Origin of the sequence: Bythopirellula goksoeyrii (assembly GCF_008065115.1) — a bacterium.
In the GTDB taxonomy this organism is placed as follows: domain Bacteria; phylum Planctomycetota; class Planctomycetia; order Pirellulales; family Lacipirellulaceae; genus Bythopirellula; species Bythopirellula goksoeyrii.
Genome location: NZ_CP042913.1, coordinates 3260183 through 3317853, shown reverse-complemented (window position 1 = coordinate 3317853; position 57671 = coordinate 3260183). Strand labels below are relative to the sequence as shown.

The window sequence follows — 57671 nt, the reverse complement described above, 5'->3', positions numbered from 1 at the left end:
TCAATTACGATGGCTCGAAAAAGGGATTCCAGCGTAGCTAAGCGGAGAACTATATGCCTGCTTCGATTGAAGATGTTGCTCGGAAGGCAAACGTATCGATCAGCACCGTTTCTCGGGTACTCAACCGTCGCAATATCGTCAACGACAAGACTCGCAAGCGAGTCGAAGGGGCAATACTAGAACTCAATTACCGGCCCAATGTATTTGCTCGCGGGCTCATGCTTCAGCAGAGCAACATTCTAGGTTTGGTCTTGCCTGATCTTCACGGCGAATTCTACTCGGAAATCATACGAGGTGCGAACGCGAAGGCTCACGATTTAGGTTATCAACTGATGGTTTCATCGGTAGGAGGAAAGAACGATGGCCACGCTGTACTTTCCGCTGTCTCCAGCCATGGCTTAGTTGACGGAATCGTTGTGATGGTCTCAGAGATCGACTCCAAGGCCAAGAAAACTCTCTCAGGAGTCACGATTCCCTTTGTGGTGCTCGATGGCCAGGTTGATCGAGTGAAGCATGATAGTGTCGTAATCGATCAGAGACATGGAGCCGAAGAGATGATGCTGCATTTGATCGAGGATCGACAGGCAAAACACATCATCTTTGTAGGAGGTACCAAAACCAACATCGATACGATTGATCGACTTGCTGCCTATCGTGATACGATGAGTCAGGCCTCCTTACCTGTCGACGCCAATGACATTTATCATCTAGATTTTAGTTACGAAAAAGCTTTCGAGCTTGGCATTGAGAAGGTCAAAAGCTGGGCTTCCTCGGATGCCTTCATTTTTGCAGCCAACGATGAAATGGCGGCGGGCATTATTGATGCCGCTATCGAAAAAGGAATCTCCGTTCCGGAACAAATTCGCGTGGTTGGTTTCGACGACACACGAATCGCCATCATGACCAGGCCAAGGCTTACCACGGTTCACGTCCCAATGTCCAGCATGGGGGCCCAGGCAGTCGAGTTACTCTGCCAGCGATTGAAAGAACCTGAACGTGCTCCAGTGAAGATAACTCTTCACTCGAATCTTGTCATCCGTGAATCCTGCGGATCGAGCCAGGAAGCGTCTCTTCGTTGAGACTTGACACATCATGTCATCTAACCAGCGGCAATTCATTCCAGTAGAAGATCGCGTCCCCTGGAATCAATTGATTGCCTACGGCATGGGTGGTGTGATCCCGATTGCCCTGTTCAATATCGCTGGGCAGCTCATGGGGCTGCTAGGCAATATCTCGCTGGGGCTCAGTGCGTTTTGGCTCGGTACCATCATGATTATTCCCCGGCTGTGGGACGCGGTCTCGGACCCCATCATTGGGCACCTCTCCGACAACACCCGCACTCGCTGGGGTCGCCGGCGCCCTTACATCCTGATCGGCACACTGGCCGTGGCCGTTAGCTTTGTCGCCATGTGGTGGGTGCCTCGCGGCGAATGGATTCGGACGATTTTTGTAAGTGATACAGCATACAACTGGTTCCAACTCAGCTTCATACTGGCGGGACTTCTAGTTTTCTTCACTTCCTGCACGGTTTTTGAGATTCCACACGGTGCCCTAGGCATGGAAATGTCACCCGACTACCACGAGCGGACGCGCTTGTTCAGCGCTAAAAGCTTCCTGGGGAACTTATTTGCCATGGGCACTCCCTGGCTGATTGCGCTGGCGGGGATGGATTTCTTTCGCGGGCCTGGGGGAGACGTGGCCGATGGCATGCGCTATGTTTCGCTCCTGATCGCCGCCATTCTAGCCCCCATGGCTTGGTGGTGGTTCTTTTCTCTCCGCGAACCAGCGTTCTCGGCTGTCAAAGAACAGCAGAAAACAGGCTTCTGGAAAAGTATGCAAACGACCATGAGCAACAAGACGTTTCTCAGCCTAGTGGTGATCATCTTCACCTTGGCAATGGGATTCAACTTCGTCGCGCTGTTCAACTATTACATCACTATCTTTTATCTCTATGGTGGCAATGAGGTTGCCGCGGGCACTCTACTTGGCTGGGGCGGCACCGCTTGGGCCGTTACCGGACTCATCGCTGTATTTCCGCTGAATTGGATCAGCCGACGGCTGGGAAAAAACAAGACCTTGCTGATCGCAATCTTACTGATGTGCACCGCACAGATTACGAAGATCGTCTGTTACAACCCCGAGCTTCCCTACCTGGTACTCATTCCGACTGTGTTGCTTTCGGCAGGAATGTTGATGTTCTTCACCCTGGGTTCGTCCATGGTGGGTGACATTTGCGATGAGGACGAGTTGCGTACCGGCACGCGGTCAGAGGGAAGCTACTACAGCGTCTATTGGTGGTTCATTAAGATGGGAACTGCGTTTGCCAGTTTTGTCACGGGCGTACTCTTAGTGTTTACTAGTTTCGATGAACAGCAAAATGTTTCAGCAAATTCCCTACGCGGAAGCATAGAAGTCCTCAACGCAGATATCGAAGAGTGGGAAAAATCTACCGTTCCCCCATCGGAACGCCTTGCGGCCGTCAACAAACATATTGCAACCGTTCAAAAAGATATCACCAAGCTCAAGGATCACTTTGAAAAAAGAATCAATGATCTTCCAAGCCAGGCCGACAATACCGGGCAACTCAAACTGAATCTGGAAAAAACTGCTGAACTTGCGGCCGCGCTCGAAGCGCAAGCGGACGAATTAGTTACAAACCCTGCAGAGTTGGCAAGCCAAACCAGTGAAATGCTCGCTGTCGCAGCACTGCTCAAGAAACAGGCCCCGCTGACATTGTTCCGCCTACGACTGGTCGAGATCGGTCTGCCACTGCTGCTGAGCATCGTCTCGATCTGGCTCACTTTGCGCTATTCACTCACAGAAGAACGCTGTTACGAAATCAAGGAAGAGCTAAAAGAACGACGAAGAATAAGTGGCTAGTGGTTGGTTGTTGCTCATCACTTGACTTCAAGCGTAGCCGTGACGGGGAAATGATCCGACGGATAGCGACCATCGCGTTGGGTACGAACGATGTCTGCCTCCAACACCTCCCAGCGATCGTTTACGAAAACAGCGTCGATTTTCTCGCCCGAGGTGGTCCCCTGGAAACCATTGAAGGTGCCTATATTTTGACCCTCAGGGTGCAATACAAGATATGACTCTCTGAGACCCAGCACAGCGAACGGCTGCCGGGCTTCGTTTGCCGGGCCAACATTGAAGTCTCCCATCAAGATGACCGGTTCCTCGGGCGGTAGCTTGGCGATGTACTCGGCAATCAACCGACCGCTGCCAACACGGGCTGATTGAGATTGATGATCCCAATGGGTGTTCAATACATGCAGTATCTTCCCGGTCGTACGATCGACCAAACGCGCCCAGGTGCAGATTCTGGGAAGTTCATTGCCCCAGTTGTGCGAACCTCGCTTGTTGGGAGTATCCGACAGCCAAAAAGTCTCCCCCTCCAGCAGGTCAAACCGCCTGCGGTCATACAAGATTGAAGAGTATTCGCCGTTCCCATCGGCTTCTCGGCCGACACCTATTGCGACATACTGAGGAAACGCTACAGCGATTTCATCCAGTTGCCCGCGCAGTGCTTCTTGCAAACCTAAGAGATGTGGCTCAAAATCGCTAATCACTTCAAGTACAAGATTCTTACGATGAGGCCAGCAGTCATCACCATCCGGTGCCGTGCCATAGCGAATATTAAACGTCATCACCCGCACGGCCTCTTCTGCTTTCGCTAGAGACGTAGACAGCGCTAAACAGCACAAGAGAAACAGACTCGCATATAAATTCAACATTACAGATCTCTGAAGAAAAAGAAGTCGCAATTGTCAGTTTGTAGGTCACTTACAAGTCTCTCATAGTTTTCCGTGAACTCAAAGGGTAACAAATCCTTATGGTCGAACAGCCTCGCGTATTTCCTGCCGATTTTACCTGGGGAGTCGCCACGTCGGCCTACCAGATCGAAGGAGCCGCCGATATCGATGGCAAAGGACCGAGCGTATGGGATCAGTTCTCTGCCGAGGGAAAGGTGCGTAACGGCGATACAGGCCAAGTCGCATGCGACCATCACCGTCGCTATCGAGAGGATTGCGACCTGATGCGTGAGTTAGGAATCCCCAATTATCGACTTTCTATCTCCTGGCCTCGCATATTGCCCACCGGCAACGGGGATATCAACGAACGGGGACTTGATTTCTATGATGCCCTCATCGACGCCTTGATGGAACGACAAATCCAGCCATGGGTAACCTTGTTTCATTGGGATTATCCTCAGGCGCTCGAAGACCAAGGAGGCTGGCTCAACCCCCAGAGCCCTCGCTGGTTCGCCGACTACGTCCGCGTTGTGGTCGAGCGGCTTTCCGACCGCGTGCAGCATTGGTTCACGATAAACGAACCCCAAGTGTTCTTGCGGTATGGGCTGGTGGATGCCATCAATGCGCCGGGGCTTCAGTTGTCACTTGAGGAGCGGTTGCTGGCCAGCCATCACGTGTTGCTGGCACATGGCTTGGCCGTAGCCGCGATTCGCTCTGTGGCTCAAAAGCCTCCACAGGTGGGCTGGGCTCCAGTGGGGATTGCCATGATGCCCGCCACCCAGAGCGCTGCCGATGTTGAAGCCGCAAACCTGGCCATGAGCGGCACGCCTGACAATCTGTGGAGTAACACTTGGTTTAATGATCCCGTCTTTTTGGGTTCCTACCCCGAAGCGGGCCTTCGCGAATTCGGCTCAGCTGTCCCGACGACCACGCCGCAGGAAATGGAGACGATCGCCGCTCCGCTCGACTTCTTGGGGCTGAATATCTACACGGGCACGTACGTCAAGAGCACCGGCGCTAGTGCGTACGAGGAGTTGCCGGATCCGCCGGGAGCTGCGAGAACTGCGTTTGACTGGCCGGTGTGCGAAGATTCGCTCTACTGGGGCCCCCGCTACCATTGGGAGCGATACAAAACGCCGATTTACATCACAGAGAACGGCATGGCCAACATCGATTGGGTAGCCCTCGATGGGGAAGTCCATGACCCCCAACGGATTGATTATCTCGCCCGGTACCTAGGAGAACTCCACCGTGCGATCTGCGACGGGGTTGATGTGCGCGGCTACTTCCTCTGGTCCTTGTTGGATAATTTCGAATGGGCCGATGGTTACGGGAAACGGTTTGGCTTGGTGCATGTTGATTTTGCGACCCAACAGCGGATCGCCAAAGATTCAGCAAGGTGGTATCGGGAAGTAATCCACACCAATGGGCAGATTGCCTTGTTAGCCTCATCTCGATAGCGACCGGATTGTTGGAAAAAGCGGTTAGTAGTTAGCTGCAATGCTTTCCCCCAGCTCCCAGGCCCCCATCCCCAGACCCTCTAAAAAAATCACCCCACCAGTGCTTCAGTCGACTGGGATCCGTCTGGAAAAACCTGCTTGGGATTTCCAGCTCGAAGGTGGCGGACAAAAACTACCAACACACAAAAAGCGGCCAGAACATAAGCAACCCCCGCACCGACAACTGTCAGCATCGAGTACATCTGCCGGTCCAAGTAGACCAGAGTCAGAGACGTCGAAATCGCAAAGAAACAAAAAAACAGCACGCTGAATCCGATGACAAACGAATGATCCACTTCGCGAAATTCGGGATGACCTTCCAGCCAATGTTCCCAGCAAGTGATGTCTTTGATCTGGGGCTCGACCTGTTCACGCAGATACCGTCCAGCACGCGAAATGTTGTTGTCCTCGGCAATGAAGGACATCATTAGCCCCAACAGCAAAAAGGGAATCGCGGCATTGGCAAATGCCGTGGGGTACTCCGCTGCCAAAAAACCTGATACCAGCACGAGGGCCACGCCAATGATGACAAGCCAGAAAATCCGGGATTTCGATTCACTGATTTCCGTGCGTAAAGTAAGATACTGCTGTTTCATGAATTCGTCAGTAGACATGGCAAGACTCCCTTGAAAAGGTAGAACAGAGAGGCGAAAAGAAACTCAAACAGCCCGGCTGACCGTTTTGCAAATGATCCCTGAGAGCTAGCAAAGCAGCAGCAAGTGTTTTTCATGATAACTTGCTATAAATGCAGCTACAACCAGTATCACATAAGTTTTGCGAGCTGTGGCAACCACGTAATCCGATGCATCCGCCTTACTTATCAGCGTTACCGCTCGTTCCGGCCTTCAGATTTGTCCCGCTACTCCGCCTAAGGGATTTTGTACCACGCGCGAATGTGGGTACGAGGAGCAAAAAAACACCCGCCCGACTGCGAAGGGCAATCGGGCGGGTGGGTATTAAGCAAACTCAGTTGGTAGTGGGATCTAACGACGACGCATGTTCAAGAGACCAACGAGACTCATGCCGACTAATGCCAAGCTGGTTGGTTCGGGAACGCGAGTCAGACTGAACTTGTCCAGGAAAGCGGATTGTCCACCGGGAATGGTTGAGTCCATGCCGTTGACCATTCCACCTACAACGGAGATTGTGTCGCCTGCAGAAACACCTGTCAGCTTGAGGGAGAAGGGATTCCCTCCCAGCGCCGGAGAAGCTCCACCTCCAATGTTTCCCAATATCATCGGGGCAGTCAACAAATCAACGGAGGTCGAACCGCCAGTTCCACTGGAGCCCAGTGACGTGAAAAAATTGCTTGCCATAAAATTGGCCTCGCGCCCGGCTACAAAGCTAAGTAAGTAATCGCCTGCGGTTGGTACAACAGCTGTTTGTACGACAATGGCAAAGGCTTTCGGCTCAGCAGTATTCCCACTCTGCTGACCTTCGAAAGACTTAAACCAAACTCCATTGCCACCGTCTCCAGCACCTCCAGAACCATTTTCAGCATTGGCAAACCCACCCTGAAATTGAGCGGAAGTTCCAACTCCGTCAGGCTTGTTGATGGTAAGCACCCAAGGGCTATTGCTGGTCTGGCCTCCTGCAGTTGCCGTAGTGAAGCTGCCATCGACAAGACACTCCTGGCCAAGTTGCCCACATAGATGGGCTGCGTGCGCGAGCGTTGCCATCACAGCGATGGCCAAAAAAGAAGAACCTCTGAATAAGATTAGTTTCATTAGGAACACCCTCTCCCTCAATTGAGGCTAACTCAAGAAAAAATAGGATAGAACAACGTGATCATAACAGACTGTCTGGAAAAGTGGGATGCGTAAAAACTGAATTTGTCTGCAAAATCGCTCCCATTCCGGCAAATGAACAAGCCTTTGGGCGTTTTGCAAGGTTTTAATCGATCAAATCTCTGATTTCTGCTCGCAATTCGTCCGATCAAGCGAATCCACGCTATCAGGTAAAATAAAGTCTCCAAGAAAAAAATCACCTCTATACTGGCGGGCAAAAATCGCCATGTAAGCACTTGCTGACTTGCAGTGGGGTTGCATACCCGCCCGTTTGCAAATTGCAATCGGGCGGGTGCGGTTAAACATAAAGCTTGAGTTACAAGTTGCTAAATTCTAGCGACGACGCACTCCTAAGAGTCCAACAAGGCCCACGCCAATCAGCATAAGACTGGTAGGCTCCGGAACACTCAGAGTCCATAGATCTGTAACTAACGCTGCATCACCTGCCCCGACAACGTTCCAGGCATTGCTGATGGACATACGAGACCGCACACTTACTGCTCCAGATGGTGCAACTCCGGTGGCCATATAGCGCGCGTAATCACGATTGAATGCGGTGTCTTGTTGGAGATCAGCAGCGGTCAGGCTGAGGATATCGCCACCAAGAACGCCTCCACTACCATCAAGAAACTCGATGCCGAACTCCGTGACAGTACCATTGCTGTCGTCTTCGCCAGAGTAACCTGGACCCGCAGCGATCCAACCCAGTAGAGTGTACGTTAGACCCGGTGTCGCGGGAGTGTCCTGATGCAAGCTGGCCTCAAGTGTGAATGTTCCTTCGCTTGGTGCTTCCCCCCGAAAGGTCTTGAAAAACACGCCGCAACTATTAGCTGGATCGCGACAATCGCCAGTGTCTGTGTCTAGTTCAACATTGGCGAATGTTTCCGACGAGAGTCCATCGGAATCTGGAGGCACATTCGTGTTAAGATGATTAGAAGTCGCCACATAGCCGGTTGGCGTGGCCAGTAGCTGAGAGGAAACAGTGGCGTCGTTCATGCCGCCGTTAGTCAGCAAATTGGCGTTTGCTACGCCCGTCATGCAGGTCACAAGGCCCACCACAACGTACATTTTTAGCATCGTTTTCATTAGAAACTCCCTCCCTCGAATGAGGTTCACTCAGAAAAAACAAGTAAAGAACGCCTTTACTTCTGGGTTAGACGATTCGAAAAGAAACAACAGCGATTCATGGCAATCAACCATGAAAGCGCTTCCAGGATTGCATCCTAGTCGGTCCAGATACACCATGCAAGAAAAAACTTCAAAAAAAGTAGATGAAACTACTTGCCCACCCTGTGAGGGGATTCCTAGCTGGGCCTCGTTTCTTACTCCATCGGATTACTTTTCATCCTTCGGACCAATTGAGCTGGAGAGAAATCCCGCTTTAAGCAGAACCATGACCGAGTACTTCTAAACTCTTAAGAGTACAAAAAAATCTAAGAAAGCGCTTGCAGTTTGTATAGTGCTTGTCTACAATATGCCGTAGAGGGACCTTTTCACATTACTCGGCGCTGGCTGAGTTAGTTTCGAAGTCTATTCATTGATGCGATAGATAGGGTTCACGATTTTGCGAATCACGTTGTCTGTACATAATTGACTAATTGTTAGCCGAAATTCCATTCAGGCGCTACGATGCTAAGAGGGAGCAGTTGAGAACACGCTTTTGGACCTTCCTTACCGGGGCAGCGAAGGTCTTGGGCCAAAGAGATCTGCTTAGTCCATTTAAATGATGGGCTTTGCTGAGAGATCTGTTTGTTTAATCGAGGCCCGAAAGCATGGTAGTTTGCTTGTCTGCGATTTCATTTTCGGATGCTTGTTCGTGTGAACAAGAAACAAGAGTTGCTCTTAGTTACTAGCGGTAGTCGAATTCTTTTCACGAGGGAAAACCAACTATGAAAGTTACTGTCTCACTTTTAATTGCCTCTGCATTAGTCGCTTTGCCAGTAGGCCGCTCGCAGGCCGTTGAGCTCTTGATCAGCGGTGATTTTGAACCGCCCCAAACTGAATTTGGACAAGTCCCCGGCTGGCAGCTCGAAGAGTATTTCACCGGAAGTGCTGCAGAAGCAAATACGGCTGGTCTTGTTGGGGCCACAGACAGACGGCTTCAATTAAATGCCTTCGCCGCCGGAGGCCCGCTAACTCCCGGTCAAAGTAACTTTGATAATGACAATCCTCCAGCGGGAGACGTGGATGGCAATGATTTCTTCATCTGGCAAAGAAACTACGGGCTCGTGGGCACCGCCCTCCCGGAACAAGGCGATGCTAACGGAGATATGGATGTTGATGGAGACGATCTTGCAAATTGGCAAAGCAATTATGGTGCGCAACGTGCCGGAGTTTTCTCTAACGCCATCCTCTCACAAACTGTCCCCGGTGCAGCTGGCGAGACATACACTTTTCAGGGGACTTCGGAGTTTGAAGATAACTATTCTGGCTTAGTAGACCCGCTTTATGCCGAAAGCCCCAATGGCGCAATCCCATCTCCTACCATCACTCAGTTCAGGATGGAGTTTCTTGACTCGGGAGGGTCTGTCATTGGTCAGGCGACGCCCCTCGATCTTAGTACTGAAAATACATTTCCTGGCTTTCCCGTGGTCCATACTCCTTTAGTCGCCGTGGCTCCTGCTGGGACAACGAATGTGAGAGTGGTCGCCGAAGCATTGGATATGGCTTGGAATGGTAACTCGACCACGATGGGAGATTCCCAGGCGGCTTTCTTTAACGATTTCTCGCTCAACAGTGCTACGAACCCTGGCACCGACTTATTGGAAAATGGAAATCTGGATCTGGAGATTCCAACGGCTCTCGACTTCTGGAATCAGGTCGAGACTCCACCCGAAAAAGTGGAGATTCTCCGTGCTGGTAACTTTGGCTTTTCCAATCACACGCCAGGAGGAACGGCAGGTGTGTGGCTCAGTTCGTTTTTTGGTGGTAATACAAATTTCGCCACGCCGAATACGGATCCCGTAAGCGGAATTATTTCTCAAACGGTCGAAGCCGTCGCAGGGGGGACCTACACTTTCTCTGGTTGGACCAAGTTTGAAACGAACTTCTCAGGTGGCCTAGATACGATACCTGACACGTTAGGCGACAACGCGTTGTTTAAAGGAATGCCTTCTCCAACTACGGTTGAAATCAGGGTCGATTTTCTTGATATCAACAGCGTGGTGATTGATTCTGCGGTGATTGACGTGAAGCAGGCTCGCCAGGCTGCCTGCGGAGGCAATGCCAATGATCTTACATGTGGTCCTAACAGTGATGGCTGGGTCCAGTCTACTCTCCAGGCGGTGGCACCCGCTGGCACGATTTTCGCGCGCCTTACAGCCCAGATGCTTAATGGCGTAACAACTACAGGTCAACAGTCGGGGTTCTTCGACGATTTCTCTCTCGATGGACCTGCTCCGGGCATGTTCGCCGCCACGAATCAGGCGGTTCCCGAGCCCACTTCCTTGGTTATCTTAAGTTTGGGGACCCTGTTGGTGGGTTTGGGCAGGAGTCGAAGGTAGCTCGAACCTCGGATCAATTGAGAAGGGATTCTCGTTTCGTAGAAATTTGATTGATTATGTTTTTAAGGGTGGCCGCATGGAGCGCGCCACCGGCGGAAGGTCTATCCCAATACTAGGATAATACCATGAGATCAAACTCGTCACGCTTGAAAGCTGGCTTTACGCTTGTCGAACTCTTGGTGGTGATCGCCATCATTGGAATTCTAGTGGCCTTGCTGTTACCTGCAATTCAAGCGGCTCGCGAGGCGGCCAGACGGACTACCTGTCTCAACCAAGTCCGGCAAATGGGCATTGCCATGCAGAATCATGTGGATACCTACAAGGTTTTTCCCACTGGGGGTAATGTCCCCAATCCGCAAATCGAAGATTATACCACTGGGGGACTTAATAACCCAGGCAAGCCGAATGGACCCAACAAACAAGGGCTCGGAGCGTTCTATCAAATCTTACCCTATCTGGAACAGAATGCAGTCCAAGGGATTACTAATCAGGCCGCTCTCCAGTCGACTCTCATCCCGCTTTACAACTGTCCCTCTCGTCGTGCTCCAGGCACTGGGCCTGCAAGAGTTCAGCTCACTGATTATGCCACGGCTCAACCTGCCACTCTGTATTGCGGATCAAGCCCTTACGACCCCCTAGCAGCATGGCCCTTCAATGGACCAAACCCGGCATTTGCCATTCGCTCCTATTGGTGTGGAGATGGTGGTCCCGGATCCTGGGCGGTGGCAGGCCCACCGTTACCACCTGGAGCCTCACCGCCCCAAACTGCCATTAACTACGGTGGTGTGATCGTACGCACACCTTATCGGCGCATCACGGGAGCATCGGCCAATGCTCCAGCAGTCGGTGAGATCATCCCGGGTTACCCTAACGCCATCAAACCTGCCCAAGTGAGTGATGGCCTGAGCAATACTCTTGTCATTAGCGAGAAGTTGGTTCGCTCCGACCTGTACGAAGGTCAGCAGCCTGCCCCGCCGGATGACGCAGCTGGACGAGTATCTGACGATAAGGGTTGGGCTGACGGCTGGGATCCCGATTCAGTGCGATTTACTGGAGTTCCACCTCTTAGTGACGACGACCAAAGCGTCTGCCGGAGTTCAAATCCTGCTTTTCGCAGGACTTGTATTGGGTTCGGTGGCTCCATACCCGCACTTTTCTTTGGTTCGGCACATTCTGGTGGTGTCAATGCAGTCTATGCAGATGCGTCCGGTCATTTTATCACCTTTGACGTCGATCACCTTGTCTTTAATGCTCTAGGCACGCGGGATGGCGCGGAAATCGTCGATATGAGTCAGTTGTAAGTTTGTGGTCGGCGATTATCGCAGGTCAGATTTCTATGATTCCTGACTTGTGAGAAAGGTTATCGCGGCGTGTCCTGCAGGTATCTGTTCTTAGCCATTCTGATGGTTTTGTTGCACTTCTCGCCAGGAAAAGCTCAAGATTTCGACACAATTCGTAACGAACAGATTTTCCGCCTGCGCGGTTATGTGCTCAACGCGATCCGGTTCTCTGGCTTGGTGCGAGATTCGCTGGTGCTAGATGGCTCAAGCTTCCATCCCGCCACACCAGACGCAGCAGGCTTTGCCCTCCTTTCGCTGAGCGCATTTGATCATCTCGGCTTACAATCGGATGCCGATCAACGCGTCATTAAGATTCTTAATGCCCATCTCGGCCTAACGCCGGGAGTATCGCCTGAGCGCTCAGCAGATGGGCACTTTATTCATTTCATGAATGTCGATACAGGTGCAGCTGCCCCCTGCTGCTGGGACGATTCCTACAGCCCTATTGGGTCGGCGCTCCTTGTCGCCGGGGCACAGTTTGCCAAGCGACATTTCTCTGGCAACACGACGATTGCCTCCCTAGCCGATCAGCTCACGGCAAGCATCGATTTCAATGCGGCCATTCATCCCAGTCTCGATGGCCGGATTTATCTGGATATGACCAAGGAGGGGGGTGGTTCGGGTGGGGCTCTGCGGCCCTGGAATGAGTACATGTTGGTAGAAAGTCTTGCCCTCCGACAACCGAATAACGATCGGGCGTTGGCAGTGAAGGATCTGTGGCTCGACACGAATAGCTTACCCCAGATTTCTTACGAAGGGATTCCTACACTTACTGATAACGTTAACCGCTTTGCTTCCGGCTTTTGGGTGCAGCAAATGCATTTCTTCAATGGGGATTTTCGCCACAATGAAGAGTTCGAGACGTTCTTCTGGAACCAACGAGATGCGGACAAGATGTATTCCACGGACATCTTGGGGGAATCATATCGCTACGGTTTAACGGCGGGAGTCAGCCCACAGGGGTATCACGCTGATCGCATAGGAGATCATCCCGATAATGTGTTTTCTCCGGAGGCAGTGGCTGCCTGGGGTGACATGGACACCCTATTACAGTTCTACAATGAGCAGGTTTCTACTACGAGTCCCAGCTACAAGTTTGGAATGGTCCGCGTGTCGGCAACGGAGCCCAATTGGCTTCCGAATGATGCGGGGTTGGTCGATCATCTGTTTCTACTTTTTGGCCTGGTTGAGAGTATCGATCCGGACTTCTTTGCAGATCGCTTGTTTCCTGCGTTCGTTGAGGGGGACTTTGACAATGATGGCGACGTCGATGGCAGCGACTTCCTTGCTTGGCAGCGAGGCGAGTCGCCCGGCGGCTCGCTGAGTCCGATTGATCTCACAGTCTGGCACTCGAACTATGGAACCCCACCAGCAAACTCTGCTACTAACGTAGTTCCCGAGCCGACTACAATAAAAGTCCTCCTGGGATTCATGATCGTCTTATTAAGGAGGCTTCCCCGTTGTCAAATACGTGCGTGACACGAATCTGCTCTGTAATGATTCTCGGTTTGTTCTTCTTGCAACCAACTGTGGCACAGACTAGTTTTCACGATCAGCATGTGATCTTTGAGAATAGTGCAGCGGACGAAAGTTATTATCACAGCAATGGCACAGTCGTAGCTCCGAGCAAACTGGAACTATCGAGTGGAAAAATTCCTGTAACAAACGAGCATTTTGTAAGTCCTCCGAACGCACTGCGCCTATGCTGGAAATCGGTTACAGGTGCCGACTGGCGATTGACGCTCCAACTGCCCGAACGTTATGCAGTTGATAACCAGCTCGTTGGCGACACCCTTTCGATGTGGTGTTATGCAGAAGAGGAACTGCTCGAAGCTGTTGCCCCGCGGATCTGGATCGCTGATTCAAGTGGCGCAGGTTTACCTAGCATTTCGTTGCTGACAGGCAGGGATAGTTTGCAGTCGAAACAATGGATACGCCTGAACATTCCACTGAAAGCATTTGAAGGAAGCTACGGAAATACAAGGCCCGTGAGCTTCGACGCTCGGAAGCTCGCAAAGATTGTATTTGTCCAGGGGCTCGATGATGGGGCCAAACACGTTTTGACGATCGATGACGTACGAATCACAGACAGCACCCAAAGGGACCAGAATGCTCCCGCCACACCGCGAGGGTTAATAGCTGAAGGTCAGGACAGTCATGTCGATCTTAGCTGGCAACCTAATGAAGAGTCTGATCTTTTAAGTTATCGAGTTTATCGTGCGATTGAAGGTGATGAATGGCAACCAATAGCCACCCGCTCAGCCAATTTTACTCGGCATGCAGATTTCATCGGTCCGGACAAACGTGCTTCTTATAAAATCAGCTCCGTAGATGGGGAGAATAATGAATCTCCACTTTCAGAAGTAGCCTCTTCAATGACTCATCTGCTTGATGATCAAGGCTTACTGGATATGGTTCAGCGTGGCTGTTTTCGGTACTACTGGGATGCGGCAAACCGTGAATCGGGGATGGCATTGGAGGTGATTCCTGGCGATGAGAACCTCATTGCCTTGGGCGGATCAGGATTCGGCATTTCAGCACTTGTGGTTGCTACTGAGCGCGAGTTCATCACGCGAGAAGAAAGTGTCGAGCGGATGCTGCAAATCTTGCGATTCCTCAAGAAAGCGGATCGCTTTCATGGAGTTTGGCCGCATTTTCTCGACGGACGAACAGGAAAAGTATGGCCACTATTTGGCCCGTACGACAATGGCGGCGATCTCGTTGAGACTGCGTTTATTATGCAAGGTCTCCTGACGGCGCGCCAGTTTTTCAACGGCGATACGGAGAAAGAAGACGAGATCCGCGAGACCATCACCCAGCTCTGGCATGAAGTCGAGTGGGATTGGTTCCGCAAGACGCCTGATGGTGAGGTGCTTTATTGGCATTGGTCGCCCGATCACGAATGGCACATCAGCCATCCACTAGTCGGTTGGAACGAAACGATGATCGTCTACTTGCTGGCGATCGCTTCACCCACCCACCCGGTACCACCTGAACTTTATTACTCTGGCTGGGCGGGGCAGTCTGATTTGGCTGTCAAATATCGACATGGCTGGAGTCGCACCACCGAGGGTGATCATTATTCCAACGGCAATAGCTACTATGGGCACATGCTCGATGTGGGCTGCGGAACCGGGGGGGATCTGTTCTTTACCCAGTTTTCATATTTAGGTTTTGATCCTCGAGGGATCCGGGACCGTTATACAAACTATTTTCACAACAATCGGCAACTCGCTTTGATCAACAGGGCTTATTGCATAGACAACCCTCGCGATCGCAAGGGTTACGGCCCCAACTGCTGGGGACTGTCGGCTGGACTTCATTCCGGTGGGGGTAAGCCCCAGCCCCGTGATGATAACGGTACGATTTGCTGTTCAGCCGCACTAGGTTGTTTTCCTTATACACCAGATGAGTCGCTAGCCGTGTTAAAACACTTCTATCGCGAGCTGGGAGGGAAGATTTGGGGGATTTATGGATTTCACGATGGATTTAACGCCACAGAGGAGTGGTTCGATGAGTGCTATATGGGACTTAATCAGGCACAGATCGTTGTGGGCATTGAGAATCACCGTACAGGTCTCCTTTGGAAACTGTTCATGAGGAATCAAGAGGTGCAAACAATGCTCGACTTGATCGGTTTTGTGCCCGACGAGAGCAAAGCGCAGGATCCGTAGGTCCTGCTCGGCGGGGTCAGGAGACCCGCGCACCGTGAAGTCGGTAATAGAGCAGAGGCCTGAGACCTGCCCACAACATACCAATCAACAAAAACGAGATCACCATCCCTTCCGGTTCAGGCACAGCGATGGCACCAGAGAGCCCATTTACGCTGGAATGGCCCCTTTGCCAGCGAAGGAAATCTGCTCCGTCAGCGACGCCATCGCCGTCGGCGTCTCCTGCTAGTGGGCTGCCGATCGTAGGATTGCCGAAGCCGTTCTGCCACAACGAGAGGTCTGCATCATCGGTCACGCCGTCGCCGTTGAGATCGCCGTTGATGAAGACCTCGTCCAATGCAGAACTGATTCCGGCAAGTGCGGCAAAGAATTCGCTGCCACTTTGCACGCCGTTGAGGCGATCTAAGTATTCCAACAGCGCCATCGTCGAAAGGACCGTGTTCCAATTGTCGCCGCTGTTGGAGACAAAGTAAGGTTCACCCGCACCGGTGTTCCAGCGAACGGTGTCGGCAAGTCCCAACGGACCTGAGATGCCATCGACCTGCAAGAGCGCACGCAGGGCATCTTCTGCCCCGTCGGCACCGGCTAGCATGGCAAAAGACACGCTCCAAGGCATGAACAGATCGGGTTGGCCAAAATCATTGTAGAGACTGTATTGCTCGTAGCCGGAGAACGGCGCGCCACTCGCGGCATCGGGTTGAAAGAAATTTTCGCGTCCTAACTGATCCAACTTGGCCGCAACCTCACGCTGATAACGCAAAAAGTTTTGCCATGGGTTAGTGGCCAAGGAGCGGACCGGATAGTTGTCGACCCCCCGGTCACTCGTGTCGACGAACAGATTCAGGAGTGCCTGTTCAAAGGGGGCTCGAAACTGTGACAGACTGTGGGTCAGATGGGAATCGGCGGCATTCACCAAAAAATTTTTCGAGCGGTTGATGTCTGCATTCCAATGATCTTCGAGCGGCACGTGATGATCGTCGGAGGTTTCCGCCGCCAAAGAAATCACCTTCCCCTCGTTGGTGTAGCCGTTGTAGGTCCCTCCCGTGAAACCCGTTGCAGGGAAATAGGCGAGCCGGAATCCATTAGCAATGGCAAATGCATCGAGTTGGAAACGATTTTGAACCGCGTCAATCTGGGCTGCGAGTGCCGGGGAAGTTGCCGGCTGATTTTTGTAGTTGTGTAATCCCAGGGCGATGAATGAGGAGTCGATGCTCGACTCCTCGTTGCTCCCACCGGGAATGGCCGCTGTAACGGGGTTAATAAATCTGGTTGGTACATAAGAAGATTGATTGAGATTCGTATTGAGCGAGGTGGCAATCTGCGCGACGACACTGTCGGCCTCTGCTTGACTCACCCAACCTCGTTTGATCGCATTGGGAAGCATCCAAAGTACGCCTCCTGTGGTGTTCATAGCGGCGACACCCACGTCATCCTTGTGGTTGTAGATCAAGCCAGTCGTTCGATTACGCCCTGACCACAGGCCTTCGAATTGGCGGCGGGCAAGTCGCTCGGCGAGATCCTGTATAGGTGCTGTTTGGGGATCAACTGGCCCCCCCGGCTCGATCAGTGAAAAGTCGTCCAGATAGTAGGAACCCGAAACGGCAGTGGGTTCATTCAGAACGAAGCTCGCAATATAGGTGCGGCTAAGGTCGGGATCTCCCACGACACTCCATCCCGCTCCGAGATCGAAGTTCGAAGCAACCTGGTTCCAAGTCGCACCCGTGGGAATCGTAAACGTTTTTGATGCTCGATGGCTGTTGCTGTCGCGATAGTCTTTTAGTTCGAGGCGGATATTTAGTGGAGCATTCGTGTCATTACGAAAGTAGGCTTGGAAACCATCGTAGCGCGTGAGATCACGCGTTTGACGTTGGGCTTCGGTGCCAGTTCGCTCGCTGGAAAAAGTCTGAAAAAAGCTCAAGGTATTGGCGGGCAGGCTCCCTAGATTCGCTTGATAGGCAGCATTGCCGCTGTGCACAACACTGGTTTGCTTGGTCATGCCAACCATATTGAGCGTACCGAAAGGACCGCCCCAATAATTGAGTGAGCCATCTCGCTCGCCGTCAAGCAGCGGCACAACAGAGAAGTCTGTGGCAGCGAGGAAATTACCCAGAAGGCAACTCAATACAATGGCCAGGACAAAACTGGCCGATAATCGTGGCGAGCGCATTGAAAACCGTCTGAGAAGATAGGTGGGCGAGTGTAAACTACTTACAATATTACGACCACATTATGTACGAGTCCATCTTGCTGGACAGGCACAAGCGCGCCGTTCTCTGCTAATTCTACGACCGTGCCATCCAGTAGGGCCGAAGTAACGCCCCGCTCTTTCTTATTGGGATTCTGAATATGGATCTCATAAACCGTCTTCCGATCAGACAGTCGGTAGCGAACACGGCATTCTGGCCACCTGGCAGAAATGCAAGGGTCGATTCTCAATTGGGTTCCATCTTCTAGATGTATCCCAAGTAGCGACTCCACCGCCACTCGGAACATCCATCCCGCTGATCCAGTATACCATGACCAACCAGCACGCCCAACGTGCGGGGGTTGACCGTACACATCTGCAGCCACGACGTAAGGTTCTGCCTTATAAGTATCAACGACCTCTGGAGAGTTACCATGGCTCACTGGCGAAATCATCTCCAAAAGCTGGCATGCACGTGTGCCCTGGCCCATCTCCGCAATCGCGCGGATAAACCAGAGGACACCATGTGTATACTGGCCACCATTCTCGCGCACGCCTGGTAGGTAACCCTTAATATAGCCAGGATCGTTCTTCATCTTGTCAAAAGGTGGATCGAGTAAACGAATGATGCCGGCCTGCTCGTCGACCAAACGCTGGTCGGCGGCAGCGATCGACGAAGCTGCTCGATCTGGAGGTGCGACGTTTGACATGACTGCCCAAGCCTGTACGAGTGCATCGATCTGGCATTCGTCAGCGGCAGCAGTTCCGAGGGGGGTTCCATCATCAAAATAGGCACGACGATACCAATTTCCATCCCATCCAGCGTCGTTCAAAGCAAGGCGCAATTGTTCTCGATAATCTCCATAGCGCTCGTACCGTTGCTTATCGCCATGCTGCTGGCAGACAGGAAGCATTCGCTCCAAGATGTAATCGATAAAGAATCCCAGCCAGACACTTTCGCCCGTGCCACCCTGGCCTACACGATTCATGCCATCGTTCCAATCGCCCGATCCCATGAGCGGCAGTCCGTTGAGGCCTCGGGTTAGACCACGGTCCAAAGCTCGGCAACAGTGTTCATAAACAGTCCCTTTCTCACCAGAGTCTCGTGGCGTGAGAAAGATTTCAGGCTCGCCTGCGGGCAGTGGTTCCGAGGTAAGGTAGCGGACCTCTTCTTCCCATAACGATTGGTCACCCGTCGCTTGGACATACTCGCTGGCCACCAACGGGAGCCACAACAAGTCGTCGGCAAAAGCGGTCCGGATACCGGTGCTGTGCGGGGGATGCCACCAATGCAATACGTCTCCTTCGACGAATTGGTGGGCAGCATTGCGGAGAATCTGTTGTCGCGTGAGTTCTGGCCAGTGGTGAACCAAGGCTGAGCAGTCCTGAAGCTGATCGCGGAACCCAAAGGCACCTCCAGACTGATAACTGGAGGAACGGCCCCAAAAGCGGCAACTTAGGTTTTGATACAGGAGCCAACCGTTAACCATCAAATCAATCGCCGGAGCGGGGGTCTCGATCTTCACTGCCGTGAGTGTGTCTACCCAGAACGATTTCACGTCGGACAGGGCCTTTGAAATCGTTTCGGTAGACTGATAGGCCGAGACTAAATCTTGAGCCTCACTGTGAGCTCCCGTTTCGCCGAGCAAGAAAGATCGTTCAACGGTTTCCCCTGGTTCGATGGTGAACGTCGATTGAATGGCTGCACAGGAATCGAGACTCACCCCAGCACGTCCATTCAGTTCGCTACTATGCGACAGAGCCCGGGGATTACCGACCGTCCGTTGCACGCCTATGAATTCCGAGCGATCGGTTGTCAGAGAGCAATCACCCGATGAACCAGCAATTGCAGCGAAGGCCGTATGATCGGCATACTCTGCGCGGGCCTGATTGCACGCGAAGATCGTATTCTTCTCGGCATCGAGTGAGGTCTCAGTATGGAGAGGTCCGATCGGACAACCATCCGAGAGATCCCATTGCACATAGCTAAAAACGCTCAGTCGGCGCGGCTGATCACCAAGATTGGTGATCTTCACTCGCGAGATCTTGACAGGGTCTTCCCGTGGTACAAACTGCAATAACTCTTGTTCGAGTTGATCGCTCGAATGTCGAAACGAGCTATAACCCCAGCTATGACGCACTTCGTAGGTAGCCACTTGAGGAACGGGTCCTGGTGTCAGAGACCAATATTCCCCAGTATCCTCATCACGAAGATAAAAAGCCTCAGAGTGGGGGTCACACACGGGGTCGTTTTGCCAAGGCGTTAGGCGATTTAATCGGCTGTTGCCAGACCATGTGTAGCCAGCGCCAGTTTCTGACGCAATAAAACCGAATCCGGGATTGGATACAACGTTATTCCAAGGCATTGGGGGAAGTTGCAGCGTGCCATCCCCCTGAGGGCGCAGTCGCATTACGTATTCCCGCCCATCCTCTGTGAACCCCCCGATCCCGTTATCAAATAAAAGCGGTTCTTCGTATTCACCGAGTGCAAGCTTATGGGGCTTGCTACGATCATCGGCCTCAGTGAGAGGTCGGAAGGGCGCATTCACCGAATTGAATCGAGCCAAAGGCGATTGTGGAGCCACAATCCCTAAGTGATTCAAGTAGTCGGCTAGTTTGTCATGTTGTGCCTCGGTCACATCATGGTCAGCCAAGTGATTGCAGATTGCGTCTGACTCATTCTTGGCCGAGACCACCTTATTGGGCTGGTCATAGTCGGTAAAGCCATGCAGCCTACGTGTTGCGAGTTCTAGTAATTGCGGGATCTGCGTAGGTGTCAATTCGAATTCTGATAGCCGCTCGATCGCGGTGTTATCTGCCGAGAGAAATGCTTCATCTACGGTCCCGAGATTCTTCAAACTGGCAGCAGACTCCAGGAGTTCGGCTTGAGAGGAGGCGGCACCCAGGCAAAATGTAGTTTGAACGGAATCGCCCGGAGCCAAAACGTAAGTTCTTCGCAGAGAGAATACCGGATCCAGGACGCTGCCAACAGTGCCTGTCAGAGGAGCATTTGTATTCAGAGCCAGCGGGCTGCGAAGACTCCGAGCGCGGCCAATGAAGTTGTTGCGCGATGTCTCCCATTCAATTCGAGCCGATCCTTTCTGATCGTCCGTGAAGAAATGAGAAGCAAATAAGGTTTTCTCGTTGGAACCACGAGGTCTGCGATGAGCTAGCAGCATCGCACCGTCATGAACCTGTGTTTCTACAAACAACTTCGAGAAAGCGGGGTGCGCGCGGTCGGCCTGAGAGTCTTGCAGAACGATTTCGGCATAACTCGTGAGTTCCAGCGAGCGTGTCTCTTCGCTGTTGTTTGTGAGAGTGATACGACGTAGATCGCAACTGAGCGTGGGATGAATGCATACTTCCAAGCTTGAAGCAATTGCTTGATCGACACGCTTGGCAACAAAAGTTCCCGGAGTCAGAGTAACTTCAAATTCGTCGGGCACGATGCAGGTGGGCTGATATCCGAGTGACCAATAGAAGCCAGATTCCAAATCTCGGAGGTAAAAGAAATAGCCCAGAGCATCGCAAGTAGGGTCAGGCTGCCAACGGGTGATGGCTTGGGAGCCATCGAATCGAATCCCCCCGGTACCTGCCACCGAGAGAAAGCTGGTGATTCTATTGTCAGACAGTATCTGCACGACAGCGGGGGACTGAGCGAGCGCATTTAGGCCATGGTGAACCAATTGCTGCGTGGCAGATTCGAGTGTCTTAGAAGTCATTCGTACCTACTTCGGAAATATCAAACGTATCCATCTTAAACAACACGCAGAAATGAGTTCGAAAAGCAATTGAGGTCTTAACGATTGAACACGGAATTCCCTCCGCCAGAATCCACTGTTCGCAACGTAGCTTAATGAGATCTATCTGATCCACTCTTCCCCTTCTTGTGACAGCGCTTTCATTGTATAGTAGCCTTGAATTGCAGTGTTTGTCTAGCGTTTTGCCAAGGGAATCTCTAATGTTTTCAGCAATTTTCATTCGTCCCTGGCCTTACCCCATACGAATTCAAGCCTGAAGAACCGAAATCGGGGTAAGTTAATCATCATCATGAGTCCAGTCGTTACTTACGTCCTCCCGATTTTCTTTCTAATACTCTTGGGCTGGGGACTGAAGTCGAGCCATTTCTTAGAGGACAATGGTTGGAAAGCACTTGAGAGAATTACCTATTTCGTACTCTTCCCTGCTCTGCTCATTTCTACGCTAGCCGAGTCAGAATTGACCTATTTCGCAATTGGGCCTGTTGCTGTCTCAATTGCGGGTGCGATTCTATTTATCAGTGTCCTGTTGCTTTTGCTAAGAAGGCATCTACCGATTGATGGTCCAGCTTTTACCAGTGTCTACCAAGGCTGCGTCAGAATGAATACCTTCATCGGGCTTTCAATCGCGGAAAGCCTGTTCGGCGAGAAAGGACTTTCCGCAGCCGCACTGGCGATTGCCATTATTGTGCCCCTTGTGAATGTCTCCTGTGTAATGATGTTGGCCTGGTTTGGGTCAAGCACGACTTCCCGCAAGAAGTCGATACTCATTATATCCTGCCTGAGGAATCCCCTCATCATTGCTTCGGCAATAGGATTGGCTCTAAATATCACAGGCCTGGGAATGCCGTCAGTGCTAGGCACGATGACGAGAATCTTGGCCTCTGCGGCATTGCCGGTAGGACTGCTTGCGGTTGGCGCCGCCTTGAATTTCGAGGCACTACGTCTCGCTCGAGGGATAGCGATGGCATCTTCAGTGGTAAAACTAGTCGTATTGCCATTGACCACGTACTTCCTGTTACGACTATTCGATGTAACAGGTTTAGAAGCATCAATCGCCGTCTTGTTCAATGCTCTTCCTACAGCAACTAGCGCATACATATTGGCGGGCCAGTACGGCGGAGATGCCCAATTGATGGCAAGGTTGATCACGTTTCAAACTCTGATTTCGATGATTAGCCTTCCGATCGTACTCACTTATCTTGACTTCTCTTAAGTTTGCGATGGAAGTCCCTGACAGGAAAGCTGAAATGCCATTCTCGGCAGAAGGCTCTTGCTCGATTCGCTGCGGTTTCTCTTCACCCAAACAAGCACCCCAGCCCCTCCTCCAAAAGTAGAACCGCCCTCCACGCGGCCGAGTGACCATTTACCGCCACACCACCACAATTAGTGCGATTCCGCGGACTCTTGTCACTGCGCGTATCTCCCACTCCTTGAGGCGGTTTCCAATTTGCCCTGCGAAGCCAAAGTGAACAAAATGTTGTAGTCCCAGGGGGCTGTGTCCCTGGCAATCGTGTAGTAGAATCTGAAAATCACTCGCGGCTTGTCCTGAAACGTGTTCCCACCTAATTGCCGCGCACTTGAGGGAGATGATCAATGCTTAAGAAGATTCTGTTGTTGCTCGTTGTTATCGCTGGCTTGGCAATCGTCGACACGCCCACTGCTGAAGCCTGGGTTTATCGCCGGGCTCCGGTCCGTCGAGTGTGGTATCCGCGGCGGTATTACCGCCCGGTGGTTACACATCGCCCAGTGTTTGTGCAGCCCGCCCCCGTCTGGGTCCAACCTGCCCCGGTCTTCCACGGCCCAGTGGTTTGGGGTTGGTAATCATTTGGCTTCATAACCGCGACTGCAATTGGTCCAGAACGCGCCCGCCAGCAGCAAGCCTGCTCGCGGGCTTTTTCATGTTGCCCTCCCGCTCGAGACACGAGGCTCTCCCAATAAGCCGTAATTTAGTGAAGCTCGCCAGACCGGAGCAAGCAAGATCAGGTCGTTGTAGGGGTGGCGTCTCCTTTCTGCCGGTGCATTTTTGGCGAATAGTCCGAGCATAGCCAGCGACCACCCGTTGAAAATCATATGAATGCCAACGAACTGGCCAACGCCCCAGATGCTCGAGATGGGCCATTGCCGCCAGATCGAGAGCCCCAAGACCAAGCTGACCAATCAGCAAACCAACCAACATTCACCCCCGTTGGGGCAATCGCGCCACCAAAGCACTTTCGATGGGGAAAAGACCTTCGAAGATCAAGAACATTGTGATCAGAGGAGTAAGTGTGATGGCAGTCGATTGGGGATTGGCGAGGATCATGAAACCGACGACCGTGTAGAGGAGTCCCATCAGCAAATCAACGAAGAATCCCCCCCCAGCCCCATTGGCGATTTAGTTTTTGAAGCCCATTGTGCTCGATCAATACACTTTGAATCATCGGGAGCTCCTCTCCCCGTGGTTTGTCTGACAACAGAAACGAATACGCCACCCCTATCATCCTGAAACCTACAATAAATTCTGGACGGGGGAGTGGTTGTGCGGCAAAATTGTTTTAGAATGAGTTGCAGCAATTCGAGGCAGTGGCAAGAGGTCACTCTCGGATCCCGGCAACGAATTGAACGGGCTTTTCCGCGATTCACCTGAGGGACTGTGATGAAAGCCACGCAGAAGGAGCTGACGCTCACCCAGCGTCTGTGCCAATCTTTTCTTACAGGTCTATTAGGTTTTCTTCCCCTCGTCCTGACATTGGCTGTTCTAGCATGGCTGGTGGTGTTTCTGCACGATCTCGTAGGCCCTAAGAGCGAGTTTGGCAAAATTTTGTCTTCGGCCGGGTTCAATTTCGTCGCTTGCGAGACGGTCGCTTACCTTGTGGGACTAATTGGTACATTCGCCTTGGTCTACGGCTTTGGCCTGCTCATTGAAAGCGGAAAGGCTCGAAGTTACCAGGGATTGTTTGAAAATGCCATGAACCGCGTCCCCCTCGTGGGGTCCGTCTACGATGCCTCAAAACAACTTACGAGCATGTTCGATCGCAATAATGAAGACGTCAAAGGCATGCAGCCGGTGTTTTGTAGCTTTGGCGGCGAAGGCGGAACAGTACTGCTTGCCTTGTTGCCCAGCCCCAAGACCGTTCGCATTGGCGATCGGGACTACCACATCGTTATTGTTCCCACTGCGCCGGTCCCTTTTGGCGGAGCGTTGATCTGCGTGCCGATTGATTGCGTCGAACCGGCTGGTTGCAGTTTAGAGGGAATGGTGAATGTCTTCATGACGATGGGAGTTAGCGCACCCAGTTGCTTGGGAGCTGGTACACAAGAGAAGCCACCGATTGACGACGCAGTGCCAAAACAGGATAGTCACTGAGTAAAAAACATCCACCGTTGTTCAAGTCCAAACTTCAGGATTAAACTTCCCCCAAAGAATGAAAGTCCCTTTCATTCGTCTCCTAGATGCCAAGCATTTACCATGTTCAAAAAAATCGCCCTATTTTCCTCGAAGCCACAAAAAATCGCCAAGGTGTTTTCACGTCTCGGTTGGATTGGCTTCTGGTTGCAACTCGTGTTGGCAGCCTTACCGATACTCTTGATGATCTACGTCTTGTTCTTCTGTGAGTCTGCTGCCTATCAACGTGGCACTATGGGGATCAGCGAATACCTGGGATTGGTTGGCTTAGCGATTCTATTTTTCACGATCTTCTGGTCTTATCGCTACACACGGTTAGCGAAGCGGATTGCCGACCCCGATAGGCGACCTCCCAAGTCTTCGGTGGAAGGAACGTTGTGGATCGGCTTGTGGGCAAGTTGCCTGGGAATCCTGTTTTCGATGTTGCTGATGGTCTTCGAGACGGGACGTCTGTTGTTCATCTTTCTGCGAGCACCCCAGGGGGGCGTTCCGGTGATGCGCACGGAGACTACAAATCCGTCGAATTGGGTATCTGCGATCGATATGGTGGGACTGCTGGCCGATCTCTCGGTGCTGGCTGCTGAACTGGTAGTGTTGGCCTTTACGCTGTGGCTTCTGTTTCGGATGACCCAGGCAACGGAGTACGACCAGAGTGTGGATTGATGGAATCAGATTACAAGCGGAAGCAGAGGAAAAAGATTTGGGAGACTGTGTTGGCTGAGCATGAATAAATCACCTTCCTTTCGGTCACTCGTCGCACAGCTTTACCGAGTTTACACATTGGAGCGTCCGACGCATTTCGCAGCCTCTCTTGCCTATTACTCTCTGTTTTCTTTGGTTCCAATCATCTATGTCGCCATTACTGTGGCCGGATTGTTTGTCGACAATGATTCGGCCTCGAAGCAATTGATGGAGAATATCGACTCCGTGTTTGGAGCAGATGTCGCAGAGATGGTAGTGACGACACTCGAAGAGGTATCAGAAGGGAATGACCGTAGCTCCGTAATGCAGCGTACGGTCAGTTTTATTGCGATGCTTGTCGGTGCATCGCTGGTGTTTTTTCATCTCCAACACGCATTGACATCGATTTGGAAAATGCCACATCCCACGAGCCGCGGGACAAAACAAATTGTGTTGAACCGACTCCTGGCATTCGTGATCGTGCTATTCATCGGTCTGCTGCTAGTCCTAGTGACTTTCACCAACTTCGTAGTCTCCTTTATTCATTCGAAATTTGATATCGAAGCGGTAGGACCCCTTATTGGTTTGGGGACAACCTTGTTCATCGGAACGGTATCAATGGCCTTAATGTTTAAGTTTCTGACGAATGCCGTTGTCGGCTGGAAAGATGTTTTAGTGGGAGGATTGACAACCACCTTACTGCTGGTGGGAGGTGCTAATCTGTTGGGTCGGTACGTGGCACAGGGTAATTTTGGCTCGGCCTTTGAGGCAGCTGGCACCGTCGCTGTTTTGTTAATTGCCGTCTATTTTTTGGCCCAATGCTTGGTGTTTGGGACAGTATTTACGCGGGTCTATGCTAATATGTTCGGCAGTGGAGTACGTCCGCGAGTAAAAGCAGAGCAACATAATATTCCTAAGGAGAGAGCATGATGGTGGGGAAGCATTTGTGCGTGTTTATAACTGGTAGTTTCTCGGTATTGCTTATGACTGGAGACGTCCAAGGACAAGACCATTCGAAAATCGAGTCAGCCCCGAAGCCACTTGTAGTACGGGTTTTGACCAGAGAAGAGCAGGAGAAACTAACCCCTGATGATGTGATCGAGTTGTTAAAGAATGGAAACAAGCGATTCACCGCAGGTACGCTGACTAGCCGTGATCATTCCAAGATGATCCGTGAGGCAGCGCTAAATCAGTTTCCCAAAGCAGTCATCTTGTCTTGTCTGGATTCACGCATTCCCGTGGAGGATGTTTTTGACAGGGGGATTGGCGATATCTTTGTGGCCCGTGTGGCAGGCAACTTTGCCAACACCGACATCTTGGGAAGCATGGAATTTGCATGCAAGGTATCGGGTTCAAAACTTGTCTTTGTGCTCGGCCACGAGCATTGCGGCGCTATAAAGGGTGCTATCGACGGCGTCGAATTGGGCAACATTACCCCGATGCTCGCGAACATTTCACCCGCTGTAGATCATTTTGCCGCTTACGAGGGAGATAAGTCGAGCGAGAATGAGGAATTGGTAGACATGGTGGCGGAGAAGAATGTCCGAATGACCGTCGAAAACATTCGAAGACACAGTCCGATTCTTAAAGAGATGGAAGCCAACGGCGAGATCAAGATCGTGGGGGGCATGTATGACATGAATTCGGGGGAAGTCCACTTTTTTGACAAGTGACCATGCTATAGTAGGGTAGCTGGACAATACCAATGCAATTCGGCATACTTTTTTGCCTTGGTGGCGAAGTTGTGATCGGTTTTTTCCGGCGAAGGATATGATTTACTGTTCGCGGCATCGTGCCGTCTCAGGCAATTTTCTAACAAATATCGGAACGAAGTATGCGAGTTCAGATGGCAACGAGGAAATATCTTCCTGTTCGGCTTGCCGGCTGTTTGTCGTGCGCAGCTATCTTGTTCGCGAACGGGTGCCGGCCAGAGGAGTCGCCACCTGTTCCCGGGGTTCGTCCTGTGAAGACTATGGTCGTGACTGCCGGAGACGGAGAACGATTGCGCTCCTTTCCAGGGACGGTCGAGGCCTCGCGACGTGTGGAGCTTGCCTTCCGGGTACCGGGATTGCTCGCCGAACTGCCGGTGAAGGAAGGGCAAAAGGTTGCCAAAGGGGACTTAATCGCTCAACTTCGGCAGGGGGAATTTGAGGCTCGACTCAAGTCGCTCCAAGGAGAATTGGGACAGGCTCGTGCAAACCTTGCTGCTTTGCTAGGGGGCGAACGTCCTGAGGAAATGCGTCGCCGAGAGGCCCAAGTTAGGGCGACCGAGGCCAGAGTGGCTAATACGCGAATGATATTGGCTCGCAACCAGCAATTAATCACCCAGAGGGCTGTCTCGCAGCAGGAATTAGAGAAGTCGGAATTAGACTATCAAGTCGCCCAGGAGGAGAACACTGCAGCAGTCGAGTTATTGCAAAAAGGATCTCGCGGTCGAAACGAGGATATCGAGGCATCCGAGGCTCAGGTGCGGGGATTAGAAGGTCGAGTGGTGGAAGCACAAATACAACTCGACGACTCCACCCTGCTGGCTCCTTACGACGGAGTCATTGCCCAGCGGTTTGTCGATGAGGGCCAAAACATCACTCCGAACACCCCTGTTGTGCAATTTCAAGATCTTAACGAGATCGACATTGTTGTGGATGTCCCCGAGGCAGTCATGGTGGGCGAGATACAGTTGGCCGACATCGTGGATATGTCTGCGGAGATAAGCTCTGCTCCGGGAGTTGATTTCCCTGTGCGAATCCGGGAGGTTAGCCAGGTAGCAGATCCTGTGACGCAGACTTTCAAAATTCGTGCAGCAATGCAGTCTCCTGAAAATTTGCGTGTACTTCCTGGCATGACCGCCAACGTCAACGTCCGCTACCACCGGTCCCGCGCTCTAGCAGTGAACCATATTTGGATACCCATTGAAGCCGTTGGCGTGACACCCGCCGGGGAGCAAGTAGCATGGGTCTTTGGTGAAGAGGATACGGTTTCCAGACGCCCGATCAAGCTGGGAGCAACGGCAGCTGGTCGAATCGAGATCGTCGAGGGGCTTGAGCCGGGGGACCGCATTGTCGTCGCGGGTGTGCGATTTCTCCGTGAAGGGATGAAAGTCCGAGATCTCGGGGATGCGTTGGGAAGGGCTACGCCATGAATCCTGGCGTACTTTCCGTCAAACATAATCGCGTGGTTTTCGTCGCGATGGCGCTGTTGATCGTGGGAGGCGCTTCAGCCTACATGTCATTGGGGCGGCTGGAAGACCCTGAATTCACCATCAAGCAGGCGCTCATCATTACGCCTTATCCAGGTGCCAGTGCGGAAGAAGTTGCTCTCGAGGTCACCAACCACATCGAAACTGCCTGCCAGCAGCTTGGCCAGCTCGATCGGGTGGAGTCGGAGTCGGTGCGCGGCCGTTCCATTGTGAAAGCCTTCATCCGAGACCGGTACGACAAACATCGGATGCCGCAGGTGTGGGACGAGTTGCGTCGCAAAATAAACGACGTCCAACCACAGCTTCCTCCCTCGGTCCGCGGACGGACGATGGTAGTCGACGACTTTGGTGATGTGTATGGCGTGTTTCTTGCAATCACCGGCGAAGGATTCACCTACCCTGAGCTCCGCCGGTATGCCGAGTTTCTGCGCCGTGAGTTGAAGCTCGTTGATAACGTGCAAAAGGTCGATCTGTTTGCAGAACAGCAGGAGCAAGTGTTTCTGGAAATCTCCCGACAGCGGCTCGCTCGATTCGGTATCAATGAAGACCATATTTATCAGCTCCTGCAAGCCAAGAACGTGGCTGCAGACGGAGGTCGAATCCAGGTCGGCGACGAGCATCTGCCAGTCGATCCCGCAGGGGGCTTTCGCGTTCCTGAGGAGATGCTCGACATCGCCATCGGTTCGGACAAATCCGGCAGGCAGCTCACGCTCGGCGACGTAGCTACACTTGAGAGAGGCTACAGCGATCCTCCTCGGCGAATTCTTCGCTTCGATGGCAAGCCAGCCATTGGAATCGGCATTTCGACAGTGCCTGGCGGTAACGTCGTCTATATGGGCGAGGGTGTACGCGAGGCATTTGCGCGACTCAAGCCGTATCAGCCCATAGGTATCGAGATCGGCGAGATCAACTTTCAGCCTGAAGCCGTCACCGAAGCTACTAACGACTTTGTATTCAATCTATTTAAGGCGGTAAGCATCGTTGTTTTGGTGCTCCTGGTGACTATGGGTCGCAAGACAGGCCTGATTATCGGTATGGTGCTGTTCCTCACGATCATGGCAACCTTTTTGGTCATGTCCATGAAAGGCGACTTGCTGATGGAACGTATTTCCCTCGGCGCGCTGATCATCGCCCTCTGCATGTTGACCGACAATGCCATCATCGTCATCGAAGGGATCAAGGTTCGCATCGAAGCGGGTGAAGACAAGCTACAGGTCGTCCGCGATGTCGTCGCACAAAACCAATGGCCATTGTTTGGTGCAACGGCCATTGGCGTCCTCGCGTTCGCCGCGATTGGTCTCTCGGAAGATAGTACCGGTGAATACACCAATTCACTTTTTTGGGTGATCCTCATTGCGCTCAGTTGGAGTTGGGTGACTTCCGTCACAGCGACCCCCTTACTCGGAGCGTTGTTTTTCAAGCCAATCCAAACAGCCGGCGACGGCAGCGCCCCGGCCGATCCCTATGGCGGCCCAGTCTTTCGTGCCTATCGCTGGCTGCTTGTCATGGCGCTCCGCTATCGATGGCTCGTGATGGCGGCATCGGTCGCACTCTTTGTGGCGTCTCTCTTCGGTTTTACTAAGGTTAAACAAAGCTTTTTTCCCCCAGCGACTCGGCCCCAATTTATGGTGGATGTCTTTCTCCCCACCAGCACACATATTCGTGAGACAGAGGCGTTTGCTGAAGACATCGAAAACTTCATCCAGGAACAGTCTCACGTTACGCACATCGCATCCTTCGTCGGTGGCGGGGGACTACGCTTCCTTCTGGTCTATTCACCTGAATTGGAAAACCGCGCCTTTGTGCAGTTCCTTGTCGAAGTGGACGATCCCGACGCAATCGATGATTTAGTGGATGTCGTTCAAACTCAATTGGACGAAAAGTATCCCGATGCCAACGCCGTTGCCAATAAATTCCTGCTCGGACCAGGCGATGGTGGTCGTATCCAGGCTCGAATTCGCGGACCGGATCCCGACATCCTCCAGCAACTAGCCAGCGAAGTCATTCAGGTCTTTGAGACAGACGGCGGTGCGAAAGGAGTCCGTCATGACTGGCGCGAACGCGAGAAAGTGATCCGTCCGACTCTGTTCGAATCACAGGCCCGACGCAATGGTCTCACCCGTATCGATGTGGCTCAGGCACTGGAAACGAGCCTTGAAGGCCGCGTGGTTGGTTTTTATCGTGATCCGGGGCACGGCGGCACCGGTACCGGCGACTTTCCGCAGGAAACTCGCTTGCTGCCGATCATTGCTCGACCTCCCTTGGGCGAACGCAACGACGTGGCCTCGATCGCCAGCATGCAGATCTGGAGCCCTGTAGCGGGGCGGATGATCCCGCTTAGTCAAGTTGTTTCCGGCGTGGATGTCTCTTGGGAATCTCCCGTGATCATGCGCCGTGATCGTTTTCCCACCATCACGGTCCATGCAGATCCACGATCCGGATTGCCTAGCCAACTCTTTGGCCGAGTCCGCTCGGCCATTGAAGCGATCACCCTGCCCCCAGGTTATTCGCTGGATTGGGGCGGCGAATACGAAGACTCCCGCGATGCACGTAAAGCGTTGGCAGCACCACTGCCCTATTTTCTCGCGTTGATGTTTTTTATCGTCGTGTGTCTGTTTAACTCCATGCGTGTTACAGCACTTATCTGGCTGATCATGCCAATGGCGATCATTGGTGTGACGGCTGGACTGCTGCTCACCGGGCAGCCCTTTGGATTCATGGCCTTGCTGGGAACGCTGGCGCTTTGTGGCGAACTGATCAAGAGTCAGATCGTGGTACTCAGCAAAATTTTCACCGAGATTGAAGAGGGCAAGTCACCTTACGAGGCGATCCTGTACGGGGGCACCAGCAAAATGCGGCCAGTTTGCATGGTCGTTGTTACAACGGTTCTCGGCATGATCCCGCTGCTGCAGGACGCCTTTTTCGGCTCCATGGCAGTTTGCATCATGTTCGGCCTCTCGTTCGCTGCCGTGTTATCACTGCTTGTGACTCCGGTGCTCTATGCGATCATGTTCAACATTCATGAAGATTCTACTCGAGATAGCATAGATCCAGTGTCTGTGAAGGCATAATTCCTGCAATCGTTAAAGTCAGCCCAGTTTACACGACGATAGGACCCGAACAGTCCTTTTCTATATCTTGTCAGGGTGACTTCATGTACGACTGCATTCGCACTATTTGCGCTCAACTCGCGATTGCACTGCTTGCACCTGCGCTGTTGGCGCAAACTCAATTGCCTGAAGTGCCGGAATACAATCTTCCGGAACAACAAGACGCACCCGGCGTCTATTATCAATCCACGTCTCAGCAGCTACCAGACTACTTTTATACCCAGCGCTACTTTGACGAAACAGATGGAGATGGTGCCCGACCGATCGCCGATTACGGCCCACCAGGGTATATGCATCGGGACTATCAAGACGCGCCCGGCGAGCCTGAATGGACGAGACTAACTCCACCGGCGCGGATCAGTGTGGAAGAACGAGACCAGCTTGTCGTGCGTGGCCTCTACCCCGGTTCGTTTCTGGCCCCGGGGACCAATACTTCTTTCCGCTTACGTGGATTTGTGCGATTAGCTTCGCTTTACGATTTCGATCCAATCGGGAGCACCGACTCGTTCGTGACAAACACGATTCCTGTTCCCCAGTTGGACGGGCAGAACTACAACATGAGCGGTCGCATCAGTCGCTTTGCGTTGGAATCCTGGACACCCACTTCGTATAGCGACTGGAACGTGCATACATTTATCGAAGGGGATTTTTTCAATGGTCCCGCCCAGGCAGCTGGTGGCGGTGGCAATCCGTTTCGGCTGCGGCATGCCTTTTTCGATTTTGGTTACTTTCGGTTTGGCCAGCAGAATTCCGTATTCATGGATGGCACCAACTGGCCAAGTCTCGTCGACTTCCAAGGCCCCAACAGTTGGATCAACCAACGTCAACCTTCAATGCGGATGACGCTTCAACTACGCGATCGCCTCTTTTGGGCGGGGAGCGTCGAGAGATGCTTCTCGGACATTACGACCAACGGACTAGGAACAAATGTGCAAGAAGTTCCCGACCTGGCGACGCACTTACGTTTCGAGGCAGATCGAGGACACATTCAGGTGGCGGGGCTCATGCGTACTATTGGATATCGACCGACGGGGGGAGACGTTACTCAGCAGACTGGGGCAGGAATCAGTGGCAATGTCGTGTTTCACCCCTGGGCAATCTTGTCTGGCTGTGACCCCGTCCACGAAGTAAACCCATCCGGTTTAACTCGCAGCCGAATACTGTTGCAAGGTACGTGGGGCTCGGGTATTAGTCGATATATAAACGACCTGGCCGGGCAAGGATTCGACGCTCAAGTCAATCCGATCACGGGTGAATTTGAACTCGTGGACGCGACCGGTTGGAATGCCAGTTACGAACACTGGTTCAACAAACATTGGCTAATGAATTTCACTTATGCCAATGTGAACGTCGATAACAACGCCAACCAACCGGCTACCACCTATGATGGCGCTGAATATCTTGCTGCCAGCCTATGGTGGATTCCCGTGCCGCGACTCTCTTTCGGGGTCGAATATATCACGGGTGAACGTGAGAACTTGGATGGTGAAAGTGCCCGTGCCCAGCGATTACACGGCCTGGCGCAATACAATTTCTAAACACGCGGCTTGTATCGTCCCACACAGTGCATTAGAACTACAGACATGGTTGCCTGCGTATCTCTGCAGGTTTTCTGGCACTGTGTTCTCTTGATGCTGGTTATTGGTGTGCGATGTCTTCTGAATTGGCCGTAGTCCTCGCCCTCCTAGTGGCCGCGATCGCGATGTTTGCGATCAACAAGCCGCGGATGGACGTGGTTGCGCTGATCATGCTGACGGCCTTGCCGCTAACGGGTGTGATCGATGTCTCCGAATCTCTAGCGGGATTCAGCGATCCAAATATTGTTCTCATCGCTGCGCTGTTTGTAATAGGTGATGGTCTTGTGCGCACAGGTGTCGCGCGATCCTTGGGGGACTGGTTAACCGTCAAGGCCGGCAGCAACGAGACCAAGTTATTAGCGTTACTGATGGCGGTTGTCTGCGGGTTGGGTTCCATGATGAGTTCCACCGCGGTGACTGCGATCTTTATTCCCGTGGCGCTACGAATCTCTCAGAGCACAGGCACGCCATCGAGTCGGCTAATGATGCCATTAAGCATGGCAGCCCTCACAAGCGGAATGATGACCTTGATCGCCACCGCCCCTAATCTTGTCGTGAGCAGCGAACTGGAGCGGAACGGTTTCGAAGGCCTTCATTTTTTTGCGTTCACCCCATTTGGTTTGCCAGTCTTGGTGCTGGCAATCGTCTACATGTTGTTTGCCCGGCGCTGGCTTGGAGGGCATGAAGAAGTTGCGACGGACTACACTGGGGTACCTACCTTGGCTAATTGGGTCAAGGAATATAACCTTGTGGCGCGAGAACACCGCGTGCAAGTCACTGATCAATCTCCATTCATCGGCGAGACAGTTGAGTCGATTCGACTCCAAGACACATCCGGCGCGAAGATGATTGCCATTCAGCGTGGAAAAGCGCTTATTCACCCAACCCCGAAAACTCAAATACAGGCTGGCGATATTTTGCTCGTGGATCTGATTGCAGAAGAGACTGCAGTTGAGGCTCTGCGACAGAAATTCGGTCTGGAAGCCTTGCCTCTTACTGGAGACTATTTCACGGATCGATCCCAGGAAATCGGCATGGCGGAGGTAATTCTACCAGCGAATTCGAAGCTCATAGGCAATTCGCTCGTGGAAACCAGTTTCTACGATCAGTATGGTGTGCGGGTAATTGGTGTTCGACGCGGCCTGACCACTATCGAATACGATCTCAAGAACGAAGACCTCCAGATCGGAGACACACTCTTGGTCCTAGGACCCTGGCGCGAGATTCGCAACTTGCAATCCTATGGCAATGACTTGGTCGTATTCAATTTGCCGGCAGAGATGAAAGATGAACTGCCTGCCCATGGCAAGGCTCCTCAGGCAATCTTCAGTCTGGTACTGGTCATCGGGCTGATGGTAAGCGGTGTGGTCCCCAACGTGTTGGCCGCATTGATTGGGTGCCTCTTGATGGGCGCTCTACGATGTGTAGACATGAATAGCGCCTATCGCTCGATCGACTGGAAGACTCTAGTGCTGATCGTGGGAATGTTGCCATTTTCAATTGCCCTGCAACGCACTGGTGGTGTCGACCTGGTGGCAGACGGGTTGATGACGGTGATTGGCCAGGCGGGGACATATATAGTGCTGGGTGTTTTGTTTGCCATCACCGCAATGCTCGGAATGTTTATCTCCAACACGGCGACGGCCGTCCTCATGGCACCTGTCGCTATCGCGTTAGCGAAGGACTTGGACGCTTCCCCCTATCCGTTCGCAATGATCGTCGCCCTGGCCGCCTCATCGGCTTTCATGACTCCAGTCTCCTCACCGGTCAACACGCTCGTCGTAACGCCGGGGAACTACACTTTTGGCGACTTTGTAAAAATCGGCGTGCCGTTCACAATAATAGTTATGATCGTGTGCGTCGTCATGGTGCCTTGGTTATTACCACTATGACCCCAACGGGAATAATACCCTAGCAATCGGAAGGTACTAAGAATGAACCAGTCCAGTGATGCCCCAAAAGGTATGATGCAGCGAATCCTCGACGTAGTCGAACGAGTGGGAAACCTCGTGCCACACCCGGTGCTGATTTTTCTCACCTTGATTGCGATCGTGATCGTGCTGTCGCATATTCTCTACTTAGCTGGAGTTGGAGTTGGAGTCACCTATGAAGCCATCGTACCGGAAGCAGCTGCCGAGGCGGAAACTATCGACGGCATTGACCAGGTCTACGACACAGGAATGCACGTCGACTACGAGGTCATGGACGAAAAGAATTACCACATAGCAGAGCAGTCAATCTCCGTCCGGAGCTTGTTGACTGCCGAGGGGATTCGCTTCATTTATGTTTCCCTGATTCCGAACTTTATGAGTTTTACGGCAGTCGGGTTGATGATTGCGGCCATGGTGGGGGCTGGCGTGGCGGAAGAATCCGGATTGGTCAATGCAATCATTCGCAAACTCGTGATAGTTTCTCCTCGCTGGGCGTTGATCTACATCCTTTCATTTGTGGGAATCTTATCGAGTATTGCAGCCGACGCGGGCTATCTGGTTTTGATTCCACTGGCGGGGATCGCATTCATGAGCGTAGGACGACATCCCCTCGCAGGGCTGGCTTTGGGGTTCGCAGCGGTGGCGGGTGCATTCACCGTCAATATGCTTATCAAACCATTGGATGCCGTGTTGGTTGAATTTACTAACGATGCGATCCATCTAGTTGATCCCGATGTCTCGATTGGCCTCGCTTCGAATCTGTGGTTTTCTATCGCTTCGGTTGTCGTACTCACGTTTGTCCTGGCCATTATCACGGAAAAAATAATCGAGCCGCGCCTGGGAAAATACGATCCAAAATTAGCTGGGGACGACCAACCCGACGTTCAGCAAGGTGCACTTTCTGCCGATGAATCGCGCGGCCTTAAGTTTGCATCGATTGCACTGTTAATAACGCTAGGTGTTTTCGGGTATTTGACTTTGCCGGCTAACGCCATCCTTCGGAGCCCGGAGACGGGTGAATTGATCGGGAATTCCCCCTTCATGAACGGCTTGATTGCATTGATTATGATTCTGTTTCTGGTGACCGGTTCTGCTTATGGGTTCGGGGCCAGAACAATCACAAGTCTCACCGGCAATATTAAAGCGATGGAAAAGGCAATGTCGGGATTGGGGAGCCTCATTCTACTGTTTCTTGTCCTCAGTCAGTTTGTGGCCTATTTCAATTACACCAACATGGGCACGATCTTGGCTTTGAAATTGGCTGAAATTCTGAAAGCCGCTAATTTCCCGGCGTTGCTCTTGCTCATTGGTTTTATTGTCGTGGTCGCCTTGATCGATCTCTTGATTACAGGTGCGATTGCGAAGTGGGCCTTGTTCGCCCCGATATTTGTACCGCTACTGATGACTCTCAGCGTGGCACCTGAAGCAGTGTTAGCCGCCTACCGTGTTGCTGACTCGCCGATGAATACGATCACACCGCTCAATGCCTATTTCGCACTGGTGGTTGGCTTTGCTCAAAAGTACGACAAGAGTGCGGGGGTTGGGACGGTTGTATCACTGATGCTCCCCTATGTGGTGGTCTTGTTCATTATTTGGACTGCGCTCTTTGCGGCATGGCAATGGATGGGACTTCCCTGGGGTCTGTAACAAGGACTTGCTAGTATTGCTCGGAATGCGAACAGCATTGAGCGGACAGAATTTAATTTCGAAAGGTACCAGACCATGAGTAACGATGTCCCCAATATCGATGTGAAAGCGGCTGAAGAACATCTAATGCGGTTTCTCTCAGTAGAAGGTGTCACAGGAGAAGAGGCTGCGATTGCAGAAGCGGTCTCCGAGGAGCTGAAAAAAATCGGCGTGCCTGCTTCGGCGATCAGGTACGATTCGGTGAACGAGCGAATTCCTTTGCCAACTCAAACTGGCAATTTGTGGGTTGATTTACCTGGAACTCGTAAGGGTCCGCGGCTTTTGTTTTCAACGCATCTCGATACAGTTCCCCTCTGTGCCGGTGCCAAGCCGAAACGCGAGGGGGATCGCATCGTTTCTGATGGAACAACCGCATTAGGGGGTGACAACCGAACTGGTTGCGCCGTCTTAGTAACGATGGTCGAGACGCTTCTCAAGAACAACTTGCCCCATCCGCCGATCACACTTCTCTTCACGGTTCGCGAAGAGAGCGGACTGCATGGGGCTCGTGAACTCGACCCTGCTGATCTGAACGGTGCAGTCATGTGTTTCAACGTCGACGGCAAATTGGCTTCTGAGCTGATCACTGGCGCGGTGGGTCAAGAGAATTGGGAAGTCGAGATCAAAGGAAAGGCGTCCCATGCCGGTGTGGCACCAGACAAAGGGATTTCGGCCACGCTTGTCGCCTCTTTGGCACTCGCGGAAGCCCACCGTGGCGGATGGTTTGGCAAAGTCGTCAAGCCAGACGGCAACGGCACCAGCAACCCCGGTGTCTTTGGCGGGAAAGATGGCAAAGCAGCTGGCGACGCTACTAACGTCGTGACGGACTACGTGCATATTGTCGGAGAGGCGCGAAGCCCCGATGTTGCATTCGCGACGAAGATTGCGGCAGGCTATCGAGAAGCGTTTGCGAAAGCTCAGGCCGAGGTAACCGACGTGGATGGCGAAACGGCTGAGGTGAATTTCGTTAGCAAACCTTCCTATCCTTCGTTTGAAGTGAAGGATGACGCCCCAGCGGTAAAGCACGCCAATCGAGCTGTGGAAATGATCGGTCTAGAGCCTGTTACCTTGTTCTCCAACGGCGGACTCGATGCCAACTGGCTCGACAAGCATGGCGTGCCGACGGTGACTATCGGTGCAGGGCAGTATGAGATTCACACAATCAAGGAATACATCGACCTGCCCGAGTTCGCCCAAGGATGTCGCCTGGCAGTGGCCCTGGCGACCCTGGAATAGCGATTTATGGCTGGTGATCCTTTGAAAACTTCTGGTTACGTATCGACTGGCCACTTGCCTGCACCCGATGTGGTCCAGGAACTTGTTCAGGAAGCATACCAACAATTCAAAGCAAACTCCGATGGTATGAATTCCCAGGTTTATCCCGCATTGGCTCAGGTGCCAGCCAACCTGTTTGGCATATCTGTGGTGGGAACGAATGGCGATGTTTTTGCGGTTGGGGACTCAGATTACGAATTCACGATAATGAGCGTCTCGAAGCCGTTTGTGATGGCGCTTGTCAGCGAATTTTTGGATCCCGACGAGGTCCGAGAGAAAATCGGCGTGAACGCCACTGGGAGGGCGTTCAACTCGCTTGAAGGAATCGAACGAGGAGACAATGGCCGAACGAATCCGATGGTCAACGCTGGTGCGATCGCCACGACCAGTCTCGCTCCGGGCAAATCGTTCGAAGAGAAGTGGCGGTTTATTCATGAAGGATTGTCGCGATTTGCGGGCCGCACGCTATCGATAAACGACGAAGTGTATATCTCGGCATCGAAGACGAATTACCGCAACCAGTCCATCGCCCGTATGCTGCAAAGTTTCGGGCGAATCTACATGGATCCCGTCGAAGCGGTCGAACTTTACACAAAACAGTGCGCGCTAAATGTTTCGGCAAGAGACCTGGCAGTGATGAGCGCCACGTTGGCGGATGGAGGGGTCAACCCAGTCACGAAGCAGAGGGTAGTCGATCCGATGGTCTGTCACTATGCACTGGCTGTCATGGCAACCGCTGGATTGTACGAAACTTCGGGAGATTGGCTCTACGAGATTGGTTTGCCAGGGAAGAGCGGCATCGGCGGAGGAATCGCCACGGTCTCACCTGGAAAAGGCGGACTAGGAACTTTTGCCCCGCCGCTGGACAAAGCAGGCAATAGTGTCAAAGGCCAACTTGTGGCCAAGTTTCTCTCACAGCAATTAGGCATGGATCTTTTCGTATCCAAGCCTGAGGTCTAGCCTACTCAAGACACGATAGAGTTGCCAAACTAAGGCCGCTTGTTTTTTTGCCATAAGCTTCGACTGGCTCGCCCAATTTGAAATTGCCACCAGCCTAAGGTATCTGACAGCCATTTGTAGAGTGACGCGCCGATCAAAGTTCCCAGTGCGATGGAGACGATGGCAAACAGGGCCGTTACGAGTCCGTCGATGCCAGCCTCCCGATCGCTCAGCATGGTTTTCACACTCACCAGGCTTAGTGCTCCTGGGACAAGAATCCAGAAACTTGGGAGAAACGTAACCATCGCCGGGGGGCCTTTAAAGCGGAATTGAATCAGATAGCTGAGTGGGGTTACGACCATCATGCCAAAAAATCCACTCGCTGTTGTGCCGACCAATGTTGCGGTGTAATGCTGTGTCGCAAAAGCCACGAGCATGACCAGCAGCATCCATGGCAACGAACCTGGAGGTGCTGAAAAGTGCAGGTAGACGCCGAGTCCAAATACGGAAACACCCAACCAACCGGCCCACCAGAGGTCTGGATCTTCTAACGTGGTTTGAGTTACATCGACTAGATCGGCAGCGGTGTAACCCACAATCACGGCCCCTGCGACGAGTCCAATAACCAAGAGAAGCAGTTGCACGAAACCAGTGATTAATCGGCTTGATCCGCTGACCATGTCTCCAAAGGCCAACTCCACCATCCCAAGCGTAAGTCGGGCACCAGGGAGGAATGTGACTAGCGGAGGAATCAAGACGTACAAAGGATCAATCTTGTATTCCCATTGGATTGCCAAGAAAACAAGTGTAGATACCACGCCTGCAGCCACGACAGGCAGAGGAACAGACAACACAGATTGCCCGTGATGAAAACTCTTTAATGCTCCCACGATGGCACCAAGAAGTGCGGCGGCTGCCAGATTTGGCAGCGCGGTCGTTAGCACCATCGCCAATCCAACTGATAGGACAATATGTCCCGCTATTGCACCAGCGATGCCAAAGCGAGCGGGCTCCTGAAGTATTGCTTGGAGGTGCTTCAGTCCTTCCTCAGGGTCCACATCGCCTCTCTCCGCTGCCTCTCCAATCTTGTAAACCTCGCCGATCTGATCCAATCGCAAGTTTTTCGTAGGTCCTTCTGCGAGCGTGATGTGTTCCTTTTCTCCATCGTACAGGCTGAGAAAGAGAGCCGTCGGAAATGCAATAACTTTCGATTTCTCTGCGCCATAAGCGTTCGCGGAGCCTCGGAGGATCATCTCCACGATCGCCGTCTGTTCGCCACATGCCAAATGAGCCTGGCCCAACTGAGATAAGAACTCCAATAGGGGGAACATTTTGACAGAGGATGATTTTTCATTCGCCATCAGCAAAGGTACCTGTCATCAGGTCCCAAAGGGAAGATTCAGCCAATACCAAACAAAGAACAGGAGCACCCAAGTTACCGCAGTTGCTGCGGCATAGGGCAGCATCATCGCCACGACGGTTCCGACGCCGGCGTCGTGCTGCCAACGACGCGCGAAACCAACCACGAGCGCGAAATGGGGTAGCAGAGGGTTGATGACATTGGGTGGCGAATCACTCACGCGATATGCTGCCAAAACGACGTCGGGATCAATGCCGAGCTTTAAAAACAGCGGTACAAATACCGGGGCGAGGATCGCCCATTTTGGCAATATGTTGGGGACCGGAATACTCATGACTAAACCAATGAAGAGAAATGCTAGTAGCAGGGCTGTGCTGCCAAGGTTGGCTTCTCCTAGGCCATCGGCCAGTTTCACCGCTAGAACGGTTCCCAGATTCGTATAAGTGAAATAGGCCACGAATTGCCCGATCACAAAGAACAGGAAGAGGAGCCCCGCCAGATCGGCAAACGTTTTCGTGATCGCGTCAAAAGCACTATCGGCCGATTGGATTGTTTTCGCACCCATTCCGTAGGCGATGCCAGTGACCAAGAAGACCAACATGATCAAAAAAACCAAACTGTTCATGAATGGCGAATCACCGATGATCGTGCCGGTCTCCGGATTTCGCAGCGGCGCACTTGACGGAAGAGTTAGTAGTAAGATTACCACTACGAACCCAAGCAGTGACCAAAAGGCGTATTGGAGGCCGCGTGATTCTTCGGAGGAGAGAGCTTGGCTATCGGGAGATGGGGAATCCCCTTCGTACTTGCCAAGCCGTGGTTCCACAATCCAGCTCGAGATGAATGTGCAGACCACGATCAACAAGAGGCTTGACGCTATGCCGAAGTAGAAGTTGGCCGTCAGGTCAATCGACCGGGAAGGATCGACGATATGGATAGAATCGTTAGTCATTTCGGCCAGGATGCCGTCGATAGGTTTGACAAGGAAGTTTGCACCGAATGCAGCGGCCACTCCCGCAAACGCAGCGGCCAATCCTGCCAGCGGATGTCGCCCCAGGCTATGAAAGGCGACCGCACCCAAGGGAATGAGCACCAAGTATCCAGCATCACTAGCAATGCTTGAGAGCACACCGAGAGTCACTAGGATGGCAGTCATGGACTGCGGTGGGGCGACCATGACGATCTTTCGAATCAACGCCCCGATCAGTCCCGACCTTTCGGCCAGTCCGACACCGATCATCGCAACCATGATGATCCCGACTGGACCGAAGTTGATGAAATTTGACACGACCGAAGTGAAGATGAATCGAATCCCATCGGCGGAAAGCAGGCTTCTTATGGAGGTGGTCGCTTGCTCTATTTCATGGGTTTCGGGATTGATCCGCTGGTAGGAAACGCTGACTCCCATCCACTGAAACAAAACCGAAAGCAATGTGACAAGCAGGATCAACGTGAGAAAAAGTACGGCGGGATGAGGCACCTTGTTCCCTCCCCACTCAATCGCATCCAATATCCTCTGAAAGAGCCCTCGAGGCTCCGCCTGAGTCTTAGCCATGAACCATTCCTCTTAATATCGAATGACCTGAACTTCTCTATAAAACTCACCTATCTTAGAGGAAGTGTGCTCCAGCCTGATAGAGGACTTTTGGCAGAACTTTCGAGTCCAATCGAAACCATTAGGTTCATCAATTAAATGGAATGGACAACTCGCGTCATTCGGCAAATAACTTCTTCAACCGAGCAGTGTCTTCGTTGTCCCATTCTTCGGGGGCCGTTACGGCGAACCATGCATCGATATAGCTCGCGGGTGCAAAGTTGTGTCCATAGCCGTGCGGGGTCGTCGTTGCCATGGGGATATCGAAAGCTATTTGCAGGAATGTTATGATCGGATACCACCGTAGATATGGTGAGACATCGGGTCCGCGCTCGCCGACCAGCCAACTTGGCTTTCGGTACACCAAATCAGGTGAGAAGAAAGTCATCGGATCGCTCGCATGTTGTATGTACACACACCGCATTGGACCCCAACGCTTACCCCAGCGATCCAAGGCATTTTCGCGGGCCGTGAAGCGTACCATCGACCCATCGCGAAAGGTGGGAAGCCAACTAGGCGAGTCGGCGTTTCGATCGCGCGTAATCTGATCCCAAACGGTACTGGGAAAAGGAGGGCCACTCCACACAGCGCCTTGAATCGGATCTTCAAAAACTGTGAAGAGATCGGCGCTAGTTTCTGACCCTAGTGATCCTAAGCTCAGTCCTTGTAAATAGAGTTCTGGTCTGTCGTCATGAGGAAGAGCGGTCCAGTAAGAATAGATCTCCTCAAAAATCGCTCGTCCCGCAACACGTGAGCGTTGCGGGTCTACCAGGATAGTGATCCAACTGGGAAGATAAGAATACTGAATGCAAGCAATCGCTGTGTCCCCGTCATGAAGAAATTCTACCGTATCGACCGCGCCCGGATCGAGCCATCCGGTTCCGGTCGGCGTGGCAACGATCAAAATCGATCTTTTGAACGCTCCAACGCGAATAAGCTCATCAAGTGCCAGCTTGGCTCGTTCCTCTGGTGTTTCCTTCGTACGAACACCCACGTAAACTCGTAGCGGTCTTTTTGCTGTTTTTCCTGTGAACTCACTAATTTGTTCCTGTGTGGGTCCAGTAGTGATAAAGCGCTTTCCTTGCCGTCCAATCGAATCCCAATCAATTAGCGACTCGGTGCTTCCAGAGGCGAGCGCATCAACTGGCGCCTCGATCGCTTCCTCTACGTATTCATCAAGTTGAAGGAAAGCGTTGTCCACAACATCCAACGCCCACTTGGCAATGACTTTATTGGCCACCAATAGCACGAATATAGCAATGGCAATTGTCGTGAGGACGTATGAAACGCGCCGTGGCACCACGCGATTCACTTGGGCGTGCAAGTAAAGCCAGCCTCTTCGCAAACCGCGGATTGCCAGGATTAGGATCACGGCCGTCACACATGCGATCAGGGCAACCCGCCAAGGATATGCCGTCGCCACGGGATTCATTTCCATGAGTTGACGGATCGAGTTTTGCCAAATCGTCGCGCGCCAGAGAAAGAGAATTGCAACCACGGCGACTCCAGCCACTGTAAGTTGCTTACTCAAGCGATCGAGCGTGGCATTCGGTCGAGGGAGTTCGAGATAACCCCAAAGCCAAACAAAAAAAACTCCCATGCCATAACCGACAGTAAGTGCTAGCCCCGAGAGCAAACCTTGTACGGCAAATTGTCGCGGCAAAAGCGAGGGAGTTAGCGACGCTGCAAAGAAAAAAGTCGCAACAACCAATCCCCAGAAGGAAAAAGCAGAGAAGCAACTCTGAAGGAAAGGCCTAATATTCAACGATAATCTCCAGAGATGTTTCAAGACGAGAACCGAGAAAGAAGAACACTTGGCGACGACCTCGAGGTTATGAGCCTCCCACCACTAATCGAGCTAAGACACTCACACGTAAGCAGTTAGAGCATTTTACTACTTCTTTGGCCCATGGCAATTGCTTGCTTGTACTGGCTGACCTTCGAGAATCGAGGCCAACCGCAGCTGTTCAGAAAGCTCGTCACCTGGGTTTCCTCGCACTTTTTGCCAGAAAGCCTACTGCATGTCAAACTGATTCTCTCCGTTGCTTTTCCTGTTGGCAGCTTCTTCGGAAGACGACCTCCGTCGCCAGATTGAGTTCTTGAAGGCCGAAAACGAGATGCTGCGTAAACGAGTACTTAGGTGAGTGATGCAGTTCAGGCGAACGCATTTCTTAAAGTCGGCTTTCACTTCATAACAAAGCGCTTACTCGATGTTGGTGCGTGCGAACATCGCATTTTTCGCCTTAGAACGTGTTTTGAAATTCAGTAGTTCCCAATACGCAAGATTTCTAAAGGTGAACGCAAGGTCCCTCAGGACAATGGTTTTTGTCAAATCAAATCATTCTCCAAGGAGGGAGCCATGCGTTCACAACAGGATTATATCGTTACCAAGAATGAAGTACACGGCTATGCCAACGATTGGCTGGCTAGGTCTTTGAAGTTGGAGTACAAAGGGACTAAATGCACTGCCAGCACGTTATTCGAGATTCTGTTGATCGCAGCGGCGCGGATGACCAGCGTTTTCGCTGTGTGTCGCGACTTGGCCGATGCACCGTGCGACCAAACGATTCGCAATGCGCTCGACTCATCGCTCCCCGATATCTCCGAACTGGAGCGTCGACTGAATCGCTCGCTGGTAACCGAACTTCCCAAAGCCCTGTTTCGCAAGCGGCGGAGAATAGCCGTCGATCTAACGTTGATTCCCTATCACGGTCAGCCACTGGAGCACGAAAAGGAAATCTATCGCAGCGCACCCAAGAGTGGCACAACACACTTTCATGCCTACGCGACCGTGGCGGTGGTCCACAAAGGCCATCGTTATACACTCGCTTTGACCCCTGTGGAGCATGGCGAGAAGCTCAAGGCAGTGCTCCAGCGGCTGCTGGTCATCGTTCGTCGTCGGCAGGTGAAAATACGATTTCTCCTGCTAGACAAGGAGTTTTTCAACGTCGAGGTGATGTCTTACTTGAAGCGTGCTGGGCACGGTTTCATTATTCCAGCGGTCGTGCGGGGTCGCAAACCGAAGCGTGGCAAGCAGGCGACGGGTCTGCGTGCGATCCAAAAGAAGAAGAACGGTTACTATCGTTATCGTCATCAAGGCAAGATCGACGGCAAAACTCGCCGTACCCAGCTCACGATCTGCGTTGCCAGCAAGAGGTATACGCACAAGAAGTCCGGCAAGCGTCGCACCAAGAAGCTGATGTACGCGGTTTGGAAAGTTCGCCTGACCCCCAAAGAGATTCGCGAAACCTACCGCACTCGCTTTGGCATCGAGACCAGCTATCGCCAGATGAACGAAGCGCGGATCAAGACCTGTACCCGGGACCCCGCCTTGCGGCTGCTTTTTGTTGGCATCGCCTTGGTGCTGCGAAACGTTTGGGTCTGGCTGCATTTCAAGATGGCCAAAGGAAAATGGAGCGACCAACCGCAACTATTCCTAAAGTTACTCCGCTTCCGAGAAATGCTGCTCTGGATCAGCCAAGTCGTTGGAAAGCACCTCGGAGCCGACCGCAAGCAAGGCATCGAATATGAAGCCTATCAAAGACTTACAGAAAACTACTGAAGCATGTCGTATTGGGAACTACTGAATATAGTAATTATCACATTCCAGAAAAGTTGAAGTTTGAAGTAATCGCTCCTGGGACCCAAGTGGACCGCTTCTATCCCTATGATGGCTGGAAGTAACACTTCAGCCATCTGAAGAGGTTTTTGGTAGCGGTGGCAGTTGATTAGCAAGTATTAGCACCTTTTAGCATGTATTAGAATTTCCACAGTGCCAAAGAAGTAGTCGAGAATCGATAGCCAATTGTCAGCGAATCTCTGAAGGCAATTGCTTGCTTGTACTGGCTGACCTTCGAGAATCGAGGCCAACCGCAGCTGTTCAGAAAGCTCGTCACCTGGGTTTCCTCGCACTTTTTGCCAGAAAGCCTACTGCATGTCAAACTGATTCTCTCCGTTGCACCATATGGGAAGCGAATCGACAGATGAAAGATCTTCTTGAATGCCTCCGACGGAGCATCAGCGATTTACTCGAAACGTCGTGATGGAGGTTTATCTCTGTGATCCGTACGCTACGTGGCGAAAAGGGGCCAACGAACGCACGTACGGTCTGCTCAAGCAGTTCTTTCCCAAAGGCCCCGATTTCATGCAGGTCAGTCACCGCGAGGTGGCCCGCGTAGAACAAGTACTCAACGAACGTCCAAGAAAGCGATAAGGTTATCTAACACCAACGGAAATCTTTCATGAATACTTGTGTCGCAATTGATTCTTGACATCACCGGTCTTTTAGACGGGATTTTTTTATAAACATCCTAAACCAAGAGAGCATAGTCTGATTTTTGTCTTGCCGCGATGGAAAAGTATACGAAAACTAAAAGAAGAGCTGCAGTTGCCGGTTCGGGAATGGCTTGAGATGCAGTGATATCTCCACCGGTTTCACCGTATTGTAACTGCCATATTTCGAGATCTGAGGTATTGACGATTCCGTCAGAGTTGGCGTCGCCCGATGCGAGTGAACCAGGGGAACCGTAACCTCGCTGCCAAATGAGAAAATCAGATCCATCAATGCAGCCGTCGCCGTCAAAATCGGCATTCGCCTTGGGTCCCACGATCGCCCGAATCATGCCATCCATTTTCGATAAGACGTAAAGTTCTCCATCATCGTCCATGGCCAGCCGCATGTCGGCCCGACCGAATGATCCTGTCACGTTCGCTCCTCCAGGCAAATTGGGGTCCAGACCCCCGCGATCATGATAGGCCGTTTGGATGATTTGATGCATTGGCCCCAGCAAAGCGTTCGAGGGTGAAATCGTGGTATAGAGTTCGGCGCCTGCTTGAGCGTCGTTTGGATTGTCCCAGAGTACATCCAGCGATCCGAACGAAGCGAGCGTACTCGGGTCGCCATCGTCGGCGAGCAGCATTTCTTCAAAGTCTGCGTAAAAGAGTTGCCCCGTCGTAATATCGCCAAATACGTACTTACCTTTGAGCAACGGAACACGACTACCTCGGTAAACAAATCCGCTGGAGATAGCATCACCCTTGAGCGGGTCGCTAGACTCGGCGTGGCCATACTGAATCACCGGGTAGATGGGCGAAACCATGCCGTTGGTTGTCAGGCCATTTATCTGAATCGGAATCTCATCCGGGGTGGGGAGACCGGCGGTTGAGTTGTTAGGTAATAATTGCTGATTACCCTCGCGCTGCGAATACCCGTAGTTAGCACCCTCGTGGACGATGTTCACTTCTTCCCAAGTGTGGAGGCCGATGTCATTGACTAGGATGGAGTCAGACTCTGCGTCCCAGGAGATGCGGTGGGGGTTGCGAAAGCCAAGAGCGTAGATTTCGCCCAACACTCCGGTGGTGGATGTGAAAGGATTGCCGTCGGGGATCCGATACCGGCCATTGCCGCTGACCGTACTTGTATCCGTATGTTCCCCAAGGTCCGGAATGATTCTCAGAATTTTTCCGGTTGGCAGGTCGAGCCTTTGCGGAGTTAAGCGGGCAGAGCCGCTTCGTTCACCGGCACCTCCATCGCCGACCGCCAGATACATAACTCGCCAATCGTCATCGCCGGGCTGCGCGTTGGGGTTAAACACCATATCTCCCATAGGATGGATTCGTGTGTTGTGCTCTATTCGCAACAATTCGCGAGCTGAGCCTTCAAACACCGAATTGGAAATATTCGTATCGGTCCACTCAATCAGCACCGCCTCTCTGGGATTACTGGTACTACCAACAGAAGATATAGGCGATGTTGACGTGTAACCCGAGGTGTCGAGTCCCGGCACGTTCGAGTTGTCGGGGATCTGAGATCCAAAGCCAGTATCCTCAAGATGGATTGTGTAGAAGACACCGTTGTTCTCATAGTCTGGATCAAACTGGAAAGAAACCATGCCGTTGGCATACCCACCGTCATAGGTCATCTTGCCAAACATTCCAGCTGGATTTGATCCAATTGGATCACCATTGAACTGAAGATATGTGGTGAACTGTTTCGTAGTTTTGTCGAGCATGTAGAGCGGACCATTGAGATCGTTGACAAATTGGCGATCTGCATTGCCTGGCTCTGTCCTCATGAAATTGACTCGGGCGAGCGATGCGGCATTGCTGCTACCGCTGACCGAACCAGTGATCGGCAGAATCGCAAAGTCTTCAAGTTCAATGGTTAATTGTGCGATTGCAGATAGTGATGCAGTTATGACGGTACCGAAGATTACAGCAACTCTTAGAGAACAAAAAAATGACACTCGCTGGGGTGTGCTCATCACTAGATATCTCAATCGTGTGTACGCCAAAACCCGTTAGAGTTTCCGGGCGGAATTAGCTTGGAGAGGGACCGTGTTTGCATAAAGATGCCCCGAGGAAGTTTCGAGCGCCCTCCCCGGGGCATAAGTTGTTCACTATAAAAACTCACAGTCACTTAAGCGGAGCGGCGACGACGAATCAACGCCAACCCACCAAGGCCAAGCAGTACCAGGCTGGAGGGCTCGGGCACGGTGACTACTGTACCGGTCATGTCCGCATAAGTAGTACCGACACGAAACTCGTCAAGCGCCAAAACGCCTGTTGGTTGAGGAAAGCCACCTGAAGTACGACCCGCACCTACGAAAGCGCGAACTGCCTCAAGAGCATCCATGTCGTCCGTGTTGTTGGAATCACCAGCAAGGAGTGTGATGTCGGCATCTGCATCGAGAGGCACGACATTTGGATCAGGACTCAGCCATAGACGCATATCGTCCATGCCTGCTAGGTGATCAATGCGAAGGACAGCCCAATGGGTATCGTTCCAAGGGAATGTAGCAGCACCTGGTGTCTCAGGGCCTCCTCCAGCAACACCACCAGCAGGATCATAAGCACCTTCTCGATTGCCGCCACCACCGTCGGGAATAAGCGACCAAGTGTTGTCAGCTGCACTAGAAGAGTTTCCAATTCCCATGAGCTCATCATCAGAAGCTAGACTAGCAAACAAGCTAAAATTCACACCACGAGGATAAGGATTGTCAGGCCATCCGGAAGTATCAGTTGCCCCTTGGCGCTGGGCGATGAAACTAATCCACGTCGTATTCCCGGCACCACCGATCTTTGAAATCGCATAGCTACCAAATGAGCGGGCTGGTTGCGATGTACCCGCAGTTGCGTCAATTAGCAAAGAACCGCCGATTGTGGTTAGTCCAGCAGCTGCTAGGCTCGAACCCTGAATTACTGCAGTGTTCGCAGGAACATTAGAGTCCATGTTCTCACGCCCGGTCCAGTCTCCTCCCCAACCGCCACCACCATTCAAATTGGTGAGCTCTGACGTCGCAGCATAGTCAAAAGGTTCGTAAACCAACAACTCTGCGTCAGCGTGGCGGGTAACACATACCGCCAATGCTATGGCCAAAGCGGCCAACATGCCTTTCTTAAGACAACTCATTAATGTTTCCTCCCAGATGAGAATGAAGAATAGCTCGCAACGGACTCGCCAACGTGACGGGAACTGGGTTCCGAACCTGATGCTACGGGCATCGTAACAACGCCTAAGGGTACTAGCAACTTTCTGAATCTATATGTGCCGCGCTTTTGCAACATATGACACTAAGTTGCGTGCATCCTGAAATGCCGTGCGTGTTTGAGGTAATTTACTTTCTTTCAATGCAAACCACATGGCAGTTCGCGATTCCTTAAGGTCCTGAATAAAAAACATTAGAGTGGGCTTAGTGCTCCCCGTGATTGAGATCGCCAAGACGTGTTTCCGCTCCGACAAAGCGGTTGACGCATAGCGTCAAGTCCTCGGTCTCAGACAGAGATCCGCGGCATAGTTTCCAAAGGTTCCTCACCAGGAGTGAGCAAGAATAAAGGGGCGAATAAAGACAGGAAATGGCCCTTTACCAAGGGGTAGAAACAGTGCGATATCGAACCCTTGCGATTTGGGGTCTCTAAATGTCAAGCGGATGAGTTGATATTATACCGTGCCGTCCTTGAACACATCTTGCCTAAGAACCTCACCGCTGAACTCGCCAGGCGCTCCAGGCATACTGCCGACGGCGTAGTACTCTAGAATTCGTTTCATTTCCTAGCGATGAGCTTCAAACTGTTCCTCGAAAGAGATGTGCTTCCCATCCCTGCTGGCCAAGGGATCTGGCATATCTGTGTGAACCGGCAAATCGCTGGGCCCAGGCAAAGACTAGAGCTGAATTGAAATCGGCGGAACAGGAAATTCGGGAAGTTCTTGAGCTTGCAGAAGAGGATTCGTAACTGTAGTTAAGCGTCGAGCAAATGCAAAGAGAGAGGGCGAATAGTGACTTCACTTGGTAGGCTCGTTGGTAGTTATGAGTGGTGTGAGTGTTACCGGCCCGGCAAGCCCTTGAGGAACTATGGGCCAGTTGGTTGCGTCAAACGGCTTGTAATCGATGTTTACTAGATTGATGTCATCGAAGATCCGCCACTCAACACCTCTCCGATCAAGGTCGCGTATTCGGTTAGCAGCGACTCCTGTTACTTCAATTTCAAGTCGGTTGCCTGTGTCTTGAAGATTGCTGAGTTCCAAGACATACGGTGGGGCTAAGAGCGTGGCGATGTATTTGTCGTTGACAAACACACGTGCACTGCCGTGCACTACTCCTAAGTCGAGCAGTGACCTCCCTTTGCTGTTAGGACAGTCGAGTTCAGTCGAGTACGTTGCCGTACCGGCAAAGTTCTTGGCTGCGTCGTCCGAGACCTCAGTCCAAGCCATTGGGTGAGGAGTTTCAAATTGCTCCGGCAGCTCTGGTCCCCCTGCGATGAATTCCGTTAGCCAGGGCCCGTGAAGCTCGACTGCCTCTCCACTTGCCTTCTGATATGACCACGTTTCGTTGGTAAATGTTTGCTCGGCACTAGCACGAACAAAGATAGTCTGTCCAGAGGCCAACTGCAAATGCACCGCAGAATACCCTGTATTGCCAGAACGCGTTTCTGCGAGACCAATTTTCCCCGAAAGCGGATCCATGAAAATGGCTGAGCTAAAATCGCTACCAATCGATACCCACTCATCGATGCTCGTTTCATTATTGTTCTTAAGATAGTAAATGACATCTCGCTCCCACGACTTGCGCAAAAAGTCGATGCCATGTCGAGTAAGATCTGATTCTGATCGCACCTTCGCTTGTTGGAGAGTTTCGATCAGATCGTCGCCTGCGAAACTCTGACCTTTGGCGATTGCCTCCCGAACTCTTTGGATCGCAATTTTCCATTCTTTATTGTTGATTTTTCCCTTCATCCCAGGGGGACTGTCGGGCAACTCGCCCCAGAAAACCACTTTTGAACCTGCCTCAATGAAATCAACCAGCTTCTTCAAAGTAGCCAACGGCATGAAATGGGTTTGGGGAACGACGACTACGTCATAGTTGCCACCTCGCGTCTGTAGTTGCCCGGCCCCGTCTGGTCTGCTCGTAGCCAGTCCGCGATCAGAGACATAGTCGAATGCGAAGCCATTCTCGTGCAGTATCTTAGCTGCATCTCCGAGAGGCCGACCGTAAAACCAGTCACCTCCATTGTGAACTCGGATTTCCATCCGCAAGCCCTTCGTATTTTGCCAAGCATCGTGAATGGGCCAATAGAGCAAGACATCATTGCTTGGTTTGCTGTTCTGCAACACTGATTGGCAACGAGTCACGTAAGTATTGAGTGTCGAGAAATCTCTCCAAATTGGGTTTTGGGGATTGAGCTGCGTCGAGGCGTAAAACAACCAGCCAGGCCATTCTGCATCCTCTGGGGAATAGGCAGTGCCATGGTAGAAGATGTGATTGACGCCCGCCAAGATTTGCCGATCGATGATTTGCTTCACTTGGGCTAGCGTCGTTTGAAAGTGTTCGTTGAGCCACGTTGCCGACTCCGCCGAAACGAGCGGATGTCCCGCTACGTTTGCAGCCGAAGAGGCAAATTTGAGCACCAACTGATCAGCGTCATCCCCGTGCAAACGACCAAAGCTCTCAGTTTCGGGAATGTCGCAAGCCGCATACAGATCGAGCCAATTTGCTGGAGATCCGTGAGACTGGTTGCGGGACAGTTGGCCGTGTTCGTGGGCCCAATTAACCCACGGCACAACTAAGTTTTCGAGGACCATGTCGGAAAGCGTCTCACGATAGTCGCATTTCACTCGCGCGACCGTGTCGGACTGTCCATCGCCAGCTAAAGCCGGGAGAAACTGTTCGAGCCGATAGCCACGTCGATCGGCAAATTCCTGGAGAAAGTTGGGCTGCCAATCGCCTTCGTATTCGAACGAGTCGTGGAATTGCGCACGAACTCCTGGCAGTCGATCTAGCGTCTTGCCAAATTGCTCAAGGAAATTGCTGACCGATTTCTTGGAATAAGGATTGATATTCAGTCCCTCACCCCCCGGCCCTGGTCGTTTCACGCGATCTCCCGCCCACCGGTATGCAAGCGTGTATACCGTCCAATCACCCTCTGGCGCTTCCCATTGGATTTCATTTGTCGACCCTCGATTAGTGATATCGATTTGTCTGCCTTCGGCATTCTGGGCGATCGCCTTTTGTAAAGTAGATCTGTCGAACGCTCGATGAAATGTCTTCCCTCCGGCGACTTTCGTCTTGTCGAGTTCAAGTCGATTGTTGGCATCTTCTTGGGTTACACCTGGCCCTCCCATTCGCCAGCCGGACCCTGCTGGTAAATCAACCCCCATACCAAGCCGTTTCGCCTCGCTTAACGTATGCTGAACGGCATCGACCCATTCGTCTGAGCGGTACTCACGGTTCCGCTCCTCGTTGCCCTTCACCCCATAAATGCAAGTGATTTCCACTCCTCCCAACCCAACCTTCTGATATTCTTCGAGAAGTCGGGAGAGGTTATTGTCATCAACAGCGGACCCGTGCCACCACCATCGAGTCCAGGGTCGTGAAGTTTGTGTAGCCGTCGGCCAGCTTACTTTATCAGCAATTGGCGTTGAGAGTTCTGTTTCTGCAGCGACAAGCGGCAAGGCTCCGGGGATTGTCGCAATCAGTAGAAAAGCAAGCTTGATCCAACCTGCTCCATGGACGGATATTATTGTTTGCACCAACTGAATGCTTCCTTTGGTTAGAAGAGATATTGGAACACCAATTTTAGTCTGGTAGCTCGGCCTCGGACTGTGGCTAACAATGTGCAAATCAGAAGCACGAGGGAACTTGGCTCAGGGACTACCGATGTGCTGGCAGCCAAAGCCGATCCCGGCGCACCATAGTTACTTTGCCAATCGGCGAGGTTGCCTACCGAAGGATTACGCTGCCAGATAAGAAAGTCGCGGCCATCGACGTCGCCATCGCTATCGAAGTCGCCTGCGATTCCAGCCATGAAGTCCGAAAGCACTACTTGATCATTGAGATAATCATAATCGATCGCAAACGACCCAATTCCATTCACAGTGTTGATACGTGAACCATCAGGTAGGCCCGCAAAAGTATTGATGAGATTTCCAGCCGAAAGAATTGTAAAGTTGTCGCTTGCTTGGGGGATAAAACCATTCATCAATTCGACCGATAGATTTCCGGCCAAAGTGGCTGTAGAACTGACTAGCAAAGTGTTTTGTTCACTACTGCTGAGTTGCATTTCGAGGAAAGAATTGGCTTGCTGAATGTAGTTGCCAGAAATCGTCATGCCTGTACTGGTTCCTAGGAATGTCGTGCCCGCAACAGCCGAATCGAGTTGCGCTGCAGTGAGATTCGTCGTTGACAGTACGAAGGCATCTAACACGGTGCCAATCTCGCGAGCCCCGATAGCAAAGGTCTGGGTTCCAGCCGAAAGATTGTAGTCGATTCCATAATCGAGAAGGGAACCGGCTACGCCGCTAAGCGGTGAAAGTGTTGGCGATACCACAACCCATCGCGAGTCGTCGCCACTATTGTCGGGGCTTTGGACGGGATTAAAGTTGGAAGGGGTTGTTTGCAGCGCGCCAGAATTATTGGAAACATAGAAGCTGTTGTTGCCGCCAGGATGTGTGGCCGTGTCGCCCGTCACACCGGAAACGGTGGGCTCAGCAACCTTAGCAAACAGATACCAAGTGCCCCCGACGGGTAAGTCGACTATTGTCGTAGCCAATCCACTAGCAATTGGGGCAGCCAAACTTTCATTGGCAACCATCACAATTCCTCCAACGTCGAGATCAGCGCCGTTGTACGATCCCCCGTTGCCTGTGCCGTGGCTGGCGTTGTTAAACACAGCCCAATCACTCCCTCGCAACATGCTTTCCGCTTGGATACCGAGCATGTGGGCAGTGACAAAGAACTCACCTCCCTGGGGTCTGAGAACTGACCCGGAGGTCGTAATGAGACTACCAGTGATTTGTCCAGCGCCGCTGATAGTTTGCCCATTACCGGTGGTGTAGCCACCTGGTATGTCATTGACATTCAAGGTAGTTCCTTCATGCAGTTCGAGGGAAGGGGAACTCGACAATGCACTCGATGCACTGGCAGAGAGAGATCCTCCTGCAACCACGGTTGGGCCTGCGAAAGAATTCAATCCAGTAAGTCTAAGGTCTCCTGCTCCCTGTTTGGTGAAAGCACCTGATCCAGTAATCGCACCAGATACGACGCCGGAGTATCCAGCTGTGTCGATCGTACCGCCGGCTGCACCTAGTAGCGTGGGGACCTGGACCGCTGGTGCGCCCGTAGTGCGGAGAAGTCCGCCGTCTAGAAGAAGCGCGGCAGATCCACCGGCACTGGCGATCGTGCCTGTCTGGAGCGTGGCACCGGCTTGCACCGTAAGTGCGCCGGATTGACCAGTCGAAGCGATCAATGTTCGACCAGCCGTAACGGTACCACCGGTGATCGTTATGGAGTTGGCGATAGCCGTGTCGAAGACATCAACGGTTCCACCGCTCACATTGAGCGCCCCTCCCAGATTCAAACGCCGCGCGAAGGCATGACCCGATGCGACACTGAGGTTGCCAGTTGCAAGCGCATCGTCGGCAAGCGTTGGCACACCACCCGTCCAAGTGGCAGGAGTCGTCCAGGTACCGCCAGTAGAAGTGACTGTGGTTCCATCCCCCCCGAGTTCGTTGAGATACTCTTCGAGTTGCGTATATCCTGATGAACTGAGCCCTTTCCAGTCCGCAAAATTAGCGGGGCTAAGTCCATGGGCGGATTCCCAATTGTCGGCGATGCCGTCGTTGTCGGCGTCGGCAAGGCGAGCACGCGGGTTCAAATAGCTGGGATTGGTACCATAGCCGGGGAACTGATCGGGATCGGAATCCCGAATGATAACACCGCCGAGTGTGCCGTAACTGCCAACCTCCTGCATCAGTCGAGTATCGACGGCATCGCGGATGATCGAGACCCCTGCATTATCCATTACATGGGCCACGGCCTGCTGAGCGGTCATCGAAGCAGTGGTAGGGAAGGCATGAGGAGTGGCGACAACGTCCGCGCCTGGATAGCTTGTAATGAGTGTACCGTCGAGTATTCCATCGCGGTCTGGATCGACCCAGTTATCGTTGGCGTAGATGTGGAACGTGGGCGTGCCGCTATTGAACGGGGCGCTACCATCAATTGGACCTTCAATGAAATAGTTGCCCATGACATTAGCGTGGGACGTGCCGGAAGTGTCGCCCATGATATAGCCGGCCGATTCCCAGCCGTAGACGACATTGTTGATAAACTCGTTCTCACCACGGACCTTGGGATTGCGGGTGACGTTGTCTATGAACAGGCTCTTGATGATGCTGAAACGTCTCCCATCGCCGGGCTGCATCAGGCCACCAGTGCTATGGCCGACGACGTCGAGACCTTGGCCAACGATCGAGTTCTGAATCGTAAGGTTGTCGATAATCTGACCGGAATCGGGATTGATGTCGAAAGTGCCGTCCACACCCCAGGTAATCGACATGTGATCAAACATCATGTTTGTACCGCGGACGATTGAAGCAGCATCGGCTCGGCCTTGGCTCGTGCCGAGACGAACTGCCCAATGGCGGCTGACCAAATTGTTGGCACCATGAAAAGCGGCCCGGTTGCCGTACACGGCGAATCCTCCGGGCGCGGTTTGACCAGCGATCGTAATATTACTAGCAAACGTCAGAGGGCTGTTCGGCTGGAGGATCCCACCCACATCAAAGACGACGAAGCGATTCGACTGACTCACTGCATCGCGAAAAGAGCCAGGACCGGAATCATTGAGATTGGTGACATGATAGACGCTGGCCGCTGCGAGATTGGTGCGGGCACCCGAGGCATATCGCCCAAATCCTTCTGCTTCAGGAAACGCCAAAAGTTGAGCACTCACAGAGTTGCCCAACACTCCGGACAAAATCTGCAACATGACCAAGGAATAACATGAATTCAGTAAGACCGCACGGGACATTGTGGAAAAATCTTTCATGGAAAGTAAATTACGGAAGAGGAAAAACTAACAGGGTATGACCGCCGACTCATCGCAGTTAAATTTATCGAATGAGCATCGCTCAAGTACACATCCTGAGTTACTGAGTTAGAAGATTCTTGTTCAGCGCACGGAACACTTGCGCCAGAACCCCAGCCAAAGCCGAGTTCTTGCGAATACATTGTTAAGGGCAATACTTGATCATAGCCGGCAGCTATCATCCCAGAGCCACACTCAAATTTCCAACTCGTTTGCTCAACCTTTGCTGGAGTTCGAGATGGCAAGAGGTATTGTTTCAATGAACAGTCTTGGAGACTCTTAATTCCTTCGACCACACAAGCCGCATTCACCTCGGCACCATCTCGCGTAGTGTGGGTCCAATCTTCCTGGGTAAACAGTTCCTGCCCGACTTTTTTTTCTCCAATTTCTTCGTAACGAAGGGAAACGATCTCGTTGAGATCTATGAAGAGAGCATCTTCCTGCTCGGCGGCCTCAGACGCCCATTTTCCGTAATCGCGATTGGAACGGATCACTCGCCCTGCTTCCCACCGATCGCGTGGCACCAATGAGAGGACAACTGGTGTGGCACCTTTCGCTTTCGCATCAGAGATGTATTTCCTCAAATACCAACCATAGCTGTGAACAGCTTCTTCCTTGCCGGAGATTTCGACCACTCCATTAACGGTTTCCTCGCCATTTCCCTTGATCGAGGCGCGGGGTCGGTTTCCCTTGAATTTGTCACCCCCGTCGTTGTGACCAAACTGCATGAGAACGAAATCACCTGGTCGCAATCGTTCAAGTGACTTTTCCCAAAGTCCTTCGGTCAGATAGGTTCGACTACTGCGACCTCCCAATGCCCGGTTTTCAATCTCAATCCGATCTAGGTCAAAATGATCGGCTAATACTTGGCCCCAGCCCCAAAGGCCTCCTTCGCCCTTACCGCTGCCGTTCTTGACCGTAGAATCTCCGATCAATACCAGCCGCACGCGAGCTGGGTCCTCCGCTTTGAGAAGTCGCGCATGATCGAGTGCCAAGACTACGGTCCAGATGGCAATCAAGGCGCGGGACGGGAATCCCATGGAGTTGAACCTTCGTATCTGGAGGACCGTGT

At 52.3% G+C, this 57671-nt stretch carries 37 protein-coding genes; 23 read left to right on the top strand and 14 right to left on the bottom strand.

Annotated features, from left to right (window positions below; genetic code table 11):
• The first annotated feature begins 53 nt into the window (after positions 1 to 53).
• Positions 54 to 1079, top strand: a complete 1026-nt coding sequence (locus Pr1d_RS13175; RefSeq protein ID WP_148073966.1) for a LacI family DNA-binding transcriptional regulator — start codon at positions 54 to 56, stop codon at positions 1077 to 1079.
• Positions 1080 to 1092: 13 nt separating this feature from the next.
• Positions 1093 to 2880, top strand: coding sequence for an MFS transporter (locus tag Pr1d_RS13170; protein ID WP_148073965.1), 1788 nt, complete (start codon positions 1093 to 1095; stop codon positions 2878 to 2880).
• A gap of 17 nt (positions 2881 to 2897) precedes the next feature.
• Here Pr1d_RS13170 and Pr1d_RS13165 read toward each other — a convergent pair whose 3' ends face one another.
• A complete protein-coding gene (locus Pr1d_RS13165) occupies positions 2898 to 3740 on the bottom strand; it encodes an endonuclease/exonuclease/phosphatase family protein (protein WP_148073964.1) in 843 nt (280 codons plus the stop codon).
• 98 nt (positions 3741 to 3838) lie between these two features.
• Between Pr1d_RS13165 and Pr1d_RS13160 the strand changes: the two genes are divergently transcribed.
• Positions 3839 to 5218: a GH1 family beta-glucosidase gene (locus tag Pr1d_RS13160; RefSeq protein WP_148073963.1), complete on the top strand. Its 1380-nt coding sequence runs from the start codon at positions 3839 to 3841 to the stop codon at positions 5216 to 5218.
• An 89-nt stretch (positions 5219 to 5307) separates the two neighbouring features.
• Here the strand turns inward: Pr1d_RS13160 and Pr1d_RS13155 are convergent, their stop codons facing one another.
• The 3 genes from Pr1d_RS13155 to Pr1d_RS13145 form a co-directional block, all read right to left on the bottom strand.
• Positions 5308 to 5871, bottom strand: a complete 564-nt coding sequence (locus tag Pr1d_RS13155; protein WP_148073962.1) for a hypothetical protein — start codon at positions 5869 to 5871, stop codon at positions 5308 to 5310.
• A 369-nt stretch (positions 5872 to 6240) separates the two neighbouring features.
• Positions 6241 to 6984 carry a PEP-CTERM sorting domain-containing protein gene (locus Pr1d_RS13150; protein WP_148073961.1) on the bottom strand — a complete coding sequence of 248 codons (744 nt, stop codon included), beginning with the start codon at positions 6982 to 6984 and terminating at the stop codon, positions 6241 to 6243.
• Between the two features lie 393 nt (positions 6985 to 7377).
• Positions 7378 to 8130: a PEP-CTERM sorting domain-containing protein gene (locus Pr1d_RS13145; RefSeq protein ID WP_148073960.1), complete on the bottom strand. Its 753-nt coding sequence runs from the start codon at positions 8128 to 8130 to the stop codon at positions 7378 to 7380.
• Between the two features lie 803 nt (positions 8131 to 8933).
• Here Pr1d_RS13145 and Pr1d_RS13140 point away from each other — a divergent pair.
• From Pr1d_RS13140 to Pr1d_RS13125, 4 genes are all read left to right on the top strand, one after another.
• On the top strand, positions 8934 to 10547 hold the full coding sequence (locus Pr1d_RS13140; RefSeq protein WP_148073959.1) for a PEP-CTERM sorting domain-containing protein: 1614 nt from the start codon (positions 8934 to 8936) through the stop codon (positions 10545 to 10547).
• Between the two features lie 125 nt (positions 10548 to 10672).
• Entirely contained in the window at positions 10673 to 11848 is a 1176-nt protein-coding gene (locus Pr1d_RS13135) for a DUF1559 family PulG-like putative transporter (RefSeq protein WP_148073958.1), read from the top strand.
• A 69-nt stretch (positions 11849 to 11917) separates the two neighbouring features.
• The gene (locus Pr1d_RS13130) at positions 11918 to 13366 is read left to right on the top strand and encodes a hypothetical protein (RefSeq protein WP_148073957.1); all 1449 of its coding nucleotides are present in this window, start codon (positions 11918 to 11920) and stop codon (positions 13364 to 13366) included.
• 50 nt (positions 13367 to 13416) lie between these two features.
• Positions 13417 to 15561, top strand: a complete 2145-nt coding sequence (locus Pr1d_RS13125) for a glucoamylase family protein (protein WP_210417700.1) — start codon at positions 13417 to 13419, stop codon at positions 15559 to 15561.
• Positions 15562 to 15577: 16 nt separating this feature from the next.
• Here Pr1d_RS13125 and Pr1d_RS13120 read toward each other — a convergent pair whose 3' ends face one another.
• Both Pr1d_RS13120 and Pr1d_RS13115 read right to left on the bottom strand, forming a co-directional pair.
• Positions 15578 to 17725, bottom strand: coding sequence for a hypothetical protein (locus Pr1d_RS13120; protein ID WP_148073956.1), 2148 nt, complete (start codon positions 17723 to 17725; stop codon positions 15578 to 15580).
• A 41-nt stretch (positions 17726 to 17766) separates the two neighbouring features.
• The gene (locus tag Pr1d_RS13115; RefSeq protein WP_148073955.1) at positions 17767 to 21465 is read right to left on the bottom strand and encodes a GH36-type glycosyl hydrolase domain-containing protein; all 3699 of its coding nucleotides are present in this window, start codon (positions 21463 to 21465) and stop codon (positions 17767 to 17769) included.
• Positions 21466 to 21793: 328 nt separating this feature from the next.
• Between Pr1d_RS13115 and Pr1d_RS13110 the strand changes: the two genes are divergently transcribed.
• The 14 genes from Pr1d_RS13110 to glsA all read left to right on the top strand — a co-directional run bounded on the left by Pr1d_RS13110 (position 21794) and on the right by glsA (position 39305).
• Positions 21794 to 22717 (top strand): AEC family transporter, encoded by a 924-nt coding sequence (locus Pr1d_RS13110; RefSeq protein ID WP_148073954.1) that lies wholly within the window; start codon positions 21794 to 21796, stop codon positions 22715 to 22717.
• 380 nt (positions 22718 to 23097) lie between these two features.
• Positions 23098 to 23325, top strand: coding sequence for a hypothetical protein (locus Pr1d_RS13105; protein ID WP_148073953.1), 228 nt, complete (start codon positions 23098 to 23100; stop codon positions 23323 to 23325).
• A 253-nt stretch (positions 23326 to 23578) separates the two neighbouring features.
• Positions 23579 to 23989: a hypothetical protein gene (locus Pr1d_RS26850; protein WP_238476492.1), complete on the top strand. Its 411-nt coding sequence runs from the start codon at positions 23579 to 23581 to the stop codon at positions 23987 to 23989.
• Between the two features lie 150 nt (positions 23990 to 24139).
• On the top strand, positions 24140 to 24850 hold the full coding sequence (locus Pr1d_RS13095) for a DUF502 domain-containing protein (RefSeq protein WP_148073951.1): 711 nt from the start codon (positions 24140 to 24142) through the stop codon (positions 24848 to 24850).
• A gap of 102 nt (positions 24851 to 24952) precedes the next feature.
• Positions 24953 to 25552 carry a DUF3611 family protein gene (locus tag Pr1d_RS13090; RefSeq protein WP_148073950.1) on the top strand — a complete coding sequence of 200 codons (600 nt, stop codon included), beginning with the start codon at positions 24953 to 24955 and terminating at the stop codon, positions 25550 to 25552.
• A gap of 60 nt (positions 25553 to 25612) precedes the next feature.
• Entirely contained in the window at positions 25613 to 26500 is an 888-nt protein-coding gene (locus Pr1d_RS13085; protein WP_148073949.1) for a YihY/virulence factor BrkB family protein, read from the top strand.
• Positions 26497 to 27243 carry a carbonic anhydrase family protein gene (locus tag Pr1d_RS13080; RefSeq protein ID WP_148073948.1) on the top strand — a complete coding sequence of 249 codons (747 nt, stop codon included), beginning with the start codon at positions 26497 to 26499 and terminating at the stop codon, positions 27241 to 27243. The genes Pr1d_RS13085 and Pr1d_RS13080 overlap by 4 nt, the downstream gene beginning before the upstream one ends.
• 299 nt (positions 27244 to 27542) lie before the next feature.
• Positions 27543 to 28709 (top strand): efflux RND transporter periplasmic adaptor subunit, encoded by a 1167-nt coding sequence (locus Pr1d_RS13075; RefSeq protein WP_238476721.1) that lies wholly within the window; start codon positions 27543 to 27545, stop codon positions 28707 to 28709.
• The gene (locus tag Pr1d_RS13070) at positions 28706 to 31837 is read left to right on the top strand and encodes an efflux RND transporter permease subunit (RefSeq protein WP_148073947.1); all 3132 of its coding nucleotides are present in this window, start codon (positions 28706 to 28708) and stop codon (positions 31835 to 31837) included. Before Pr1d_RS13075 ends, Pr1d_RS13070 begins: the two co-directional genes overlap by 4 nt.
• A gap of 83 nt (positions 31838 to 31920) precedes the next feature.
• Positions 31921 to 33414, top strand: a complete 1494-nt coding sequence (locus Pr1d_RS13065) for a DcaP family trimeric outer membrane transporter (protein ID WP_148073946.1) — start codon at positions 31921 to 31923, stop codon at positions 33412 to 33414.
• Positions 33415 to 33527: 113 nt separating this feature from the next.
• Entirely contained in the window at positions 33528 to 35345 is a 1818-nt protein-coding gene (locus tag Pr1d_RS13060) for an SLC13 family permease (RefSeq protein ID WP_148073945.1), read from the top strand.
• Between the two features lie 42 nt (positions 35346 to 35387).
• Complete coding sequence (locus Pr1d_RS13055) at positions 35388 to 37031, top strand: AbgT family transporter (RefSeq protein ID WP_148073944.1); 1644 nt, start codon at positions 35388 to 35390, stop codon at positions 37029 to 37031.
• Between the two features lie 75 nt (positions 37032 to 37106).
• Positions 37107 to 38306, top strand: a complete 1200-nt coding sequence (locus Pr1d_RS13050; RefSeq protein WP_148073943.1) for a M20/M25/M40 family metallo-hydrolase — start codon at positions 37107 to 37109, stop codon at positions 38304 to 38306.
• A 6-nt stretch (positions 38307 to 38312) separates the two neighbouring features.
• Positions 38313 to 39305 carry a glutaminase A gene (gene glsA / locus Pr1d_RS13045; RefSeq protein ID WP_148073942.1) on the top strand — a complete coding sequence of 331 codons (993 nt, stop codon included), beginning with the start codon at positions 38313 to 38315 and terminating at the stop codon, positions 39303 to 39305.
• 29 nt (positions 39306 to 39334) lie between these two features.
• Here glsA and Pr1d_RS13040 read toward each other — a convergent pair whose 3' ends face one another.
• The 3 genes from Pr1d_RS13040 to Pr1d_RS13030 form a co-directional block, all read right to left on the bottom strand.
• A complete protein-coding gene (locus Pr1d_RS13040) occupies positions 39335 to 40645 on the bottom strand; it encodes a threonine/serine exporter family protein (protein WP_148073941.1) in 1311 nt (436 codons plus the stop codon).
• 18 nt (positions 40646 to 40663) lie between these two features.
• Complete coding sequence (locus Pr1d_RS13035; protein ID WP_148073940.1) at positions 40664 to 42199, bottom strand: AbgT family transporter; 1536 nt, start codon at positions 42197 to 42199, stop codon at positions 40664 to 40666.
• A 157-nt stretch (positions 42200 to 42356) separates the two neighbouring features.
• Complete coding sequence (locus tag Pr1d_RS13030; protein ID WP_210417698.1) at positions 42357 to 44003, bottom strand: alpha/beta hydrolase; 1647 nt, start codon at positions 44001 to 44003, stop codon at positions 42357 to 42359.
• Positions 44004 to 44597: 594 nt separating this feature from the next.
• On the opposite strand from Pr1d_RS13030, the gene Pr1d_RS13025 reads away from it, so the two are divergent.
• Both Pr1d_RS13025 and Pr1d_RS13020 read left to right on the top strand, forming a co-directional pair.
• Positions 44598 to 45800 (top strand): ISH3 family transposase, encoded by a 1203-nt coding sequence (locus Pr1d_RS13025; RefSeq protein ID WP_148073938.1) that lies wholly within the window; start codon positions 44598 to 44600, stop codon positions 45798 to 45800.
• A gap of 438 nt (positions 45801 to 46238) precedes the next feature.
• Positions 46239 to 46451: an IS30 family transposase gene (locus Pr1d_RS13020; RefSeq protein ID WP_148073937.1), complete on the top strand. Its 213-nt coding sequence runs from the start codon at positions 46239 to 46241 to the stop codon at positions 46449 to 46451.
• Between the two features lie 97 nt (positions 46452 to 46548).
• Here the strand turns inward: Pr1d_RS13020 and Pr1d_RS13015 are convergent, their stop codons facing one another.
• From Pr1d_RS13015 to Pr1d_RS12995, 5 genes are all read right to left on the bottom strand, one after another.
• Positions 46549 to 48501, bottom strand: a complete 1953-nt coding sequence (locus Pr1d_RS13015) for a PQQ-dependent sugar dehydrogenase (RefSeq protein WP_148073936.1) — start codon at positions 48499 to 48501, stop codon at positions 46549 to 46551.
• A 155-nt stretch (positions 48502 to 48656) separates the two neighbouring features.
• Entirely contained in the window at positions 48657 to 49649 is a 993-nt protein-coding gene (locus tag Pr1d_RS13010; RefSeq protein ID WP_148073935.1) for a PEP-CTERM sorting domain-containing protein, read from the bottom strand.
• Between the two features lie 870 nt (positions 49650 to 50519).
• Positions 50520 to 53264: a glycosyl hydrolase gene (locus tag Pr1d_RS13005; RefSeq protein ID WP_168205214.1), complete on the bottom strand. Its 2745-nt coding sequence runs from the start codon at positions 53262 to 53264 to the stop codon at positions 50520 to 50522.
• A gap of 20 nt (positions 53265 to 53284) precedes the next feature.
• Positions 53285 to 56542, bottom strand: a complete 3258-nt coding sequence (locus tag Pr1d_RS13000) for an autotransporter-associated beta strand repeat-containing protein (RefSeq protein WP_168205213.1) — start codon at positions 56540 to 56542, stop codon at positions 53285 to 53287.
• A gap of 14 nt (positions 56543 to 56556) precedes the next feature.
• Positions 56557 to 57639, bottom strand: coding sequence for a rhamnogalacturonan acetylesterase (locus Pr1d_RS12995; RefSeq protein WP_148073932.1), 1083 nt, complete (start codon positions 57637 to 57639; stop codon positions 56557 to 56559).
• Positions 57640 to 57671 lie beyond the last annotated feature (32 nt).

Excerpts from the sequence above, each read along its gene's own strand:
- Pr1d_RS13070 (WP_148073947.1), top strand. The coding sequence starts at position 28,706 with ATGAATCCTGGCGTACTTTCCGTCAAACATAATCGCGTGGTTTTCGTC.
- Pr1d_RS13095 (WP_148073951.1), top strand. The coding sequence starts at position 24,140 with ATGAAAGCCACGCAGAAGGAGCTGACGCTCACCCAGCGTCTGTGCCAA.
- Pr1d_RS13035 (WP_148073940.1), bottom strand. The coding sequence starts at position 42,199 with ATGGCTAAGACTCAGGCGGAGCCTCGAGGGCTCTTTCAGAGGATATTG.
- Pr1d_RS13025 (WP_148073938.1), top strand. The coding sequence starts at position 44,598 with ATGCGTTCACAACAGGATTATATCGTTACCAAGAATGAAGTACACGGC.
- Pr1d_RS13135 (WP_148073958.1), top strand. The coding sequence starts at position 10,673 with ATGAGATCAAACTCGTCACGCTTGAAAGCTGGCTTTACGCTTGTCGAA.
- Pr1d_RS13010 (WP_148073935.1), bottom strand. The coding sequence starts at position 49,649 with ATGAGTTGTCTTAAGAAAGGCATGTTGGCCGCTTTGGCCATAGCATTG.
- Pr1d_RS13075 (WP_238476721.1), top strand. The coding sequence starts at position 27,543 with ATGGTCGTGACTGCCGGAGACGGAGAACGATTGCGCTCCTTTCCAGGG.
- Pr1d_RS13105 (WP_148073953.1), top strand. The coding sequence starts at position 23,098 with ATGCTTAAGAAGATTCTGTTGTTGCTCGTTGTTATCGCTGGCTTGGCA.
- Pr1d_RS13160 (WP_148073963.1), top strand. The coding sequence starts at position 3,839 with ATGGTCGAACAGCCTCGCGTATTTCCTGCCGATTTTACCTGGGGAGTC.
- Pr1d_RS13065 (WP_148073946.1), top strand. The coding sequence starts at position 31,921 with ATGTACGACTGCATTCGCACTATTTGCGCTCAACTCGCGATTGCACTG.
- Pr1d_RS12995 (WP_148073932.1), bottom strand. The coding sequence starts at position 57,639 with ATGGGATTCCCGTCCCGCGCCTTGATTGCCATCTGGACCGTAGTCTTG.
- Pr1d_RS13150 (WP_148073961.1), bottom strand. The coding sequence starts at position 6,984 with ATGAAACTAATCTTATTCAGAGGTTCTTCTTTTTTGGCCATCGCTGTG.
- Pr1d_RS13115 (WP_148073955.1), bottom strand. The coding sequence starts at position 21,465 with ATGACTTCTAAGACACTCGAATCTGCCACGCAGCAATTGGTTCACCAT.
- Pr1d_RS13000 (WP_168205213.1), bottom strand. The coding sequence starts at position 56,542 with ATGTCCCGTGCGGTCTTACTGAATTCATGTTATTCCTTGGTCATGTTG.
- Pr1d_RS13055 (WP_148073944.1), top strand. The coding sequence starts at position 35,388 with ATGAACCAGTCCAGTGATGCCCCAAAAGGTATGATGCAGCGAATCCTC.
- Pr1d_RS13085 (WP_148073949.1), top strand. The coding sequence starts at position 25,613 with ATGAATAAATCACCTTCCTTTCGGTCACTCGTCGCACAGCTTTACCGA.
- Pr1d_RS13120 (WP_148073956.1), bottom strand. The coding sequence starts at position 17,725 with ATGCGCTCGCCACGATTATCGGCCAGTTTTGTCCTGGCCATTGTATTG.
- Pr1d_RS13060 (WP_148073945.1), top strand. The coding sequence starts at position 33,528 with ATGTCTTCTGAATTGGCCGTAGTCCTCGCCCTCCTAGTGGCCGCGATC.
- Pr1d_RS13165 (WP_148073964.1), bottom strand. The coding sequence starts at position 3,740 with ATGTTGAATTTATATGCGAGTCTGTTTCTCTTGTGCTGTTTAGCGCTG.
- Pr1d_RS13050 (WP_148073943.1), top strand. The coding sequence starts at position 37,107 with ATGAGTAACGATGTCCCCAATATCGATGTGAAAGCGGCTGAAGAACAT.
- Pr1d_RS13155 (WP_148073962.1), bottom strand. The coding sequence starts at position 5,871 with ATGTCTACTGACGAATTCATGAAACAGCAGTATCTTACTTTACGCACG.
- Pr1d_RS13040 (WP_148073941.1), bottom strand. The coding sequence starts at position 40,645 with ATGGCGAATGAAAAATCATCCTCTGTCAAAATGTTCCCCCTATTGGAG.
- Pr1d_RS13175 (WP_148073966.1), top strand. The coding sequence starts at position 54 with ATGCCTGCTTCGATTGAAGATGTTGCTCGGAAGGCAAACGTATCGATC.
- Pr1d_RS13110 (WP_148073954.1), top strand. The coding sequence starts at position 21,794 with ATGAGTCCAGTCGTTACTTACGTCCTCCCGATTTTCTTTCTAATACTC.
- Pr1d_RS26850 (WP_238476492.1), top strand. The coding sequence starts at position 23,579 with ATGCCAACGAACTGGCCAACGCCCCAGATGCTCGAGATGGGCCATTGC.
- Pr1d_RS13080 (WP_148073948.1), top strand. The coding sequence starts at position 26,497 with ATGATGGTGGGGAAGCATTTGTGCGTGTTTATAACTGGTAGTTTCTCG.
- Pr1d_RS13020 (WP_148073937.1), top strand. The coding sequence starts at position 46,239 with ATGCCTCCGACGGAGCATCAGCGATTTACTCGAAACGTCGTGATGGAG.
- Pr1d_RS13140 (WP_148073959.1), top strand. The coding sequence starts at position 8,934 with ATGAAAGTTACTGTCTCACTTTTAATTGCCTCTGCATTAGTCGCTTTG.
- Pr1d_RS13090 (WP_148073950.1), top strand. The coding sequence starts at position 24,953 with ATGTTCAAAAAAATCGCCCTATTTTCCTCGAAGCCACAAAAAATCGCC.
- glsA (WP_148073942.1), top strand. The coding sequence starts at position 38,313 with ATGGCTGGTGATCCTTTGAAAACTTCTGGTTACGTATCGACTGGCCAC.
- Pr1d_RS13015 (WP_148073936.1), bottom strand. The coding sequence starts at position 48,501 with ATGAGCACACCCCAGCGAGTGTCATTTTTTTGTTCTCTAAGAGTTGCT.
- Pr1d_RS13170 (WP_148073965.1), top strand. The coding sequence starts at position 1,093 with ATGTCATCTAACCAGCGGCAATTCATTCCAGTAGAAGATCGCGTCCCC.
- Pr1d_RS13145 (WP_148073960.1), bottom strand. The coding sequence starts at position 8,130 with ATGAAAACGATGCTAAAAATGTACGTTGTGGTGGGCCTTGTGACCTGC.